Here is a 56522-nt window from a genome sequence, read left to right as displayed (position 1 = left end):
ACGGTTCGCCGCTACGGGCGGGGGCTCTCCGTCGTCGAGCAATTCACTGCTCAGCCCTGCGGCTCACTGATGTTGACCATCCACGGGATGCCGAAGCGGTCGGTGCACATGCCGAAGACGTCGCCCCACATCTGTTTCTCCAGGGGGACGGAGACCGAGCCGTCGGCGGAGAGCTTCTCCCAGTAGCCGCGCAGCTCGCTCTCGTCGTCGCCGCTGAGGCATACGGAGAAGCTGCCTCCGGGCTGGTATTCCATGCCGGGCGGGGTGTCGGCGCCCATGAGGGTGAAGCCGTTCGGGGTTTCCAGCATGCCGTGCATGATCTTGTCGGATTCCGGGGCGTCCGGCTGGCCGAAGCTCCCGAAGGTGTTCAGCGCCAGTTCGCCGCCGAAGACCTCCTGGTAGAACTCCAGCGCCTGCCGGGCGTCGCCGTCGAAACTGAGGTACGGGTTGAGCCGCGAGACCATCAGAACCTCCGTGAAACGGACAATCGGTCAGTTGCCCGGAGACTAGCCCCCGGCACTGACAACGGCATGCCGGACGCCTTCCACCTGCCGATTCCGCCGCCTGCCCACCGGGTTGTGGCCGGTGTCACGACGGGTTGTGGCCGGTGTCACGAACGGAACGCGGGCTTCGATTCTTCACAAAGTACCCATCAGTAGCAGGAGCCTCTGCTGTTACTTTCCCTTTCAAGTGTTCTGCCCCCCCAACTCACGCATGCGCGTACCGAGGCCCCCCATGCCCAGTTCCTCGCTCCCTTCCCCCTTCTCCCCCACCGGCCGGCACCGTAAGGCCAAGGCGCCGAACCCGGCGCTGCGACGGGCCGCCGTGATCGCGGTGGCCGCGCCCGTCGCCGGGACGATCCTGGCCGGGCCGTCCGCCTTCGCCGCGGACAAGACGACGGCGAAGGCCGGTACGAGCGGACGCGACGCGACCGAACTCGACGCCACCGAGCTCGACCCCGCCGAGCAGAAGATCGCGGACAACCTGAACACGCGCAGCCAGGACACCCGGCTCGGCAGCACCCTCGGCGGGGTCGTCATCGACGCCAAGTCCGACAAGGTGGTGTGGGGGCACGACGCGGACACCGCGCTGATGGCCGCGTCCAACACGAAGCTCGCGACCTCCACGGCCGCGCTGACGGTGCTCGGGCCGAACCACCGCCTCACCACGAAGGTCGTGTACGGCGACGGCACGCTGACCCTCGTCGGCGGCGGCGACCGCACCCTGACGACCGACGACCTCGACGCGCTCGCCAAGACCGCCGTCGCCGGACTGATGAACGCCGGGCTCACCTCGGTGAAGGTCCGCATCGACGACAGCCTCTTCCCCGAGCCGAGCCTCGCCAACGGCTGGAACACCGGCTACTACCCCGACTCCATCGCCCCCGTACGCGCACTGGTCGTCGACTCGCACAACGTCGACGACACCTCCCTCGACGCGGGTGGCGTCTTCGCGGGGCTCCTCGCCGAGCGGGGCGTCACGGTCGACGGCGAGGTCACGCGCGGGGTCGTCGGACAGGGGGACGTGCCCGTCGCCACGCACACGTCCGACAAGCTGTCCACGATCGTGAAGCAGATGCTGAAGGTCAGCGACAACGACATCGCCGAGTCGCTGCTGCGGCTCACCGCGCTCGGCGCCGGCCGCTCCGCCACCTTCGAGGACGGCACCGCCGTCGTCCGTGACGTCCTCACGCGGTACGGCATCTCGCTCGACCACTTCGAGATGTACGACGGCAGCGGGCTGTCCCGCGCGACCCGTATCCCGGCGCGGACCATCGCCGACATCGTCGACCTGGCCGCCGATCCGCGCCACGCGCAGACGCTGAAGTACATCATCGACGGGCTGCCCGTCTCGGGTGAGGCGGGCGCCACCCTGGGCCCGGAGTTCGGCCGCTTCGACACCGCCGACTCGAAGTGCGCCGTCGGTCAGGTGAAGGCGAAGACCGGCACCCTCACCGGCGCGGTCGCCCTCAGCGGTCTCACCAAGGCCCAGGACGGCCGGTGGAAGGTCTTCTCCTTCATCGAGAACAACTCCGCCGCCGGCCCGTCCGACATCAAGGACGCCCTCGACGGCCTCGCCGCCACGGTCAACGGCTGCTGGGCCTGACGACCGGCCTGACGCCCGGCCCGACAACCGGCCCGGTCAGCCCGTGACCTCGAAGGAGGCGGCCGGGGAGACGAACTCCGTGTCGCCGTCCTCGGCCGTCGCGAGGGCCGAGACGTGCCACGTGCCCTTGGCGAGGTCGGCCGCCTCCGCCTTCGTGACCTTCAGGGTGTAGGTGCAGCGGGACGTCTTGTCCGAGGTGGTGCGGCACTCGGCGCTGTCCACGTGCGCCATCTCCGCCTCGGTCGGGTCGAGCTTCGAACTCGCGGGCCACGCGAGGACCTTGACGCCCTTGATGCCGGAGTCGTCGCTCACGTCGGCGGTGAAGGTGAGCGAGCCGGCCTTGCCGTCGGTCGGGGCGACGAAGTGGGCCGAGCCGTTCTCCACGGTGAGCTTCGTGGCGGCCGAGGCGAGGGCGAGACCGCCGGCGGCCACACCGCCGAGGGTGAGGACACCGACGACGGACGAGACGATCATGCGCTTGGACATGGGAGATCCCCCTGAATTTCTGAGTTCGTTGAACGAGTTCGATGAACGAGTTCGTTGAATGGGTTCGTTGAATGGGTTCGTTGAATGGAATCGGTGCGACGAAAGGTGGTCGCGGAGAGCGAATTCCGCCTTCTCGATGTGATCGAGCTTATGGCGCGCGGCATTTCCCGGTCGTCGCGCTGCGGGACGATTGCCCACGTCGAACCCGCGGTAGAGGTCTATAACCCAGGGTGGAGAACGGCCTCCGCCTTCAGTCGGTCCCGGGCCGCGCACCCCCGCCCCTAGCCTGGTCTCGCCATGATGCGAATGCGAACGGACGACGACCGGCTGATTCCGGTCCTGCTGATATGTGCCCAGGCCGTGGTGTGGCCCGGGGCGGCGCTGGCGCGCGGAAAGGTTCCGGACGGGGCCGCGCTGCCGGTGGCCGCCCTGATCGCCGGGGTGGTGACCGCCGCCCTCGCCCTGCGCCGTACCCGCCCGGTGGTCGCCCTCGTCGTGGTCGCCGTCGCGTGCGCGCTGGGCGCCGGGCCGCTGCCCCTCGGCGCGATGGCCGTTCTCGGCACGGCGGGGGTCGCGCTGGCCCTCTTCACCGTGGCGACCGAACGCGACCCCTTCACCGCCGTGTTGTGCGGGGCGGCACTCGCCGTGTGGCAGCTCCTCCAGGGCATCAGCCTGCACGGGCTCAGCGACCGCGACGGCCTCGACCTCGTCCTCACCGTCCTGCTGTACGCCACCGCGTGCGGCGCCGGCCTCTTCGTACGACGGGCGCGGCGCGCGCGGTGGGCGGCCGAGCAGCGGCTGAAGCGGGCCGAGGCGGAGCGGCATCGGCTGCCGGCGGTCGAACGGCGGCGTATGGAGCGGGAGTTGCACGACGTCAGCGCCCACCACCTGACGGCCGTCGTGGTCACGGCGGGCGCGGCGCTCGGGCTGCGCGACCGGCGCCCCGAACTGGCCGCGCAGGCACTGGAGTTCGCGGTCGAGACGGGCCGTGAGGTCACGCGTGCGCTCAGCGCGGTACGGGCGCCGGCGCCCTCCCGTGAGGACCTGCCGTCGCCGGAGGAGCGGCTGCTGGACCTCGTCGCGGGGTTCCGCCGCCTCGACCAGCGCGTCGACTGCGAGATCGACGCCCTGCCGGACGGGGCCGTCGCGGACGCGGCGTACGGCATCGTGCGCGAGGGCCTGACCAACGTGGCCCGGCACGCGCCGGGCGCCCACACCAAGGTGCTCGTCCGCTACGGCGACACCCGCACGGACGTCGTCGTCACCAGCGCGGCCCCGCCCGCCGGGGCGACGGCCCACGCGGCGGGGCTCGGCGGCGGGCGCGGCCAGGGCTTCCTGCGCTCCCGGGCGCGGGAGGCGGGCGGCACACTGACCACCGGGCCCACGGCGGAGGGCGGTTGGGAGGTGCGGGCGGTCCTGCCGGGCCGCACCACCACCCGGGTCGAGCAGCCCGCCCCGCGCGGGTACCGCCTGGCCCAGGTGATCACCGCCCTCGGCCTCGTCCTGCAGCCGCTGCTCCCGGCCCTGGTCATCCGCCCGGACACCACGTCGGCCGGGCAACAGGTCTCCGCCGGCGTCCTCTTCGCGCTCCTGGCCACGGCCCAGGCGGTCACCCTGCTGTGGCTGCGCCGCGCGCCCCGCACGGCCTTCGGCGTCCTGCTCGGCCTGCCCCTGCTGTGGCCGGTGGCGATGACGGTGGGCGATTACACGGGTCCCGCCGTCCTCCCACCCGCCCTGAGCCTGCTCGCCACCTGCGCGGCCCTCGCGGGGGAGGCGGCACGGAGGGCCGCGGATCCCGCACGGACGGCTGTGTGCCTGGCGGCCCTGTCCGTCGTCGCCGTGGTCGCGCACGCCGGTGCCGCGACCGCCGCCGTGTGGGGGCGAGGGACGACCCTCCCCGGCTGGGCGGTCGGTGTCGGGGCTGCCGGCGGGGCGGCTCTGGCGGTGGGAGGCGCCCGGTGGGTCGGGGCCGTGCGGGGGCGGCGGGTGCGGGACCGCCGGGGTGTGCGGGACGAACGGCTCGCCGGCTGGACCGAGGAGGCCGTGCGGGAGGCGTGGGGGGAGCGGCGCCGGATCGCGGCGGGGCTGGAGACGACCGTGCTGTCGCGGACCTCGGACATGGTGGCGGAGGCGGAGGCGGGCCGGCTCGACGCGGTGGCCGAGCGCGCCCGGGAGGCCCTGGCCGCGATGCGGGCCCTGCTCGACACGGTCCGGGACGGCGAGGACGGGGCCGGGCCCGGGCGACGGCCGCAGCCCACCCTCCAGGCCCTCGACCTGCTCGCCCACCAGTGCCGGGCCACCGGCCGCGACGTGGAGATACGGCTGACCGACCGCGTCCCCGCCCGCCTGCCCACCGCCGTCGACCTGGCCGCCTACCACGCCGCCGAGACGGTCCTCGCGGCCGGCGGCGAGGACCCCGCGATGCTCGAACTCGACGCGGAGGACGGTACGTTGACGCTCACGGCCACCGGGGTGCCGCGCGCCGCGCACCCCGCCGTACGGGAGCGGCTGACGGCACGGATCGCGCCGCTGGGCGGCACACTGACCGTCGGCGGCCCGGACACGGTCCACCTCCGGCTGCCTCTCGCCGCGGCACCGGTTCCCGACGAGGAAGAGGGAAGTGAGCGATGAGCCTCAAGGTGCTGGTCGCCGACGACCAGGGCATCGTACGGGCGGGGTTCGCCGCCGTGATCGACGCCGAGGAGGACATGACGGTCGTCGGTGAGGCCGCCGACGGGGCCGAAGCCGTCAGGCTCGCCGAGGAGTTGGCGCCGGACGTCGTCGTCATGGACGTACGGATGCCCGAACTGGACGGCATCGCCGCCACCCGCATCATCACCGGTCGCCCCGACGCACCCCGCGTCCTCGTGCTGACCACCTTCGACCTCGACGTGTACGTCTTCGACGCCCTGCGCGCCGGTGCCTCCGGCTTCCTCCTCAAGGACGTGCACGCCTCCGAACTGCTGGCCGGCATCCGCGTGGTGGCCGCCGGCGAGAGCGTGCTCGCCCCGTCCGCGACCCGCCGCCTCATCGGCCACTACGCCTCCGGAACGCTCCCCGGGACGGCGGACGGGAGCGTCCCGCGCGAACTGGAGGCCCTCACCGGCAGCCAGCGGGGCGTCCTCGGCCTGGTCGCCGCCGGCCTCACCAACGCGGAGATCGCCGAGGAACTCGGCATCACCGTCGGCACCGTGAAGTCCCACGTCAACGCCGTGCTGCGCAAACTCGGCCTGCGCGACCGCGTCCAGGCCACGATCCTCGCGTACGACCTGGGCCTCGCCCGCCCGAACCCACCGGGCGCCCACCTCTGAGACCGACGCGGCCACCTCCCTCCCCCCGACGACCAGGACCGCCCGCGACGACCAGGACCGCCCCATGAACGAGGAACCCACCCCCGTGACCGACACCGGCGCCGATTCCGGCCCGCCCCCGCCCCCGCCCCTGCCCGCGCAGCCCGCGCCGCGCCGCTTCCGTCCCGTCGCCGGTGACGTCGTCGCGCTCGTCTACTTCGTGGTCTGCGTCGGTCTGCTGGTGTGGGCGATCGCGGTGAGCTCCGGCGACGGCTCGGACGGGTCGATGGCGGCCGTCATCCCCGCCCTCGCCACCGCGCCGGTCAGCTTCGTCTGGCTGTTCCTCCCGGAGGGCGCCGCGATGTTGGTCCTCGCCGTCGTCCTCGGCGGCCTGGCCAACGCCGCCCTCATCTCGTGGTGCGGCCGCGCCCTCCGCCGAGGGCGCCCCGACCCTGACGCCGTGCGCTGACCGCTACGTGGTGAGGTAGCCCTCCAGGTCGCCGAGCACCTCGTCCGCGGCGGTCACGCCGAGGCCCAGGTACCACGTCTCGTCCGGGACGTCGTAGGCGTGGCCCGCCTTCACGGCGGAGAGGTTCTTCCACAGCGGGTTGCCCTGGGCCCTGGACTTGTCGGTCGCCTTCGGGTCGCCGTACACGCCGGTGAAGATGTAGTCCGCGTCTGCCTGGTCGATGTTCTCGGCGCTGATCTCGGCGGCGAGGTCCTCGATGTCCTGGTTCTTCGGGCGGGGCACGCCGACGTCCTTGAGGATCGTGCCGATGAAAGAGGCGTTGGCGTACAGGCGGACGACGCCGTCCGGCATGTAACGGACCATCGAGACCGTCGGCTTGTCGACGCCGAGCTTCTTGCCCAGCGCGTCGGCCTTCGCCTCGTACGTCGCCAGCTTCTCCTTCGCCTCGGCCGTCTTGTCCAGGGCGGCGGCGTTGAGGAGGTAGTTCTCCTTCCAGGTGAAGCCGGGGCGGACGGAGAAGACGGTCGGCGCGATCTTGGACAGCTCGTCGTACTTGTCGGCGGCGCGCAGCTGGCTGCCGAGGATCAGGTCGGGCTTCAGCGCGGCGATCGCCTCCAGGTTGAGGCTGTTGATGGTGCCGACGTTCTTCGGGCTGCCCGCGTCCTTCTTCAGGTACGACGGCAGCTCGGGGGAGCCCTCGGTGGGCGCGAGGCCGACCGGCTGGACGCCCAGCGAAACAACGTTGTCGAGCTCGCCCACGTCGAGGACGACGACGCGTTTGGGCTGGGCCTCGATCTTAGTCTCGCCCATGGCGTGCTCGACGGTGCGCGGCCATTCGCCAGGCTTGGCGTCGGTGCCCATCGCGGCGGTCTTCCTCGCCGCGTCGGCGAAGTCCTTGCCGCCCTTGGCGACGTCCTTCTTGCCGGCGGCCCCCTTGGAGGCTCCGGCGTCCGACCCCTCGCCGGAGGAACTCCCGCACGCGGTCAGGGCCAGCGCGGAGGCGAGAGCGAGGGCTGCGGCGGCCGTGCCGCGGCGGCGCAGGGACATGGGAGGGCTCCCGTCGTAGAACTTAGGTACCCCTTACTTTATGGGCTTCCTGTGGGCCGGGAGCCCATGGGGCGTGTGGTTCCGGACACCCGGAGGGCCCGGCACCACCAGTGGATCACCCGTCACCGGGTCCGGTACGACGACCGAGGCGAGTCCGAAGACCTCCTGGACGAGGTCGGCGGTGACGATGTCGGCGGGCGGGCCCTGCGCGACGATCCGGCCCGCCCGCATGGCGATCAGATGGTCGGCGTAGCGGGCGGCCTGGTTGAGGTCGTGCAGCACCGCGACCACCGTACGGCCGCGCTCGTGGTTCAACTGCCGTACGAGGTCCAGGACTTCGACCTGGTGGGCGATGTCCAGGTATGTCGTCGGCTCGTCGAGCAGGAGCAGGTCGGTGTTCTGGGCGAGGGCCATGGCGATCCACACGCGCTGGCGCTGACCGCCGGACAGTTCGTCGACCGGGCGCTCGGCGAGGTCCGTGGTGCCCGTGCGCTCCATCGCGTGGGCGACGGCCGTCTCGTCGGAGTCGGACCACTGCCGCCACCACTTCTGGTGCGGCTGCCGTCCGCGCGAGACCAGGTCCGCGACCGTGATCCCCTCCGGCGGCACCGGCGTCTGCGGCAGCAACCCGATCACCTGGGCGATCCGCCGGGTGGGTACGTGCGCCAGTTCGGCCCCGTCGAGCAGCACGGCACCCCGACGCGGCTTCAGCAGTCGGCCCAGGGCCCGCAACAGCGTCGACTTGCCGCACGCGTTCGGCCCGACGATGACGGTGACCTTCCCGTCCGGCACCTCCAGGTCCAGCTCCTCGACGACCGTACGGTCCTCGTAGGCGAGCGTGAGCCCACGTGCGGCCAGCCGGCTGCCGGACGGGGAGGCAGGGGCGGTGTCGTGAGCGGAGGCGGCATCGGGAGCCGGCGCGGTGTCGTGAGCGGGGGCGGCATCCGGAGCCGGGGCGGCGTCCTGAGCGGTCGTCAGCTCGGTGGGGCGGTCGTCGGTCACGCGGTTCCTCCGGAGCGGTTGCCGCGGGTGCGGACGATCAGCCACATCAGATAGGGGGCGCCCACGAGGGCGGTGAACACGCCGACCGGCAGTTCCAGCGGCGAGAGGAGCTTGCGGGCCAGCACGTCCGCGACGACCACGATCAGCGCGCCCGTCAACGCGGAGCACACCAGCGGGGTCTGCGGGGTGCGGGTCAGCCGCCGGGCGATCTGCGGGGCGAGCAGCGCCACGAAGTCGACGGGACCGGCGGCGCCGGTCGCCGCGGACGCGAGGACGACACCCAGGACGCTCAGCCCCAGCCGTACCCGGCCGAGCCGGATGCCGAGCGCGGTGGCCGTGTCCTCGTCGAACACCGCGCTCCGCTGCGCGCGCGCCGCCCACAGCAGGAACGGCACGAGCAGCAGCAGGACCGTGGCGAGCGGCGCCGCCTGGTCGTAGCCGCGGCCGTTGAGCGAGCCGGTGAGCCACACCTTGGCCTGCTGGGCGACCAGATAGTCCCCCTTGGTGACCAGCAGTCGGGTGAGGGACCCGAGCGCCACCGAGATGCCGATGCCGACGAGCACGAAACGGGAGGCGGTCAGTCCGCCCCGCCAGGCGAGCAGATAGACCAGCAGCGCGGCCAGCAGCCCGCCCGCGACCGACACGTACGGCAGGACGGCGTACGAGGTGAGGCCGAACGTCATCGCCGCGACCGTCGCCGCGCCCGCCCCGTGCGTCACGCCGATGACGTCGGGGCTGGCGAGCGGGTTGCGGGCCATGGTCTGGATCAGCGCCCCGGACAGCCCGAACGCGGCCCCCACCAGCAGCCCGGTCACCAGCCGTGGCAACCGCAGCGTGCCGACGACCAGTTCGTCGGGGCTCGGCAGTCCGAGCAGCACCCGCACGACCTCGGCCGGTGAGACGAACGCCTCCCCGACACACAACGACACGACCACCGCGCCCAGGAGCAGCACGCCGAGCACGACGGCCACGACGAGCGCCCGGCGATGCACCAGAAAGCTGCTCCCCCGCCCGGCCCGCACGACAGCGTGCCCGGCGGGGCGAACAGAGAGGGCGGCGGGGCGAACAGGGAGGGAAGCGCGGGGTTCGTCGACGTGCGTCATGCCGCCGCCACCGCCTTCCTGCGCACCAGCACGATCAGGAACGGCACGCCCGCGAGCGCGGTCATGACGGCCACCGGTACCTCCGAGGGCCGTACGACGATCCGGCCGAGAACGTCCGCGAGGAGGACCATCACCGGGCCGAGCAGCGCGGCCATGGGCAGCAGCAGGCGGTGGCCGGGGCCGACGAGGGCGCGGGCGATGTGCGGTACGGCGAGGCCGATGAAGGCGATGGGGCCGGCCGCGGCGACGGCGGCGCCCGTGAGGACGGTCGCGCCCAGGGCGCCGGTCGCCCGCAGCAGGGCCACGTTGCGGCCGAGCCCCCGGGCGATGTCGTCGCCGAGCGCCAGCGCGTCCAGGCCGCGGGCCATGGCCAGCACCAGCAGCAGACCGGCGAGCAGGAACGGCCAGACCTGGCTGGCGATCGTCGCGTCCCGCCCGCTGATCGAACCGACGTCCCAGAACCGGAACTCGTCGAGCGCCCGCGCGTTGGTAGTGAGGAGCGCCGAGACGACGGAGGCGAGGAACGCGTTCATCGCCGCCCCGGCCAGCGCCAGTTTCACCGGCGAAGCGCCCCCGCGCCCGCTGCCGGCGACGGCGTAGATGCAGACGGCCGCGATCCCGGCGCCGGCGAAGGCGTACCAGACGTACCCGTTCAGTGTGTGCACGCCGAGGAAGGCGATGGCGCAGACGACGCCGAGCGAGGCGCCCTGGCTGATGCCGAGGATGCCGGGCTCGGCGATCGGGTTACGCGTGATGCCCTGCAGAACCGTGCCGGCGACGGCCAGCGCGACGCCGACGAGGACGCCGATGACCGTGCGCGGTACCCGCAACGACCGTACGACCTGGGCGTCGTCGCTCGTGCCGCCGTGCGCCAGCGCGTCCCACACCGCCGAGGGCGGGATCGTCCGGCTGCCCACCGCGAGGCTCAGCAGCACGGCCAGCGACAACAGGAGAAGGGCGGCGGCCAGCCGGCCGACGCGGTGTCCTACGACTCCCGACATGCACCCTTCTCCATCACTTCCCCCATCAAGCAGCTAAGGCTTGCCTAAGAGTACGTTGTGGGAGAAGGGTGCCCGCCGGGGCCGGGGCCGGGGCCGGGGCCGGGGCCCGTGGGTGTCAGAGGCCGAACTCCTGCGGGGACAGGCCCAGTGCCGCGCACGCCTCGCGGAGGACCTGCTCCTCGGTCTGGGCGATGTAGCCGTCCGCGCCCGCCACCACGAACCCGGTCTGGATGACCGCCCGGGCCTCCGTCGGCTTCTTCGCGGCCTTGGCGATCTCCTGCAGCGCCTCGGCCTTGCCCTGCTGGAAGTTGAAGGAGAGCTGGTCGACGTGCTTGTGGAAGCGCTGCCGCAGCTGATCGGCCGGGAAGTTCTGCAGGACGTCGTTGTTCAGGATCAGCGACTCCACATGCTGCCGCTCGTGCTCGTCCACGTTCCCGTCGGCGGCGGCGACCAGCGCGCACATGGCCATGCTGGCGTCCCGGTAGGCCCCGCTCTTCAACTCCGTCTTGAGGGAGGTGAGCTGGGACTTGAGCGCGCTCACCAGCTGGGCCTTCGACCCGCCGGAGGACCGCCCGGACCCGGAGGAGGCGCCGCCCAGGGGCCCCGTGCCCGGCTGCCCGTGTCCGCTGCCGCCCCGCGCGCCCTGTGCCTGCTGCTGCAGACCCTTGGCCTGGTCCTTGATCCGATCCCACATCGCCATGCGTGCCACCTCGGCTTCAGCCCGTGTCGTTCCGGTCGTCCGGTCGTGCGGTCGTCCGCGTGCGTTCCGCACGTCTCCCTGTGAACGGCCGCTGTCCCCTCCGAAGTTCCACATCCGCCCCGTCGGACTCAGCGGCCGTTGCCCTCGGCTCCCTTGCCGGGGGCGCGGCGGCGGCCCTGGGCGGGGCGGCCGCGACGGGCGCGTGACGAGGCGTCAGGACGGGCGGAGCCCTGGCGGCCGGACTTCGGGCGGGCGGGGCGTTGCTCGGTGACCGGCGGCGGGGTGAGGACGACGGGCACGCCCGAGGGGGTCTGTGCGCCGGTGATGCGGTTGAGGGCGTCCCCGCCCGAGCGGACCTCGGTGGTCGTCGGGGTGATGCCGGCGACGGCCATCAGCCGGGTCACGTCCCGGCGCTGGTGCGGCAGGACGAGCGTGACGACGGTGCCGGACTCGCCGGCCCGGGCCGTACGCCCGCCGCGGTGCAGATAGTCCTTGTGGTCGCCGGGCGGGTCGACGTTGACGACGAGGTCGAGGTCGTCGACGTGGATGCCGCGCGCCGCGACGTTGGTGGCGACCAGCGCCGTGACGGCACCGTCCTTGAACTGGTTCAGGGCCCGGTTGCGCTGGGACTGCGACTTGCCGCCGTGCAGGGCGGCGGCGCGCACGCCGACGGCCAGCAGCTTCTTGACCAGCCGGTCCGTCGCGTGCTTGCTGTCCAGGAACATGATCACCCGGCCGTCACGGGCGGCGATCTCGGTCGTCGTGGCGTGCTTGTCGTCGTCCGCCACATGCAGCACGTGGTGGTCCATCGTGGTGACCGCGCCCGCGGACGGGTCGACCGAGTGGACGACGGGATCGTGGAGGTAGTCGCGGACCAGCCGGTCGACGTTGCGGTCCAGCGTGGCCGAGAACAGCAGCCGCTGGCCGTCGGGCCGCACCTGGTCGAGCAGGGCGGTCACCTGGGGCATGAAGCCCATGTCGGCCATCTGGTCGGCCTCGTCCAGGACGGTGATCGCGACCCGGTCCAGGCGGCAGTCGTCCCGGTCTATGAGGTCCTTGAGCCGGCCCGGCGTCGCGACGACCACCTCGGCGCCGCCGCGCAGCGCGCTCGCCTGCCGCCCGATGGACATCCCGCCGACCACGGTGGCGAGCCGCAGCCGCAGCGCGCGGGCGTACGGGGTGAGGGCGTCGGTGACCTGCTGGGCCAGTTCCCGGGTGGGGACGAGGACGAGGGCCAGCGGCTGCCGGGGCTCGGCCCGCTGCCCGGCCGTACGGGCCAGCAGCGCGAGGCCGAAGGCGAGCGTCTTGCCGGAACCCGTGCGGCCCCGGCCGAGGACGTCCCGGCCGGCGAGCGAGTTCGGCAGCGTCGCGGCCTGGATGGGGAACGGCGCGGTCACGCCCTCGGCGCCGAGGGTCTCCAGCAGCCGCCCGGGCAGGTCGAGTTCGGTGAACGCCTCGACGGCCGGCAGCGCGGGTGTCACGGTGACCGGCAGTGCGAACTCCCCGCCGACGGCCACGGTGGTACGACCGCCACGACGGCCACGCCCGGCCTTGGCCGCACCGGTTCGGGCCGAGCCGCTCCTGGAGGCTCCGTTCTTGGGGGCGCCGTTCCTGGCGGCACCGGCCTTGGCAGCGCCGGCCTTGGCCGAGCCGCTGCCGGCCGCACCGCTGGTGGTCGCGCCGCCCTTGGCCGCGCCGTTCTTGGCCGAACGGGAAGGAGTGGTCTGGTTGCCCGCCCCCTGCGAGCGGGCGCGGGAGGAGCTGCTGCTGTTCGTGCGGGGCGTGCGGTTCATGCGGACCTTCCTCGATACGGCACCGGTCGCACACGAGCCGAGGCCCGCACCCCGAAGGTGCGGGCCCCGGCTCATGCGTACGCGTCAGCGTCAGGCGGGAACGATGTTCTCGGCCTGGGGGCCCTTCTGGCCCTGCGTGACGTCGAAGGTCACCTTCTGGCCCTCCTGAAGCTCACGGAAACCGGAGGTGGCGATGTTCGAGTAGTGGGCGAACACGTCCGGGCCGCCACCCTCCTGCTCGATGAAGCCAAAACCCTTTTCCGCGTTGAACCACTTCACGGTGCCAGATGCCATGTTGTACTCCCTTGATGCAGTGCCCGGAGTCCGCACCTTGCGGAACCGGCGTCGCAGCAACGATTTGACCCGACGGGATGATCTGAAACCCGTAGGGCCCCGGAAACAACAAAGAGTGCTCGTCGACGGAAGGTCGAAGAGCACTCAGAAGCCTCTGGTAACCAAAACTGCCACTTCAAGTCAACGTAGCACAGACCGAGAGCGCGCGGGGGGTTTCGCGGCACATCCGTCTCCGGGGTGTCGCTGCCGCCCCTGTCGCCGTTGCCCGCTGTCGCCGCCGCCGGTCCGGATATCGGATCGGCATACGTGCATCTCAACCCATCACACAGTGACCAAATTTCGTTACTCTCCGAGCATGTCTCTCCTCGGTCGCCGACGAACCACGACCAGACTCGCTCCCGAACTCGACGACACGGACCTCGGGAAGGTGCGCAAGCGTCTCGTGGAGAGAGGGAGCTCCGGCGGCCGCAGCCTCGCGGTGGCCATGATCGAGCAGTTGCTCCGTGACACCGGCAGGGACTGGGACCGCAGGGCCCACCGGATGAGCGTCCTCGCGGAGTCGACCTCACCGGTCCTGCAGCGCTCCTGGGCGGAGGAGCAACAGCGGGACCCGGACGCGCAGTTGCTGGCCGCCTGGGGCGTCCTGCTGCGGGCGCGGTACGAGGAGGACCCGGTGCCCGGGGAGACCCGGGAGGCGCTCGACGCCTGCGAACGGGCCGCCGCGCTGCGGCCCGAGGACCCCACCCCCTGGGTCGTGCGCCTGGGGCTGCTGCGGCTGTGGCGCCGGCCGGGCGCGGAGGTCTTCCCGCTCTGGGACGAGATCGTCCGGCGCGATCCGTGGCACCGCGAGGCCCACTTCCAGATGCTCGGCTATCTGTCGCCGTGGGAGTGCGGCTCGCACGCGCAGACGGTCGACTTCCTCGACCGGGTACGCGCGGGGACGGCGCCCACGGCCCCGACGGCGAGCCTGGAGATCGCCGCCCTCATCGACCTCTATCAGGGCACGCTCGACCAGGGCGGGCTCGAAGCCCTCACCGCCGTCCACCTGTGGAGCCGCCCCAACGCCGTGGCGGCCCTGGGCCGCGCGCTGGCCGACTGGCCCCGCCCCGGCTACCTGACCCACGCCGCCGCCGTCGCCGACCTCAACCTGCTGGCGTACGCGCTCGTGCAGGCGAAGCGGGCCGGTGAGGCGGGCGAGGTCTTCCGCGCGATCGGCGGCATGGTCACGGCGTACCCCTGGGCCCTGGAGAGCGGCGACCCACTGCAGTCCTTCGGCGCCTGGCAGCAGCGCGCGACGGGGTGACGACGCGGTATCCCTGCGGGGGCTGCGGGGGCTGCGGGGGCTGCGGGTGGTCGTGCGGGTGCGGGTGGCGGGTGGTTGCTCGCGCAGTTCCCCGCGCCCCTGAAAGACCTCGGGGCGCCTATGCCGCTAAGGGGCGCGCGGAGCTGCGCGACCAGCACCCACCACCCGCACCTCCCCTCACCCGCACCCGGAGGGCTCGGCCCCTCCCGAGCCCTCCCGCTCCCTACCGCCTGCTCGTCGAGCCGGCCAGCCGCGGCATCGCCGCGCCCGCCAGCAGTGCCGCCGGAACCGCCAGGGCGAGCCACACCGCCGTGGTGGTGTCACCGCCGATGAGGGTGGTGAAGTTGGCGATGATCAGCCAGATGGCACCGGCGATGCCGACGGCGCCCAGGGCCGGGGCGAGCAGGGTGTTCCAGAGTCGGGTGTCTCCGGTCCGTTCCGCGCGGAAGTACACGATGACCGAGACGGACGTCAGCAGGTACAGCAGCATGATCGCCAGTACGGCGAGACCGCTGAGCCAGGAGAAGAGGGTGAGGACGGGGTCCTCGCCGGCCAGCGCGAAGGGGAAGACGAGCAGCGCGGCGACGGCGGTCTGCACGACACCCGCCAGCCACGGCGACTGACGGCCGTTGAGCGAGCTCAGCCGGCGCGGCAGCAGGCCCTCCCGGCCGAGGGAGAACAGATAGCGGTTGGCCGAGTTGTGGAAGGCCAGGATGCTGGCGAAGAGCGAGGTGGCCAGCAGGATCGGCAGCGCGTCGCCCGCCCACGCGCCCAGCTCCTCGGAGACGGGCGCGGCGACGAAGCCCGCCCCGTCCCCGGCCTCCAGCGCCTTGCCGGCGGCGGCCGTACTGGCGGACGGGCCGTGCGCCGAGATCAGCATCCAGGAGGTGAAGGCGAAGAACGCGGTGACGAGGACGACCGCGAGATAGGTGGCCCGGGGGACCGTCCTGTGCGGCTCGCGCGCCTCCTCGCCGTAGATCGCGGTCGCCTCGAAGCCGAACATCGACGCCACCGCGAACATCAGCGCCACCCCGGGCGCGCCGTCGAGCGCCGCCGACAGGGAGAAGGAGGAGCCGGGGGCCAGTCCTTCGGGGCCGCCGCCCTGGAGGAGCATCACCACGCCGAAGATCAGCAGCAGGCCGATCTCGGCCAGGACGAACACGGCGAGCACCTTGGCGCCCACATCGACGCCGGTCGCGCCGAGCCCCTGCACGATCATCATCGTGGCGAGCGCGAACAGCCACCAGGGCACGTCCCACTCCAGGTACTGCAGCGCCAGTCCGTTCATGACGGCACCGAACAGCCCGTACACCGCCGCCTGGATGGCGTGGTAGGCGAGCAGGGCCACACCCGCGCTGCCCGCGGCGGCCGTACCGCCGAGGCCCTTGCCGACGTACGAGTAGAAGGCGCCCGCGTCGACGACGTGGCGGCCCATGGCGACGTAGCCGACGGAGAAGAGCAGGACGACGACGCCGGCCACCACGTACATCGCGGGGACGCCCGGGCCGTTGCCGATGGCTATCGCGACCGGGGCCGCTCCGGCGATGCCGGTCAGCGGCGCCTGCGCGGAGAGAACGAAGAAGAGAATGCCCAGGACGCCGAGCGCGTTCTGTTTGAGGGAGCCGGTGGACGCGTAACCGTCGCCGGCCGCGTGCCGCATTCTGGACGCACTTGTAGCCATGCCTCACCTGTCGGGCGCAAGAGAAGAGTTTTGTTTCGGCTCAAACGAGCGCCCCTATGCTTGCCCCAACCCGGCTTCGCTGACAAGGGCATGACACGTGTCAAGCGACAGATTGTTTGGGTACTTACAACCGTCCGTGAGCCGTCAGTGCGGTCGGCTGAGGCCCGCGACGAGGACGTTGACCAGGTGGCGTGCGTCGTACCGGGGGTCGTTCTCGGCGCCGATGCACAGGTTGCCGACGCCGCGCATGAGGGCGTAGGCCGTCAGGTCGGACCGGATCTCGCCGGAATCGGCGGCGGCCTCCATCAGTCGGGTGCAGACGGGGAGGAGCCGGTCGAGGAAGTAGGTGTGGAGGGCCTCGCAGCCGGAGTCGTCGGACTGGAGCGCTGTGGCGAGGCCGTGCTTGGTGACGAGGAAGTCGACGAAGAGGTCGATCCAGCTTCCCGGCGCGGCGTACGGCGTGGGGCCCGCCGCGAGCAGGGCCGGGCCGGCAGTCGCTGCGCCGCCGCTGACGATCACGGCCGCCTCCGTGCGGGTCGGCGCATGAAGTGCTCACGCGTCGGTCGCGAAATAGTGTGAAAAGGGTGCAGAGGGACATATCAAGGGCGAGGGCCTCGGTGAGGTGGAGAACTCGGCGAGAGCGAGATGAGGGGCCATGGAGCGGCGTAGCGGCGACGGCCCGGGAGCGGGCCCCGGCGGGGCCGGTGCCGTCGGTGGGGCGTTCAGTGCGCGTGCCACCGTCGACGAACAGGGCACGGTGACCGGCTGGAGCGCCGGCGCCGAACACCTGCTGGGGTACGCCCCGGCGCAGATCCTGGGCCGCCCGGCCGTCTCGCTGCTCGCCGAGGAGCCCACGGCGAGCGACCTGCCGTCCTTCGCCGACCTGCCCAGGTGGCACGGCGCGCTCGTCCTCCGGCACCGGGACGGCCGCCGTCTGGAGGTGAAGGTCCTCGCGCACCACCGGACGTCGTACGCCGGCGTCCGGGACTGGTTCCTGGTCTCGGCGCCGCCGGATTCGGGGCCCCGCCCCGGCGACCACGCGCTCGCGCTGCGGGGTTTCCTCGACTCCCCGTGCTGCGCGACCTCGGTGCACGACACGGATCTGCGTTTTCGCGTGTCCAACCGGGGCTCCACGGGCGCGCTGGGCCTGACCGACGACGACCTGCGCGGGCTGCGGATGGCGGAGGCGCTGGACGACCCCGCGATCGGGGAGGTCGAGCGGCTGATGCGGCTGACCCTGGAGACCGGCGAGCCGCAGTACTTGGAGAACCACGCGCGGGCCCCCGGCGAGGCGCGTGAGCACGCCTGGTCGGTCCACCTCTACCGGCTTCAGGACGAGGACGGCCGCGTCCTCGGCGTGGCCTCCACCGGGCACGACATGACGGAGCAGTACTGGGCCCGCAAGCGCCTGCAGCTGATAGCCGAGGCCGGGCGGCGCATCGGCAGCACCCTCGATGTGACGCGGACGGCGCAGGAACTGGCGGACGTGGCGGTCCCGGACCTCGCCGACTTCATCAGCATCGACCTGCTGGCGTCCCTCGACGACCTGCACGAGCCGCCCTCGGAGGTGCCGGCGCCGGGCCGCGCCCTCGCCCTGCGGCGCATCGCCCACCTGTCCGTGCACGAGGGGACGCCCGAGGCGGTCGTCGCGCCGGGCGAGGTGGACGAGTACCCGGACGGCTCCCCGCCGGTGGAGAGCCTGCGGTCGGGGCAGGCCGTGCTGTACCAGGTGACCGAGCCCGCGATCGCCGACTGGGTGGCCGAGGACCCGCTCCGGACCGCCCGGATCCGCGAGTTCGGGTTCCACTCGGCGATGACGGTGCCCCTGTCGGCGCGCGGAACCACGCTGGGTGTCGCCGTCTTCGCCCGGCACCGGCACCCCTACCCGTTCCAGCGGGACGACCTCGTCCTGGCCGAGGAACTGGCGGCGCGGGCGGCGGTCTGCGTCGACAACGCCCTGCGCTACACACGCGAACGCGGTACGGCCGTCACCCTGCAGCGCAGCCTGCTGCCGCAGAGCCTGCCCGAGCAGGCCGCCGTGGAGGTCGCCTCCCGCTACCTCCCGGCCGGCGCCCGGGCCGGGGTGGGCGGGGACTGGTTCGACGTGATCCCGCTGTCCGGGGCCAGGGTGGCGCTGGTCGTGGGCGACGTCGTGGGCCACGGCGTCCACGCCTCCGCGACCATGGGCCGGCTGCGGACCGCCGTACGCACCCTCGCCGACATCGATCTGCCGCCCGACGAACTGCTCACGCACCTCGACGACCTCGTGGCCCGCCTGGCCACCGAGGCGGAGGGCGCGGGGTCGGCCGGCGGGCCCGGGCCGGCCGGGGGAGCGACGGCCCTGGGCGGGGCGAGCACGGGGGATGTCGGAGCGACGTGTCTGTACGCCGTGTACGACCCCGTCGCGCGCCGGTGCACACTCGCCCGCGCCGGGCATCCCCTACCCGTCGTGGTGCGGCCGGACGGCACCGCCGACCTGCTCGACCTCCCGGCCGGGCCCCCGCTGGGGCTGGGCGGACTGCCCTTCGAGGCGCTGGAGACCGACCTGCCGGAGGGCAGCCTGCTCGCCCTCTACACCAACGGCCTGGTCGAGTCGCGGGACGACGACATCGACGACGGCATCACCCGGCTGCGTCAGGCCCTCACCACTCCCGCCGCCTCCCTGGACGCGCTGTGCGACAGGGTGCTGCGGTCCGTGCTTCCCGAGCGGCCCACCGACGACGTCGCCCTGCTCGTCGCCCGCCCCCGGGCGCTCGACGGCGACCGGGTCGCCGTCTGGGACGTCGCCCCCGACCCCTCCGCCGTGGCCGAGGCCCGCAAGAACGCCCTGTGCCAACTGGAGCGGTGGGGCCTGACCGACGCGGCCTTCGTCACCGAACTGGTCGTCAGCGAACTGGTCACCAACGCCATCCGGCACGCCGAGCCGCCCGTGCAACTGCGCCTCATCCACGACCGCAGCCTCATCTGCGAGGTCTCGGACGCCAGCAGCACCGCACCTCATATGCGCCGCGCCCGCACCTACGACGAGGGCGGCCGCGGTCTGCTGCTGGTCGCCCAGCTGACCCAGCGCTGGGGCACCCGCCCGACCCCCACGGGCAAGACGATCTGGACGGAACAGACCGTCGAACCCGAACGGACATGAGTCAGGGTCTGCCCTGTTTGGGCCCGTTGAGGGTGTCGGCGGCGTGCCGGGGGCCGCGCCCGGCCGAGAACTGGCCGACGAGTTCCCGGAAGCAGACCAGGGCGGTGATCGGGGGAATTCCGACGATCACCATGGCCAGCAGAGAACTCGGCGACTGGCCGATGCACAGCGCCACAGCCGTGCCGGAGGAGAGCAGCATCACGGCCCAGGACCGCCGGGCGGTCCGGCCCTGTACGGATGCCCGCACGATGGACAGACCTGCGAGCAGCCACGGCCCGTACACGGTCAGCGGCCACCATTTCGCCAATTTCTCCGACACCACCAGCAGGGCGATATCGCGGAGTTGGCTGTACGAATAGGAGAGGGACCAGTACAGCATCGTCAGCGCGCACGCGGCGATCGTCGTGATCAAGATCGCGACGGGGACGATTCTCGGGTTTCCTGAAAAGATATGAGCCCCCGGGCGCGGCCGGCGCCGGTCGACCGGGGGGCGCGCGTGCCCATGACCGTCCAGGCCCTCCATCAGGGTGGCGGGGTCCACACCGTGCGCCGGGTGGGACAGGTGGAGCAGTTCGTCGTCCGGATCCCAGCCGCCCGACGACGTCCTCGGTCCGGGGAGCCAGATGTGCTGTGTGTCAATCGGGTGAATGCCGTCCATGTTCTGATCTACCGAATCATAATCGGTTCGCATTCTGAATCCTGTCCATTCGAAATCCGCTTTTCCGACCGGAGCGCTGGGGCGGATGCCTGATATCGGGAGTTCGGGAGAATATCGACCGGCGGAGATTATCGCGAATCCGAACCGCGCTGGATGGTTGATGAAACCTTGAAGGTTCGACGTTCACCTTTTCGTGCCCCCGGTCGCTCCCGGGTGAGGCCACGGGGGCGGCTCGGGATGCTGCCGCCCGGCGCCGCCGCGTCGAGGCGCGAGTGTGACACGCCGATGAATGGTCTATCCGACCGGTTCCAGGAGCATCTGGTCATATCGTGCGCAATATGACCAAATACCGTATTGCCCATCTGGCAAGCATCGCGGCGTTCATCGGGGTGGGGCTCGGGGCCGCCCCGCAGGCCGTCGCCGACCACCGGACCCACGTGGTCTTCCCCGGAGAGTCGATCCAGCGGGCGGTGAACGCCGCCCGACCGGGGGACACCGTCCTGCTCGCCTCCGGCACGTTCCGCGAGAGCGTCACCGTCAACAAGAAGGGGCTCACCCTGCGCGGCCAGGGCCAGGCCACCGTCGTCGCACCGGCCGCGAAGCAGGCCGCCGACAGCTGCGCGAAGGCCGGCAACGGCATCTGCGTGGTCGGGGCCACGAACCGCAAGGTCCAGAACGTCACCGTCGCCGACCTGACCGTGACCGGCTTCACCGGGTCCGGCGTCTCCGCCCGGGCGACCGACCGGCTGACCGTGCGGAACGTGACCGCCGTGAAGAACGGGGTCTGGGGCATCGCGCAGGAGCAGTCGGTCCGCGGGGTGTTCCGCGACAACACCGCCCGGAACAACGGCGACGCGGGCCTGCTCCTCGCGAACAACATCAAGGCCGACCAGGGCGCCACGGACACCAAGGGGGCGGTGGTCGTCCACAACCGCCTGGAGGGCAACCGGGTCGGCCTCACCGTCCGGCGGCTGCGGAACCTCACCGTCGCGGAGAACTACCTCGCCGGCAACTGCGCCGGCCTCTTCGTCGTCGGCGACGAGAACAAGCCGAGGGCGGGCGCCCTGACCATCCGGGGCAACGTCGTCGAGCGGAACAACAAGTCCTGCCCGAAGACCGCGCGGCTGGACGCGCTGCAGGGCATCGGCATCGTGCTGACCGGCGCCGAGGACACCCTGGTGACGGGGAACCGCATCACGGAGAACGCGGGCAAGTCCCCGCTGTCCGGCGGCATCGTCGTGTGGAAGAGCTTCGTGGGCGCCACCAGCGAACGGAACCAGATCACCGGCAACGTGCTGCGGGGCAACGTCCCGGCCGACCTCGTCAACACGGACACCCTCGGCAAGGGCAACACCTTCAAGGGCAACACCTGCGGGTCGTCCAAGCCCGCGGGCCTGTGCTGACCGGCCCAGGTGCCGCTCCTCGACTCGAACAAGAAGGGCGGCACATGACGACCCTGCGGACCGCGCAGGCTGCGGAACCCGTGCGCACCACGCCGACCTCGCCGACAGAGCAGGCATCCCCGCCGCCCTCCATGCGGCTCAGGGAGCTGGTGTTCGGGGCGGCCTGTGCCGCCGCACTGCGCGCGGCCGTCCGGCTGGGGGTCGCCGACGCGCTCGGTGACACCCCGCTGGCCGCCGAGGACCTCGCGGCGGCGGTGAAGACCGAACCGAAGCCGCTACGACGGCTGTTGCGGGCCCTGTCCTGCTACGGCGTCTTCGCCGAGCGGCCGGACGGGACGTTCGCCCACAGCGACATGTCCCGGCTGCTGCGCGAGGACGATCCGCACAGCCTGCGCGCCATCACCCTGTGGTGCACCGAGCCGTGGACCTGGGACGCCTGGCCGAAGCTGGACGAGGCCGTGCGCTCCGGCCGGAACGTCGTCGAGGAGTTGTACGGCAAGGAGTTCTTCGTCTACCTCAACGAGGACGCCCCCGAGTCGGCCGACGTCTTCAACCGGGCCATGACGACCTCCAGCGTGCAGTCCGCGCGGGACGTGGCCGAGTTCCTCGATCTGTCGGGGAGCTCGTCCGTCGCCGACATCGGCGGTGGTCAGGGGCATGTGGTGGCGAGCCTGCTGGAGAAGCATCCGGAGTTGCACGGCACCCTGCTCGATCTGCCGCGGGTGGTGGAGAACGCCGACCCACGGCTGCGGGCGGGCGGTGCGCTCGCGGACCGGATGAGCGTCGTGCCCGGTGACTGCCGGGTCGCCGTCCCGGTCCGGGCCGATGTGTACATCATCAAGAACATCCTGGAGTGGGACGACGACAGCACCGCCCGGACCCTGCGCAACGTCGTCGGGGCGGGCGGTCCGGGAACACGGGTCGTGGTCATCGAGAACCTCGTCGACGACACGCCGTCGATGCGGTTCAGCACCGCGATGGACCTGCTGCTGCTCCTCAACGTCGGAGGGGCCAAGCACACCACCGAGAGCATGGCCGCCCGGCTGACCGCCGCGGGCCTGGTCATCGACGACGTACGGCCGGTCAACGCCTATCTGCACGCGTTCGACTGCCACGTGCCCGGCTGAGCGCCGGACCACCACGGAACCGGCCGCCGGGCCCGCGTCATCGCGGACCAGGCGGCCGGTTCTTTCGGTCGGTGCGGTCGGTCGGTGCGGTCGACCGGGGTTCAGCCGGCCGGTGCGGTCGACCGGGGTCAGCCGGCCGGGTCGCGCTCCCAGAGGTAGAAGCGCTGCGCCATCGCGTCCTTCGGGGACCGCCAGGTGGCGGGGTCGTACGCGCTGACATGGGCCGTCAGCCGGTCGCTGATGTCCCGGAACTCGGGGTGCTTGGCCGCCTTGGCGATGGCGGGTCCGGGGTCGCGCTCGGACTCGATGAGGTGCAGGTACACCTCGCCGAACTGGAAGAGGCTGCGGCGGGAGACCCCGATGAGGTGCGGCAGCTCCCCCCGGTCGGACTCCTCGAAGATCCTGGCGATGTCCGGGGCGGCGCCGGGGGCCATCCGGGCGACGATCAGGGTTTGGTGCATGGGGTGTTCTCCGTCCGGTTCAGTCGGCCAGGCCCGGCGCGGCACCCTGTTCGGCGGCGGCCTTCTCGATGCGGTCCCGGATCAGGGCCATCTGGACCTTGGAGTTCCGGTTGATGTTGTTCGTCATCCAGTCGTCGTCGACCGGTGCGTCCGGCTTCATCGCGAAGTCCTGCGTCCAGACCATCCGGGTGCCGCCGCCGGGGACCTTCTCGTACTCCCACAGGATGTTCATGTGGGCGAAGGGCCCGGTCTCGACGCGGCGGGCGCGCACGCTGAGCGTGTCGCGGTCGGTCTCCCGCTCCGAGACCCAGCTCCACACCTTGCCGTTCTCGTCCGGGTGCATGGTCAGCCGGAACGTCACCTTGTTCCCCTCCTCGGAGAGGATCTCGGCGGTGGCGTACTCGCTGAACAGCCGGGGCCAGTTCGCCACGTCGTTGGTCATGTCCCAGACCAGGTCGAGCGGCGCGGCGATGGTGATCTCGTTCTGCGTGTGTCCGGCCATGTCAGGCTCCCGCCATCAGCGCGCTGTTGACCTGCTCGAGGAACTGCCGGGGGCTCCTGCTCTTCTCCGCGTCCGGCGGCATCGGCGTGCCGTAACGGTTCTCCAGCTCGCCGACGATGCCGAGCAGACCGAGCGAGTCGATGCCGAGGGCGTCGAAGCCCGAGTCGTAGCGCTGCTGGAGCTCCTCCGGGGCGACGGTGACGCCGGCGGCCTTCTTCATGAGCTCGGACAGCTCTTCCACGGTGATGCGGTCACTCATGCGGTTTCTCCTTGGTGGTGTGGGACGCCTCGTCATGAGGCGCCGTCGGTGCCGAGCCGTAGCACCAGCGCCGAGTTCGACCCCATGAGTCCTCGGCTGAGGACCAGCGCCGTGCGCGGTTCGGCCGCGCGGGCGCGGGTGGTGACGAGGTCGAGGTCGTGGCAGACGTCGAAGACGTTCGGGGTGGGCGGGATCACGCCGTGCTCCATCGCGAGCACCGCCGCGGCGACGTCCAGCACCGGGGCGGCGCCGTAACCCCGGCCGATGGCGGTCTTCGGCGCCGTGACCGGGACCTTGGTGCCGTGCGGGCCGAGCGCGTCGGCGATCGCCAGCGCCTCGGCGCGGTCCGCCTCCGGTACGCCGAGGGCGTCGGCGAAGACCACGTCGACCTCCTCGGGCGCGCAGCCCGCCTCGCGCAGCGCGCCCCGGATCGCCTCGGCCAGGCCTTCCCGGGACTCCTCCCAGCGGGAGGCACCCGTGAACGTCGACGCGTGTCCCGCCAGGACGGCCCGCACGGGCGCGCCCCGGTCCCGTGCCGAGGACTCCGCCTCCACGACGAGCATGGCGCCGCCCTCGGCGGGCACGAACCCGCAGGCCGCGGCCGTGAACGGGCGGTAGGCGCGCGTCGGGTCGTCGACGGTGCTCAGCTCCTCGTACCCGAGCTGGCAGACCACCGAGTACGGGGCCAGCGGCGCCTCGGTCGCGCCGGCCACCATCACGTCGGTGCCGCGCCGCGCCGCCCGCGCCGCGTGCGCCAGGGCGTCCAGGCCGCCGGCCTCGTCCGAGGCGATCACCCCGCAGGGGCCCTTGAAGCCCCGGCGGATGGAGATCTGGCCGGTGCTCGCGGCGTAGAACCAGGCGATCGACTGGTACGGCCCCACGAAGCGGCTGCCCTTGGACCACAGCTGCTGCAGCTCCCGCTGCCCGAACTCGCCGCCGCCGGAGCCGGCCGCGGTGACCACGCCCACGGAGAACGGCGCGGCGTCGGTGTCGGGCCGGTCGAGCCCGGCGTCGTCGAGCGCGAGGTCGGCCGCGGCCATCGCGAAGTGCGTGAACCGGTCCGTCTGGACGAGGTAACGCTCCTCGACCGCCGACGGCGGGTCGAAGCCCCGGATCTCACCGGCCACCCGCAGCGGCAGGTGCTCACAGCCCTCGCGGGTCACCCGGTCCAGGGCGCTGATGCCCTCCCTGGTGGACTTCCAGAACGTCTCGGTGCTGTTTCCGTTGGGCGCGACCACGCCGATTCCGGTGACGGCCGCGCGCCGAGGACGCCGTTCGCTCATCGTCTCTTCTCCCTCGGCAGGGTCAGGATCACCGCGGACTGGAAGCCGCCGAACCCGCTGCCCACGGAGAGCACGTTGTCCAGCCGCCGCTCGCGGGCGACGCGCGGGACGTAGTCCAGATCGCACTCGGGGTCCGGGGTCTCGTAGTTCGCGGTGGGCGGGACGACCTGGTGGGCCAGGGCCAGCGCACAGGCGACGACCTCGATCGCGCCGATCGCGCCCAGGGAGTGGCCCACCATGGATTTGATGGAACTCATGGGCGTGTCGTAGGCGTGCGCGCCGAGCGTCCGTTTGACGGCCGCCGTCTCGTGCCGGTCGTTCTGCTTGGTGCCCGACCCGTGCGCGTTGACGTAGTCGACGGCCGTACGGTCGACCCGGGCGTGGTCGAGGGCGTCCTCGATGGCCCGGGCCATCTCCAGGCCCTCGGTGGTCAGACCGGTCATGTGGTAGGCGTTGCCGAAGGTGGCGTAGCCGCCGATCTCGCAGTACACATGCGCGCCACGTGCCAGGGCGTGGTCCAGCTCCTCCAGGACGAGTACGGCGCCTCCCTCGCCCATGACGAACCCGTTGCGGTCCGCGTCGAAGGGGCGCGAGGCGTGGGCCGGGTCGTCGTTGTTCGGGGACGTGGCCTTGATCGCGTCGAAGCAGGCCATGGTGATCGGGGAGATCGGCGAGTCCGACGCACCGGCTATGCAGATGTCGGCTCTGCCCTCCTCGATCGTGTGGAAGGCGTACCCGACCGCGTCGAGGCCCGAGGTGCAGCCGGTGGAGACGGTCTGCACCGGCCCGCGCGCCTCGAAGCGTTCCGCCACCGTCGAGGCGAGGGTGCTGGGCGCGAACGCCCGGTGCAGATACGGCCCGGCCTCCCGGTGGTCCACGTCCCAGCGCTGCCCCCGGCCGCTGACCAGGACGTAGTCGTGCTCCAGCCGGGTGGTGCCGCCGACCGCCGTGCCCAGGGAGACCCCGACCCGCCACGGGTTCTCCGCGGCGAGGTCGAGGCCGGAGTCCCGTACCGCCTCCTCACCGGCGACCAGCGCGAACTGGATGTACCGGTCGTTGCGGGCGATCTGCTCCGCGTCCAGGCCGTGGGCCGCCGGGTCGAAGTCGCACTCGGCGGCGATCCGCGACCGCAGCCCGGCCGGGTCGAAGAACGTGATGCCACGCGTCGCCGTACGACCGTTCGACAAGAGGTCCCAGAAGGCCGGGACACCGATGCCGCCCGGGGCGACGATGCCTATGCCCGTGACCGCCACACGCCTGGTCATGAGCGGACCTGGGATCGCTCGGCCGGCCGGGCCCCGTGCGCGTGGTCCACCGGGATCGGTACGCCGTCGGCGTCCTCGGTGTCGACGTGGCCGAGCGGCGGGCTCGGGGCCAGCGGGCCGAGGTGGAAGACCATGCGGGCCTCCACGTTGCCGACGTTGCGGAAGCGGTGGCGCATGTGGGAGGGGATCAGGAGGCCCTGTTCGGGCCGGAGCTCATGGGGCTCGCCGTCCAGGTCCACCTCCAGCTGTCCGCAGATGACGTAGATGAACTCCTCGGAGTACGGGTGGTAGTGCTCGGCGATGCGGTCGCCGGGCGCCACGATGGCCACGCCCATGAAACCGCTGGTGGAGCCGACGGTGGTGGGAGTCAGCATGGCGCGCAGATCGCCACCGCGCCGAGTGTTGGGCTCGACCTCGCTGACATCCACGATTCCGGGATGGCGTTTGATCACGACGTTCCTCCGAACATGAGCTGCGTCGAACGTGGGCTGCATCGACATGAGGGCGTGGGCGGCGGGGCCCCGGGCCGGTGGATCAGGCGTCGGGCGCGCGGCGGTCGGTGACGAGTTCCATGCGGGCGACCGTGAGCAGGCGGGCCGGGGCGCCGTCCTTCAGGGCCGCACCGTCCACCCCGAGGGCCCGGCCGTCGAGGAGCGCCGTCAGCTCGGCCGCCCGGCCGCGGTCGGTGAGACCGAGCACGGGGCCCGGGTCGGTGTCGATCCCGCCGCGTACGTCGACCAGCCGCACCACGACGTCGTCGCGCTGGAAGATCGTGCTGCGCAGCACCGGCCCCCGCGGGTCGTCCGCCGCGGCCTCGTCCTGGCGGGCGAGCAGCTCGGCCAGCCGCAGACCCTGACCCTCACGGGCCGGGTAGTACAGCGCGTGCCGCACGGCGTCCGGGCTCTCCTGACCGGCTGTCACATGGTGGACGGCGGGCAGTGCCGCGCGGGTGAAGAAGACCCGAGCGGACTCGGGGTCGTCAAGGTCCCGGTGCTGCTCCAGATAGGGGTTGATGGCCTCCTCCACGGCCCGCACCTCGGGCTGCCGGGCCACGTGGCGCAGCGCGGCGAGCAGGTCGCCCCGCACCTCGATGGCCCGGACCACCCGGTTGCCGTGCATGAACAGGGAGGTGCGGCACAACCGGGTCGTGTCGTCGACCCGGGGCTCCGGGGAGGCGTAACCGGAGAGGATCTTGGCGACGGTCTCCTCGCTGCCCGGCTTCACCGTGAAGGTGAGCGCGTGCCGGATCAGGCCGTCACCGATCCTCGGGGAGGCCTGGAGCCGGCGCTTGCCGGGCTGGGCGTCCACCGCCGGGCCGCCGGTCTCGCGGACGATGTGGAAGCGCAGCGACCTGGTGTCCCGGACACAGCTGTGCAGCGGCTCCACCATCCGGACGTGCTCCTCGCTGTTCACCCAGGTGAGGAAGGGCGGGGCGCTCTCCCACTCACTGGTGATCAGCCACTGGGAGGGGTTCTCGATGGACTGGCAGAGCTGGTCGCTGACATGCCCGGGGACGGACGCGACCTGGTTGCACAGCTGCTCGTACGCCTCCAGGAACTGCTGCTGGGCACCGTCGTAGACGTCCACCAGCAGGACGACACGGAGCCGGGAGCCGTCGAACACGGACTGGGAGACCCGCTGCGACATCTGCCGCAGCGGCTCCGAAACACGCTCGGACGTGGTGGTCATCCTGCGCACATCTCCTTAGTGGGGGGCGAAGAGGCGGACGGACGTCGCCCCGGGGTGGGACGTCGGCGTGCGACGTCGGCGTGCCTCGATCTTGAGCCCGCCCTCTCGGGTGCGCGACTCGTATGCACTGCGCGGGTGACCGCCCTACTCGGAAGGCGGAACCGACGCGTGGGGCGGGTTGCGCGCGGGGGTGTGGGGCGGGGTGTCGGGGGGCGGTGGGTTCGGGGCTGCGGGTGGACTGCGGGGCGGGGTGTGGGGTGCCGGTGGGTTGGGCGGGCTGTGCACGGGCCGCGGGGCGGGGTGTGACCGGGCCGCGGGGCGGGGTGTGGGGAACCGGCGCGCTCGGTGGGCTGCGTGGGGGGCTGCCGGGCGGGCTGGGGGGTGCCGGGGCATGGGGGCCGTGTGCGACTGTCGGGCGGGCCTGGGGTGCCCGTGGGTTCGGCGGGGTCCTTGTGGGACTGCCTGCTGTGGTTGCCGTGCGGCGTGTGGGGTTTGCCCGTTGTGGTCGCCGCGGGGTGTGTGGGCGGGCTCCCTGCGGGACTGCCCGCTGTGGCTGCCCGTGCGGCATCTGGGCCTTGCCCGCTCTGGCCGCCGCGGTCCGTGTGGGCTTACCCGCTGTGGTCGCCGTGTGGCGTGTGGGCGGGGTCCGTGTGGGCTTACCCGCTGTGGTCGCCGTGTGGCGTGTGGGGTTTGCCCGTTGTGGTCGCCGTGCGGTGTGTGGGCCGGGTCCGTGTGGGACTGCCCGGTGTGGCCGCCACGCGGTGCGTGCGTGGCGGCCGTGGGGCTATCGCGGCCGGCATGGTCAGGCCGGGCTTCCGGCTGACTTGCGGCGTGCCGCGTACAGGCCGGTTCCGGCGACCGCCAGGACGGCCAGCCCACCGGCGGTCACGGCCGGCGCGGCCAGTCCGCCGCCGCCGGTGTGCACGCCACCGCTGGGCTTCTCGTGCTTGCCGCCCCAGGACTCCTCGCCCTGCTCACCGCTCCAGGAGCCGCCCTCCTCCTTGCCGTTCCAGGAGCCCTCGTCCTGCTTCACGGTCCCGGAGTTCTCGTCCGGCTTCATGCCGCCGGTGTCCTTGCCCTGCTCGCCGCCGTGGGCGGCCGGCGCGTTCTGGTCGGGGTGGGTGCCGTCGCCCCCGGTCACCGAGGACAGCGCGCCGCCACCCGTGTGCATGCCACCGCGCGGCGAGTCGTGGCCCTTGTCCTTGCCGTACTCCTTCTCCTTGTCCTGCCCCTTGTCGTGCTCCTCGCTGTAGGAGGAGCCCGAGCCGTCCCAGCCGTCCCCGGCCGCGTGGGCGCCGGGGGCGCCGAGGGCGAGGGCGGCCGAAGCCGCCGCGGTGGCCAGCAGCATGCGAGCGATGCGCATCTGACGTTCCTTCCGCCGACGGCCGGGCAGCTGGCACTGCGTCAGCTGGGTTGACCCGGCCTCGACGTGATCCACCGTCAGCCAGCCGTCATCGGCCCACCACTCAAGACGATCACTTGGGTGAACCCGCCAGCAGCGTCGTCAGGACGCCCCGCAGGACCGACTCGGCGTCCGGGACCGACCCCGGTGACCGCCACGCCACGAACCCGTCGGGCCGGACGAGTACGGCGCCCGAGGGGGTGAGGCCGTGGGCGGCCGACCAGTCCGTGTCGCCCTCGGGCGTCAGGTCGGCCTCGGGCCCCTCGCCCATCTGGTACGAGGCCAGCGGGACGGACATCGCCTCGGCGAGGCGGACGGCGGCGTCGTGCCAGCCACCGCCCTGCTGCCCGGCGTCGCTGAGCAGCACGAGGGACCGCTCGTAGAGGTCCAGGGTGGAGATACGTTCCCCCCGGCGCCGTACCGGCAAGTGGGGTGCCCTGCTGCCGGGTTCGCCGGACAGGTCGAGGCGTTCGGGGACGACCGGGGTCGCGGGGTCGGCGCCGATGACGGCGCCCTGCGGATAGCGGTAGCCGAGGGCCACGTTGAGGATGCCGCGCTGCGGGCCGGCGCCCGCGCCGGGGGCCGGGGCGAAACCGGGGTGGCTGTGCTCGACCGAACGGGCGGCGGCACGGGCGCTGGTCGCCTCCGCCACCGGTCGGCGCTCGGCGTCGTATGTGTCCAGCAGGCCCTCCCCGGCCCAGCCGCCGAGGACCGCGGCCAGCTTCCAGGCGAGGTTGTGGGCGTCCTGGATACCGGTGTTGGAGCCGAAGGCCCCGGTGGGGGACATCTCGTGGGCCGAGTCACCGGCCAGGAAGACCCGCCCCGACCGGTAGGCGCGGGCGACGCGTTGGGCGGCGTGCCAGGGGGCCCGGCCGGTGATCTCGACGTCGAGGCCGGCGACGCCGACCGCGCGGCGGATGTGCTCCGCGCACCGCTCGGCGGTGAACTCCTCCAGGGTTTCGCCGTTTTCGGGGTGCCAGGGGGCGTGGAAGACCCAGTTCTCCCGGTTGTCGACGGGCAGGAGCGCACCGTCGGCGTCCGGGTTCGTCAGGTAGCAGACGATGAAGCGTCGGTCGCCCACGACCTCGGCGAGGTCGCGGGAGCGGAAGGTGACGCTGACGTTGTGGAACAGGTCGCCGGGGCCGCTCTGGCCGATGCCGAGCTGCTCGCGGACGGGGCTGCGGGGGCCGTCGGCGGCGACGAGGTAGTCCGCGCGGATCGTCGTGTGCTCGCCCGTCTCCCGGCTCTTGACGATCGCGGTGACCCCGGTGGAGTCGCTCTCGAAGGACATCAGCTCGGTGGCGTACCGCAGATCGCCGCCGAGCCGCTCGGCGTGCTCGAACAGCACCGGTTCCAGGTCGTTCTGGCTGCACAGGCACCAGGAACTGGGGCTGAACCGGGCCAGTCCGCCGCCCGCGTCGATCTCCTTGAAGAGCCACTCGCCCGCGTCGCCGACCAGGGTGGGCGTCTGTAGGATGCCGTGGTTGTCGGCCAGGGTGGCGGCGGCCTTCCGGATGCCCGCCTCGACGCCGGCCGTCCGGAACAGCTCCATCGTGCGGACGTTGTTGCCGCGCCCGCGCGGATGGATGGACGTGCCGGCGTGCCGCTCCACCAGTGTGTGCCGCACGCCCAACCGGCCCAGGAACACGGAGGTCGACAGGCCGACGAGGGAGCCGCCGACGATGAGGACGGGAACGCGGTGTGTCGTGGTGCCGGTTGGGTCGGTCCGATCAGGTCTCTGCTTCATCGCTCAACTCCAGCGCGTCGTGTCAGCCGACTCGGCCGGATACGGCCGGGGGCTTCATCCATGCCCCGCGCCACGAGCCCGGGCCCAGGCTTCACCCGCTTAGGGGGCAGGGCGCCGACCGCTCATGTACTCGGACGAGATGAGTACTTGCGCGCTGTCCGGTGAAGGGGCGCACGGGGACGCTGGGGGCATGCGCGAAGACCTGCTGAAGCCCGTTCCGCGACCGCTGTCGGCCCTTGTACCGGCCCTCGTACCGGCCCTGGTGACGGCCGTGGCGTCGCTGACGATGTGGGCCGCCTGGCTGGGCTGGGACCAGCACCGTGACCTGCGTCCTGACGGTTCGTCGACCGGACCGTACGAGGCGTGGCAGGTGGTCGGCCTGGTGCTGACCCTGCTGGTGCCGGTGTACTGGGCGGCGTCCCGGCAGCACGTGCTCGGCGCGGTGGCCGGCACCACGGCCGGTCTGACCGTCGCGTCGCTCTACGACTGGTCGGACGACGCCACCGGCCTCTACGGCGTCGGCGTGACCCTGGTGATGACGGGCACCCTCGCCGTGACCACCGCCGTCTCCCTCCTGATCGCCGCGGCGGGCGACCGTCTCACCCGGCGGCCCGCGTGACGTCGTACGCCTCGGGGTCGAACCGTGCCAGCCGCCGGCGCATCCGCCCCGTCGACCACGGCCAGCTGAAGCTGTTGCGGCCGTTGTCGTCGAGGTAGTAGCTGGAGCAGCCGCCCGCGTTGTAGACGGTGGGCGGCAGTGCCTGCCGGACCTCGGCGCCGAACGCGGCCTGTACCTCGGGCCGTACGTCCATGCTGGTCAAGCCCGCCGAGCGGAAGTGCCGCACCGCGCCCGCCACATAGTCCAGTTGCGCTTCGAGGACCGTGTACGCGGAGGAGTGCCCGGTTCCGAGGTGCGGTCCGAGGAGGACGAACGCGTTGGGGAACCCGCTGACGACGGTGCCGAGGTAGGCGTCCGGGCTGCCCTTCCAGTGGTCGTCGAGACTCGCGCCGCCCGCGTCGAACACGCGCCGCGCGATGGGCATGTCGAGGATGTGGAAGCCGGTGCCCAGGATGATCGTGTCGACGTCCGCGCGGCTGCCGTCCGCGCCGATGACGCGGCTGCCCTCGACGGCCTTCACCGCCGTGGCGTGGACGGTGACGTTGGGCCTGGTCAGCGCGGGATAGTACGAGTTGGAGAGCAGGAGCCGTTTGCAGCCGAGGGTGTAGTCGGGGGTCAGCGCGCGGCGCAGGGACGGGTCCTTGACGGTGGCTCTGAGGTGAAGGGTGCCCACCTTCTGCACGGCCCGCAGGAGCGCCGGATGACGGAAGCCGATGCCGAGGGTCTCCAGCGCCGCGTACTCGGCGCCGCGCAGGGCCCGTTGGGCTGCGGGGAGGGTGCGCAGCAGTCGGCGTTCGGCGCGGGGGACGTGGTGGTCGGGCTTGGGCAGCACCCACTGTGCGGTGCGCTGGAAGAGGTGCAGCCGGCCGACGCGCGGCTGGATCTCGGGCACGAACTGCACGGCTGACGCGCCGCTGCCGACGACGGCGACACGCGCGCCGGTGAGCTCGTGGTCGTGCCGCCAGCGCGAGGAGTGGAAGACCTCGCCGGGGAAGTCGGCGAGGCCCGGTATGCCCGGCAGCCGGGGCTCGTGCCAGGGGCCGGCCGCCGCGATCAGGAACCGGGCCGCGTAGGCGCCGCTGGAGGTCTCGACCTGCCAGCGGGCGGTACGGGGGTCCCAGCGCGCCCGGGTGACCTCGGTGCCGTAGCGGATGAGCGGGGTGATGCCGTACCGGGCGGCCGTCGCGCGGAGGTACTCGCGGATCTCGGGCTGGCCGGCGAAGGCCCGCGTCCACTCCGGGTTGGGGGCGAAGGAGTACGAGTAGAGGGCGGACGGCACGTCGCAGGCGCAGCCCGGGTAGGTGTTGTCCCGCCAGGTGCCGCCCAGGTCGTCCGCCTTCTCGACGACGACCAGGTCGCGCACGCCCGCCTCGCGCAGTCTGACGGCCGCTCCGATGCCGGAGAGGCCACTGCCGATGATCAGCGCCTCGACGTGGACGGTCTCGTGGGCGACGGTCCCCGAGGGGCTCTCGGAGTGCGGCATCTCAGGCTCCTGTCGCGGGGGTGGGGTGGAGGGCTTCGGGAGCGTCGCTGCCGTGGGGCGCGTCCTGGGTGTCCGGGGCCGGCGGCCGGAGGCGGTCGCGGACGGTGGCCCGGGTCGTGCGCAGGGCGGTCTCCAGGACCGTCGGGCGGCGTCGGCGGTCCATGAAGTTGCCGCCCATCACCTCCAGGTCGGCGGCGGTGGGCTCGATCCGGACGACCCGGGTGCCGGCCGCCCGCAGCGCGGCGCACTCCGCGTCGAGCGTGCGGGTCATGGCCCGGCGCAGCAGCGCCTCCGCCCGGCCCAGGCCACGGCGGGGGCCGGGTGCGGACGAACTCATCGGCGCGATGACGTACACCTCGTCGAGCCCGCTGGGGACCAGGAGGTCGGCGGACGCGGTGGAGAGGATGCCGCCGTCGGCGTACCGGTGGCCGTCGAGGTGCACGGGGCGGAACCATCCCGGTACCGCCCAGGACGCCCGGAGCGCGTCCCGCAGGGCGACCGGCCGGGTGTCGGGATGCCCGAAGACCGAACGGCGGCCCGTGTCGAAGTCGGTGGCCACCAGCCAGGTCGCCGGATGCGGGACCCACTCCCCGGCGGGCGCCAGGGAGTCGGCGAGGGCCGCCAGCCAGCCGGTGTCGCCCCGCCCTTGCGGCAGCAGGCCCGAGAGCCCGGCCAGCGTGGGGGCCCTACGGCCCAGGGCGTGGCGTGCCAGCCGGGGCGAGCCGAGGAAGGCCGCGGGCCGTGGCGGCAGCGGCCGGGGCGGGCTCGCGAAGTGCCGGGCGAGGGCGGGGGGTGCGTCCTCCCCGCCCAGCTGCGCGGCCAGCAGTTCCGCCACGCCGACGCCCGCGCCGAGCAGCGCGGCCAGTTCGGCACCGGCGGAGGTGCCCACCAGGACCTCGGCGTGGCGGGGGTCCCAGGCGGTGGCCTGCTGGAGCGAGTGCAGGGCCGCGATCGTCCAGGCCGCGCCGAGTGTTCCACCGCAGCCGAGGACGAGTCCACGGGAAGAGGCGCGGGCCGGTCCTCGGGGAGGGGGCGTGCGTGGGTCCGTCGCGGTCACTGAGTTCTCCGCCCATTCGGATACCGACGAGATCCGGATACTAGCGGTATCCGAAATCCTTGGACAGGGGCGGCCGGAAGATGCCCGGGCGGAGGGGGTCCGGCCGGAGGGGGTCCGGCGGAGGGGGCACGGGCGGAGGGTGTTCGGCCGGGCATCCGGGCGACGAAGTTAGGATCCGAGGGCTCTGAACGACCGGGAGAGGGAGCGAGACATGGCCCGTCTCAGCCGCGCCGAGAGCCAGGAACGTACGCGTGAGCGGCTCGTCGCCACCGCGCGGGAGCTGTTCCTCCGCGACGGTTACGCCGCCACCTCGCTCAGCGACGTCGCGGAGACGGCCGGCTACTCCAAGGGTGCCGTCTACTCCAACTTCCGCGGCAAGGGCCACCTGTGCCTCGCCGTCCTGGACGACATCCGGGCGGAGCAGTTGGCGCTGCTCATGGAGTCCGTCACGGGCGACGCCGCGATCGAGGACCGCCTGGCGACCTTCGCCGCGTGGGGCGAGGCGCACATCGGCGACGAGGCCTGGACCACGCTGGAGGTCGAGTTCCTCACCGGCGCCCGCCACGACGACGAACTCCGCGACGAGATCACGGCACGCGTCGCCACGATCCGGGAGGCTTTGGCCGTGCTCCTCGACGCGCTGGCCGAGGAGCTGGGTGTCACGCCGGCCATGCCGTCCGACCAGGCCGCGATGACCCTGCTCAGTCTGGGCATCGGCCTCGGCGTCCAGCGCATCGCCGACCCGACGGTCCCCACGGCCGTACTGACCGACACGCTCCGGCTGGTCCTGCGTCTGGACGACTAGAGATCTCGTCGTGCGTCTGGACGACCACAGATCTCGATGTCAGACAGGCCTGCAAGGTCGCGCCACGGCCTGTCAGTTGTCTGGTCTAGGGTCGCCCGCATGGCAGAGCCCTCCTTTCTGACCGCTGTTCGGGAGTCGTATGACACGGTCGCCGCCGACTACGTCGAACGCGTCCCGCCTCCAGCCGAGATGGACCCGCTGTCTCGCGCGATGCTGGCGGGGTTTGCTGAACTCGTGCGGACGGCCGGTCTGGGGCCGGTCGCGGACCTGGGCTGCGGCCCCGGCCGCATAACGGCGTACCTAACTGGGCTCGGGCTGTCCGCCTTCGGCATCGATCTGTCACCGAAGATGATCGGGCTGGCCCGCCACGCCTATCCGGACCTGCGGTTCACCGAGGGCTCGATGACCGCGCTGGAGACGGGAGACGGTGAGCTCGGCGGCATCCTGGCCTGGTACTCCACCCACCACACGCCCCCACAGTGGCTGCCGGCGGTGTTCGCCGAGTTCCACCGCACGCTCGCCCCCGGCGGCTACCTGCTCTGGGGAGACTATGTCGGCGATGAACGGCTGCAGTCGACCCAGGTCTATGGCCATCCGGTGTCCTACGAGTCGTATCTCCTGCCCCTGAACCGTACGGTCGGCCTGCTGGAGCAGGTCGGGCTGGTCGTCACCGCGCGACTGGAGCAGGAGCCTGGCGGACGGGTGAACAGACCGCACGCCTGCCTCCTGGCCCGCAAGCCCGAAAAGCCCTGACAGGGCGGCTTCCTGCGGCGAGGCCGCCCCGTGCTGGATCATCGACGATCACGGGGGCGGACGGTCGGACCGCGGGGTTGACAGTGCGGCCGCCCCAGCGGAGGCCTTTCTCGCTGCGGATAGGGGCGCGTTCGCGCCGCTGGGCGGCCAGGAGGTCAGGATGGCGGGCGTTCTGGTTGTCGGTCGGGATGCCGCTTGCGCCCCGGATGCTGGTCCGACGCGTTAACAGCTGGCGCATCGCACAGGGCCGGGCCCCTCGGCGGGTGAGGGGGACCGTTCAGACCCGCCCGTGTGACTCCGCCGCTCGGTGGGCCAGGGCGTCGAAGACGACCGCGATGAGGAGGACGCCTCCGGTGATCATGAACTGGACGGCGGGCTGGACGCCCAGGAGGGCCATGCCGGAGGCGATCGACTGGATGATGAGGACGCCCAGGAGCGCGGACCAGGTGGAGCCGCGGCCGCCGAAGAGGCTGGTGCCGCCGATGACGGCGGCGGCGATGGCGTTGATCAGTAGCATGCCGGAGCCCGGGACCTGGGTCGCCGAGGTCAGCCGCGAGGCGACGAAGAGGCCGCCGACCGCGGCCAGGGTTCCCGACACCAGGAACACCGAGATCCGCACACGCGCCACATCGACGCCCGCCCGCCGGGCCGCCTCCACACCGCCGCCCAGCGCGAGGACCTGCCGGCCGCCGGTGGTGCGGCGCAGGAGGAGGTCCGAGGCGACGATGACCCCGAGGAAGATCAGCAGCGCCAGCGGCAGTCCCTCGAACTGGCCCAGCACGGCGACGGTGGCGAAGGCGACCACCGCGAGGAGGGCCGTACGCGCCCAGATCTCGCCCATCGGCCGGTACGGCATTCCGGCGCCGGCGCGGCGTCTGCGGTCGCGGTACGAGACGAGGAGGTACGCGGCCGTGCCGAGCGCCGCCAAGCCGTAGGTGACGGCGGCGGCGCTGAAGTAGTGGCTGGTCAGCGTGGCGACCAGCCCGTCGTCGCTGAAGCTGATGGAGCTTTCCGGGCCCAGCAGGTAGAGCATCAGGCCGTTCCAGGCCAGCAGACCTGCGAGGGTGACGACGAACGCGGGTACGCCGATCTTGGTGAAGACGAACCCGTGGACGGCCCCGGCCGCCGCGCCGCCGGCCACCGCGACGAGCACGGCGAGGCCTTCCGGCATGCCGTGGTTGACGTTCAGCGCCGCGAACAGCGCGCCCGACAGGCCGGCCAGCGAGCCCACCGACAGGTCGATCTCGCCGATCAGCAGCACGAAGACGACGCCGACGGCGACCATGCCGGTCCCGACGATCTCCACGCTGAGGACGGACAGGTTGCGCGGCGAGAGGAAGTTCTCGTTGAGGCTCTGGAACACGATCCAGGTCACGGCGAGGGCGAGCAGGGCGGGGACCGGGCCGAGTTCTCCATGGGTGGGGTGCGGTCCGGTTCCCCGTCGCCTCCCCCTCCACCAGCCCCTCCACCGTCCCACCCCCCTCCCTGGCCACCACCCCTTTTCTTTCACGGCCATGCCTCCTCCGGGTTCGTCGGACGGTGGTCGGCGGTGTTGTCCAGCGCGCCGGTGATGGAGGAGATGATCTGTTCCTGGGACGTGGTGCTCACGTTGAAGACGCCGTTGTTGCGGCCGAGGCGCAGGACGGCGACCCGGTCGGCGACGGCCTTGATGTCGCCCATGTTGTGGCTGATCAGGAGCACGCCGGCGCCCCGGTCGCGCAGCTCCTCGATGAGGTCGAGGAGCTGGTTGGTCTGTTCGAGGCCCAGGGAGGCGGTGGGCTCGTCGAGCAGGAGCAGCCGGGGCGCGCTCAGGAACGAGCGGGTGATCGCGACGGCCTGCCGCTGCCCGCCGGACAGGGTGGCGAGCGGCGCGCGCACGTCGGGGATGCGGATCGACAGGGTGCGCAGCAGGTCGCGGGTCCGGCGCTCCATCTCCACCTCGTCCAGGACGCCGTACCGGTGGATCTCCCGGCCGAGGAAGAGGTTGCCGACGACATCGAGGTTGCCGCACATCGCGAGGTCCTGGTAGACGGCCGCGATCCCGAGGAGCTGGGCGTCCTGGGGGCGCTTGATCTGGACGGCGCCGCCCTCCCACTCGATGACGCCCTTGTCGGCGGGGCAGACCCCCGAGATCACCTTGATCAGCGTGGACTTGCCGGCGGCGTTGTCGCCCACCAGGGCGACCACCTCTCCGGCCCTGATCTCCAGTTCCACGTCCACCAGCGCGTGGACGGCGGCGAAACGCTTGGAGACGCCGCGCAACGCCAGCAGGGGTTGAACCACCGGTCCTCCACCTCCTTCCGACTCCGAGGAAGACTCGTCGGGTGAGGCTCATCGAGTGCGTGAGGTCATCGGGTGAGACTCATCGAGTGAGTGAGGCTCGACGGTCGGCTCCCCGGCTGAGGCTCACGGGGTGAGTCCCGCCTCGTCGCAGGCCGTCCGGAGCTGCGGCGTGCATATCTGGTCGATCGTGTACATACCGTCCTTCACCAGAGTGTCGTCGATGTTGTCGGCCGTCACCGAGACGGACGGGAGTAGCACCGACGGGATGTCCTCGGTGGTGGGGCTGTCGACGGTGCCGGTGGCGATGGACTCGACCGACTCGCCGCGCCCCAGGGCGACGGCCATCTCGGCGGCGGCGTCGGCCGCGGGCTTGAAGGGCTTGTAGATGGTCATGTGCTGGTCGCCCGTGAGGATGCGCTGCACGGCCACGAGGTCGGCATCCTGTCCGGTGACCGGGGGCAGCGGCCGGACCGCGCTGGCGTCGAGCGCGGAGACCACGGCGCCGGCGAGGCTGTCGTTGGCGGCCAGTACGCCGTCGATGTTCTCCGCGCCCAGGTCGGCGATGGCGCCGCTCATGTTGACGTAGGCGTTCTCCGGCCGCCATCCGACGGTGTCGTACGACTTGCCGATCTTCACCTCGCCCTCCAGGACGGAGAGCGCTCCGCGCTTGTACCAGCCGGCGTTGGGATCGGTCGTGGCGCCGTTCATCATGACGATCTGGCCGCCGTCCGCCTTCGCGCCCATGGCCTTCAGGAGCGCCTCGGCCTGGAGTTTGCCGACGATCTCCCCGTCGAAGGTGACGTAACCGGAGATGGGCCCCTGCGCGAGCCGGTCGTAGGCGACGACCGGGATGTCGGCCCGGTCCGCGGCCTCGACCGACGAGCGCAGCGTCTTGGGGTCGACGGCGGCGACGATCAGGGCGTCCACGCCTCGGGTGATCATGGCGTCGAGCTGCTGCCGCTGGACCGCCGGCTCGGCCGTGGCGGCGACGGCCGCGGCGGGGCAGTCCGGGCACAGCTCCTTCAGCTTCTTCTCGATCAGTGGCCTGTCGAACTGCCCGAACCGCGAGGCCCCGCCACCCGGCAGGAGCACCCCGACGGTGAGGCTCTCGTCCCCGCCCCCACCGTCCCCGCCTCCGCCACAGGCTCCGGTCATGGCCAGCCCCACCGCGACCACGACCGCCATGCCCGCCCGGCCGAGGACTCTGCGCGTCACACCCGAAAAGCCGACACCGAGACCCATTTTCGGCTCCTTAGGGAAATTGCCCGGTTCTATCCCGTTATGGACGACTTCTCCCTAGCGTAGCCAAGCCGCCGGTCTCGCCCCGCCGGGCGAAACGGGGCGGACGGGGCCTGGCGGCCGGCCGGAGGCGTGGCCGACGGTGCGGGTGGGTGGGGGCTGGTCGCGCCCACGCGGCGGAGCCGTATCGACACAGCCCCGCAGCCCCTGAAAGCAGGGGCTGCGCCCCATGCTTTTCGGTCGGCAGGGGCCGTGTCCGTCGTCGGAGTGAGTACCGTGGGCCACGACTCGTGTGCGGAGGGGGGCCGACAGGCATGGGTGAAGCGGGTGTTGAGCGCTGGGCCGTCTCGATCCTTCAGGAACTGCGTGTCGTGCGGGTGCTGCGCCTCCTCGACGACGCCGGGGACGAGTCGGGCTGGACCCCGCAGGGCCGGCTGCGGGGCGATCCGGAATGCCAAGCGTTGATCGACTGGCTGATCGGCCAGGGGCTGGTCAAGCGGAAGACCTTCCATCCCGAGCATCTGAAGCTGACGCGGGAGGGAACGCGGCGCACGGCGCGTGACGTGTGGCAGGACGCCACCAGCGAGGTGAGGTCCGCGGTCGTACGGCTCGACATCCTCTGCTGGCTTTTCCGGGACGGAAGCCATGCCGAGCATCCCGACCTCGCCGTCAAGCAGTACATGCGGTGCCGGCTCGTCGAGGATCTGGACCTCGGATCCGCGGGACGGGAGATGCGGCAACTGGTGAAGTCGGATCTCGCCGACGAGCAGAGCCGGGGGCCCGGCGACACGCGATACGCCCTGTCCGCGCGAGGCGAGAGTCATCTGCGCACGCTCATGGGGTGGGACGTCCTGGCGTCGGGGTCCCACTGATCGGCCCCCGGCGACCGACTCGCTCTCCGGTTAACTTGCCCGGGCAGAGGGAGCTCTCGGCCGACCAGCAGGGCCGACCAGCAGGGCCGACCATCAGGTCCGACCATCAGGGCCGATCAACAGGGCCGATCAACAGGGCCGACCAACAGGGCGTCGGAGATGAGGAGTTGAGGGTGGGGGAACAGGGCGCGCGGGACACGGCCGAGAGGCTGCGGGCGATCGGTGGTGAGCTGGCGGACCGTTTCTACGAGCGGGACGACGTGGTGCGGACGCTGGTGGTCACGCTGCTGGCCGGGCAGCACTCGTTACTGCTCGGGCCACCGGGAACCGCCAAGTCCGAGATGGCGCGGGAACTCACCGGCAGGATCGAGGGGGCGTCCTACTGGGAGATCCTGCTGTCGAAGTTCACCGCGCCGACGCGCATGTTCGGCCCCATCGACGTCGCCGCGCTGGCCCGGGGCGAGTACCGCCAGGTCTACGACGGCCGGGCCACGACCGCGCATGTCGCGTTCATCGACGAGATCTTCAAGTGCTCCACGGCGGCGCTGAACGAGACGCTGGGCTACCTCAACGAGCGGATCTACCACCCGGAGAACGGCGGCGAGCCGATCCGCTGCCCCCTGATCGGGGCGATCACCGCGAGCAACGAACTGCCCGATGAGGCGGATGCGGCCGCGATCTACGACCGGCTGCTGGTGCGCATCGAGGTCAAGTATCTGGAAGACCCCTCGAACTTCGCCGCGCTGGTCCGTTCCGCCGTCAGCCGCCCGGCGGCACCGACACGGACCACCATCGAACTGGCCGCGTTGCGGCACGCCGTGACCGAAGCCGTCCCGGCCGTGGACGTGCCCGACGGGATCGTGGACGCGGTGTGCACGCTGCGCGCGGCGTTGCGCCGCAGGGAACTCGTCGCCTCCGACCGCCGTTGGCGGCAGGCGGTGCGCCTGCTCCAGGCGTCCGCGTACCTCGACGGCCGCCCGGCGGTCGCCGAGACCGACCTGTCGGTGCTGACGCATGTGCTGTGGGACTCTCCCGCCGAACGCCCGACGGTCGAGCGCGAGGTGCTGCACCTGGTGAACCCCGACGCCAAGGAGGCGCTCGATCTGGCCGACATCATCGAGGAGTTGGAGGCCCAGCTCGACGCGATGGCCGGGCAGTCCCGTGAGGCGCTGAGCGAGTGGGTCATCAAGAAGGCCCACAACAAGCTCGCCATGGCGGGGAAGCGGCTGGAGAAGCTGCGCGAGGAGGCGGCGGGCGCCGGCCGTTCCACCGCTGCCATCGACCGCATAGCCGGCCGCCAGCGCGCCGTCCGCACCCGTGTCCTCACGGAGGCCCTCGGAGTGGACGCGAGCACGGTGCAGGCGCAGCTCTGAGGGGGGAGAGCGAGGTGGTGAGCCAGGCCGGGACGTGGGTGGGGCCAGTCGTCGGTGAGGCAGTCGGTGAGGCAGTCGGTGCGGCGGGTTGGCACACCACGGCCGTCGTCGCGGACCGGTTCGACCGGATCGCGTGGCGTGACACGTTCGAGCAGTCGGCCGGACTGCGTGATCTGGACAGGGAGCTGAGCGAGCGCCACGACCACGCCACCGACCTCCTGACCGACGCGTTCCTGGCCGCCTACCAGGCCGCACCCCGGCTGCGTGACCGCGCGGAGATGGACCCCTCCCGGCTCGTCGACCACGAGGTCGTCACGTCACTGGTGGAGTCACCGGAGTTCGCCGAGCTGCACCGCGAGACGGCCGGCGACCCCTACGCCGCCGCCATGGCCGTGCTCGCCCAGGCCGCCGCGCTGCGCCGCCTGCTGGAGCTCACCCGACCCGCCCGACGGCGGGCCGAGGAGGCGAGGAAGGCCCGTGAGGCCGCCGAAGACGCGGCGACCGCCGTGGACGAGGCGCTCCAGCGGGCCGCCGACGGCGCGGACGGGGGCGACGGGACGGACCGGCCCGACCCGGCGGACGGGCCCGACGAGACCCCCACCGTCCCTACCCCGGCCCCGGCCACCGGCGCCGTACGACAGCCGAACCCCGCCCCCGGCCCCGTACAGCAACCGATCGGCGCCCCCGACGCCGTACGGCAGCCAACTCCGGCCCCCGACGCCGTACAACAGGCGATCGCGGCCGCCAAGGCCGCCGAAGTCACCGCGCGGCAGACCGCGCAGGCCGCCGCGCAGGCCCTCGCCGCGGTGACCCCCGGTGTCCGTGCCGCCGCGCGGGGCGCGGTGGTGGAGGCTGCCGAGGCCGTGCGGGAGGAGGCCGCGCTGATGCGGGCGTGGGGCGTCGGGGGCGGGGAGCTGGAGCGGATGCCGTACGAGCGGCGTGCGCGGCTCGCCGAGCGGCTGCGGACCGGCCGTCTCGCGCGGTGGGCCGAACTGATCGGCCGTTTCAGGCAGATGGCCGGCGGTGAGCGGGCCCGCAAGGTGGAGAACGCCACCGGTGAGCTGGTCGGCGTCACGCTCGGCGATGACCTCTCCCGTGTGATCCCCTCCGAGCTGGCGGCCCTCGGCGTGCCCGAGCTGCGTGCGGTGTTCACCGCGCGGTACGCCGCCGGGGAGCTGATGCTCTACGACAGCCAGGGGGAGCAGACGACGGGCCGGGGCGCGATCATCGCGTGCGTGGACACCTCGCACTCCATGTACGAGGCGGGGCCAGGCGGGATCACCCGGGAGGCGTGGGCCAAGGCGTGCGCCCTGGCGCTGCTGGACCAGGCCCGCCACGCGCGGCGCGACTTCGTCGGCATCCTGTTCTCCGCCGCCGACAAGCTCCAGGTGTTCCGCTTCCCGGCCGACGGGCCCGCCGGCATCGAACGGACCCTCGACTTCGCGGAGACCTTCCTCGGCGGCGGCACCAGCTACCAGCGGCCCCTGTCGGAGGCCGCCGAACTGCTGGAGGAGGAGTTCAACGACGCCTCCCGCACGCGCGGCGACATCGTGATGCTGACCGACGACGACTGCGGCGTCACCGAGGAGTGGACCCGCCGCTGGAACGAGGCCAAACACCGGCTGGGCTTCCGCGTGTTCGGCGTGGCCGTCGGTGCCCCGCGCGTCGCCGAAGCCGACTCGGTCCTGGACGCCCTCTGCGACAACCTCCGCTCCGTCGAGGACCTCACCGACGTCCACGCCGCCGCCGACCTCTTCCGCACGATCTGACCTAGGCGACATGCGTGAACGGCCTCTGCCGTCCCACCCAACCAGAGCGAACGAATGTGCGACATCGGCGCAACCTGGGCCGGGGTCTGTCCGTCTTCCTCTGCCGGGAGCCCCTGTCCGGCGACAGCACCTTCGGCGCAAAGGCGACCAGAGCTCGGTAACGACCCGTCAAATCCCATAAATCGACTGAAGAATGAGATAGGAGACACCGCGGGTGTCCTCGCGAATAGGCAGCGGAATCGCGTCCCTGGCAGGGCGTCAGCCACGGGCGAGACTCTGGGCCGTGGCGGGCGTCGTGGCCCTCGGTTTCCTCGTCACGATGGAGATCGCCGCGCGTCGTTACGGCCTGCCCGGCCCGATCACCAACCAGGCGCAGGAGGTGATCCTCCCCCCCAAGTCGGGACCGCTGCTGTACGCCGGAATGGCGTTGATGATGGTGGTGCTCCCCTGGCGGCAACGGTTCGTCGCGGCCGGTGTCGCGATCGGCATCGACGCCGTCTTCCTGACCGTGCGGTGGGCGGCCGACGCCAAGATGTGCTTCGGCAACGGCGCGTTGTGGGTGGTTCTGGGCTACGCCGTCATCGCCGTCACCCGCCGCACCGGCCGGGAACGGCTCCTGCTGCTGAAGGGCGTCGGACTGGCCCTGCTGCTGGTCGCCGGCCGCAAGACGGGCGACACCTGGCTGCTCATCACCTCCAAGACCCGCCCCACGGTGCTCGACCAGTACGTGGCGACCGCCGATCACGCGCTGGGCGACCCGTCATGGCTGGTGGGCCGGATCCTCACGGCCACCGGCACGGTCGGCATCCGTCTGCTCGACTTCGTCTACGTCCAGCTCGCGGTGGCCGCGGTGGTCGTCGCGCTGTACCAACTGCGCCACGTGGCGGTCGAACGCCGCTTCCCGCGCCACCATCTGGTGCGCACCTTCCTGGTCATCGGCCTCGTCGGGCCCGCCATCTACATGATCTACCCGGTGGTCGGACCGATCTTCGCCTACGGAACCGGCAGCGAGTACTGGGCGGCGGCCAACCTGTGGCCGGAGACCCCGCCCACGGGGCAGTGGGCGGCGGCGAACCTGTGGCCGGCCACGCCGCCGGCCGGAGCGCCGCGACCGATGTCCTTCGACGAGTTCACCCCGCGTAACTGCATGCCCAGCCTGCACACCGCATGGGCCACCGCGATCTTCGTGCATTCCCGCAGGGCCCCCGGGATTCTGCGCTTCGCGGGCACGTTCTGGCTGATCGCCACCCTCCTCGCGACGCTGGGCTTCGGCTATCACTACGGCGCGGATCTCGTCGCCGGTGTGGTGTTCGCGCTCACGATCGAGGCGACTCTGCGCACGCACGACCGTGGCTGGGAGCGATCGGGCACCCGACTCGTCGCCTACGGCGCGACGGTCTTCACCGTGCTCCTGGTGTCCTACCGCTTCCTGTCGACGGAGATGGCCGAACTCCCGTGGCTGTCCGGACCACTTCTCCTGCTGGCGATGACGTCGGTGATCTACGGCTACGTACGGACCACCAGGCGGTGGGAAGCGAAGCCCACACCGGTCCGGCAGCCGGAACCGCACCTCGAACCGGTGTGAACGGTCCCGACACCTCACGGGCGGGCGCGTAGGACGTCCAGCGCCGTCAGGGCGACATGCAGCGCGGTGCGCTGTTCGCCGTCCTCGAGGTCGCAGTCGAGCAGGCGCTCGATGCTGCGCAGGCGTTGGTAGAAGGTCTCGCGGGACAGGCCGCCGCGACGGGCGGCGCTGGTCTTGTTGCCGGCGGCGTCCAGGTAGTGACGGAGCGTCGGCAGCAGATCGGTGCCGTGCCGGGCGTCGTGCTCGACGAGACCGCCGAGCCGGCGCTCGGCGTACTCCTGGATCCGGGTGTCCTCGCGGAGCGCGTACAGCAGACGGCGCAGGTCGACGTCGGACAGTTCGTGGTACGAGCGGCCCGGGGGGAGGGGCTGGCCGGGCGGGGTCGCCTCGGCGACGCGGGTCGCCTCGTGGAAGGACCGGGGGGCGTCGGTGAGGTCGTCCACCCCGGTGCCGACGCTGACGGTGGCCCGTGGGGTGAGGCCGCGCGCGATGCGGCCCAGCCGTTCGACCGAGGGGCGCCAGGGCTGCGCGGGGCCGAGGGCGAGCAGGGCGCCCAGGCGACCGGGGGCCAGTTCGCCGACGAGCGCCGGGATTCCCGACGTACGCAGTTCCTGGGCCAGCCGGGCTTCCGGCTGGGCCGAGGCGTCGGGTGCCGGGAGGTCCACCACGACCGCGAGGAAGCGGCTGTTCTCGGTGGGCAGGCCCAGTGCGGTCAGGCGGGCGAGGGCGTCCTGGGGGGAGCGGTGGCGCTGCTCGACGAGGTCGCGCAGGACGTCGCGGTGCGCGGTGCGCTCCCAGGGGGTGGAGTGGATGAGACGGGCGACGGTCAGGGCCATCGCCGTTCTCTCCAGCACGGTGAGGTGCTCGGGGCCGAACGCCGGCTCGGCGCGGAGGTGCTCCGGCCCGAACGCCGGCTCGGCGCCCCGGGCGGGCAGCATGGCCACGCGGCCCCAGCGCTCGCCCTGGTACTCGACGGGCGCCGCGAGCCACCCCTCCGGGCCCCGCACGCCGGTGAGGTCACCGGGCGGGGTCGCCCGGGACCGCTGCTCCCAGCCGGTGAGCGCCTCCTCCAGCGTGGTGCCGGAGGGCTCGCAGATCAGCGCCTGGTGGACCAGGTTCTCCAGTACGACCGTACGGCCGCTCATCTCCGCCGCCGCGCGCACCACCTCCTTGGGCCCGGCGCCGCGCAGCGTCAGCGCGGTGAACGCCTCGTGGATCCGCTGGGTACGGCGCATCGCCTCGGCCTGGTTGCCGAGGATCAGGGCGTGGACGACCTGGGTGACCTCCAGGAAGTTGACGTCCTTGGCGAGGGTGATCAGCGGGAGGCCTCGGGCCCGGCAGGCGTGGACGAGGGCGTCGGGAGGGCGGTGGTAGCGGCGTACGAGCTCGATGACGAGGGCGGCGGCGTGGACGCCGGCGAGTTCGTCGACGTACCGGCGTACGCCCGCCGCGTCGTCGGGCAGGGGCATGCCCGTGGTCAGGACGAGTTCGCCGCCCTTCAGGAAGGAGGCGGGGTCCGTCAGCTCGGTGATGTGGACCCAGCGGACCGGGCGGTCGAGGTGGGCGAGCCCGGTGACGACCTGGGGCTGTCCGGCGGTCAGGACGGGCAGGGCCAGGACGTCGGCGACGGTGAGGGGGCGGCCGGGCGCGGAGCCGTCGGCCTCCGGCGGTCGCGCCGTGGGGTGGTTCTCGGTCACGGTGCCTCCCTGGGGACCCCGGCTGAGGCGAAGCCGCCGGCCGGGGGAGTGCCCGGTCACTGTGACAAGCGGCGCTGACCTGCGCAAGGGCTCTCCGGCGGCGGACCCCCGGTGCCTATGCGCCCGCGCGGTGGACACAACGTCCGAACACCGCCTCCCGGCTGGACACATCACGCGTTGTCGCGCTCCCGGACGGCCGGGATGCTCGGGATGCCGGGGCGGGCCGACCGGACCAAGCAGGTCAGGACCAACGGGTCAAGACCAACCGGGTCAGGACAGCACCCCGCACGGACCACCCAGCACGGACCACCCCGCACGCGCCACACACGGACCACCACACACGGCCAGGAGACGAACATGACCGCACTGTCGCCGCACCTTCGCCAGGCCACGCCCGTGGTGGCGGTCCGGGGCGAGGGCGTCCATCTCTACGGTGAGGACGGCCGCCGCTACCTCGACTTCACCGCCGGTATCGGCGTCACCAGCACCGGCCACTGCCACCCCAAGGTCGTGGCGGCGGCCCAGGAGCAGGTGGGCACCCTTGTCCACGGCCAGTACACGACCGTCATGCACCAGCCCCTGCGCCGGCTGGTCGAGAAGCTCGGCGAGGTGCTGCCGGCCGGCCTGGACAGTCTGTTCTTCACCAACTCCGGCAGCGAGGCCGTCGAGGCCGCGCTGCGGCTGGCCCGCCAGGCCACCGGCCGCCCCAACGTCATCGTCTGCCACGGCGGCTTCCACGGCCGCACGGTGGCCGCCGCCTCCATGACGACGTCCGGCACCCGCTTCCGGTCCGGCTTCTCCCCGCTGATGAGCGGCGTCGTCGTGACCCCCTTCCCGTCCGCCTACCGCTACGGCTGGGACGAGGAGACCGCGACCCGCTTCGCCCTGAAGGAGCTGGACTACACCCTTCAGACGATCTCCTCGCCCGCCGACACGGCCGCGATCATCGTCGAGCCGGTCCTCGGCGAGGGCGGCTACGTCCCCGCGAACCGCGCCTTCATGGAGGGCCTGCGGGAGCGCGCGGACCGCCACGGCTTCCTCCTCATCCACGACGAGGTGCAGACCGGAGTCGGTCGCACCGGCCGCTTCTGGGGCCACGACCACTTCGGCGTCACCCCGGACATCCTCGTCACCGCCAAGGGCCTGGCCAGCGGCTTCCCGCTGTCCGGCATCGCCGCCTCCGAGGAGCTGATGGCCAAGGCGTGGCCGGGCTCGCAGGGCGGTACGTACGGCGCCAACGCCGTCGCCTGCGCCGCCGCCTGCGCCACCCTGGACGTCGTCCGCGACGAGAAGCTCGTGGAGAACGCCGAGGCGATGGGCAAGCGGCTGCGCCAGGGCCTGGAGGCGGTGGCCGACCGTACGCCGGGCATCGGCGACGTACGCGGCCTCGGGCTGATGCTGGCCACCGAGTTCGTCACCGAGGACGGGGGCCCCGACCCGGAGACCGCCGCCCGTGTGCAGCGCGCCGCGATCGACGAGGGCCTGCTCCTGCTGCTGTGCGGTGCATGGAACCAGGTCGTCCGGATGATCCCGGCGCTGGTCATCGACGAGACCGCCGTGGACGAGGGCCTCCAGGCGTGGGCGACCGCGGTGGAGGCCGGCACATCGGGAGCGGCAGGGCGATGACGGACACCACCACGGCCCTGGAGCCGCTGGTCGCGCGGCTCACCGAGACCGCTCCCGGCCTGCGGGTGGAGACCGGCCCGGGCTCCACCGGTCCCTACGCCTACGACGCCTCCAACTACCGGGTCCCGCCGCGGGCCGTGGTGTTCCCTCGTGGCGCCGACGACGTGGTCGCGGTGGTGCGGGCCTGCCGGGAGACGGGCGTCCCCGTCACCGCGCGCGGCGGCGGCACCAGCATGGCGGGCAACGCGGTCGGACCGGGCGTCGTCCTGGACTTCTCCCGCTACATGAACGGCATCCTGGACATCGACCCCGAAGCGGGAACTGCGCGTGTCGAGGCCGGTGTGGTCCTGGACGCGCTGCGCGGCGCGACCGCCCTGCATGGGCTCACCTTCGGCCCCGACCCGTCCTCGCACAGCCGCTGCACGCTCGGCGGCATGATCGGCAACGATGCGTGCGGCAACCGGTCGGTGCGGCACGGGCGTACCAGCACCCACATCGAGGCGCTGGAGATCGTGACGGCCGACGGCGTGCGCGCCGTCGCCGACCGCACCGGCCTGCGCGCGGCCGACCCGGGGGACGAGGAGGCCACCCGTCGTGTCGCCGAGCTGGAAGCGGACGTACGACGCCTGATCGACGCCAACCTGGCGCCGATCCGCACCGAGCTGGGCCGCCTTCCGCGCCAGGTCTCCGGCTACCAGCTGCACCACCTGCTGCCCGAGCACGGGTTCGACATGGCCCGCGCCCTGGTGGGCACCGAGGGCTCCTGTGCGGTCGTCACCGCCGCGACGGTCCGCCTGGTGGCGACCGCACAGGCTTCCACGCTGCTGACGCTCGGCTACGACGACGTCGTGGACGCCGCCGAGGACGTCCCGGAGATCCTGCGCTGGAACCCCACCGCCGTGGAGGGCATGGACGAGGCGATCGTCGCCACGATGCGCGCCCGGCGCGGCCCGGACTCCGTCACCGGGCTGCCCGAGGGGCGGGCCTGGCTGTACGTCGAGCTCGACGGCGACGACCAGGCGTCGGTCGACGCCCGTGCCGCCGAACTGCTGGACGTGCTCAAGGCACAGGGCCGGATGACCGGCGGCCGGGTGGTGGAGAGCCCTGCCGAGCGGCGCTCGCTGTGGCGGGTCCGCGAGGACGGGGCCGGCCTCGCCGCCCGTCTGGTGGACGGCGGGGAGTCGTGGCCCGGCTGGGAGGACGCGGCGGTCGCGCCCGAGAACCTGGCCGCCTACCTGCGGGACTTCCGCGAGCTGCTGGCCTCCCACGGCCTGACCGGGGTGCTCTACGGCCACTTCGGCGCCGGCTGTGTCCATGTGCGCATCGACTTCGATTTCGCCACGGACACCGGCCGGACGGCCGCACGCCGGTTCCTCTCCGAAGCCGCGGCCCTGGTCGTCGAGCACGGCGGCTCGCTGTCGGGCGAGCACGGTGACGGGCGGGCGCGCGGTGAGCTGCTGGAGGTCATGTACAGCCACCGGATGATCCGGACGTTCGCCGCCTTCAAGGAGATCTTCGACCCCGAGGGGCTGCTCAACCCGGGCGTCATCGTGGCGCCCGCCCCGCTCGACGCCGACCTGGCACTTCGCGAACTCCCGCTCCTTGAAACGACGTTCAGCTTCCCGCACGACGAGGACGGCTTCGCGGGCGCGGTACGCCGTTGTGTCGGCGTCGGCCGCTGCCGCAGCGACGCGGGCGGCGTGATGTGTCCCAGCTACCGGGCCACCGGCGAGGAGAACGCCTCCACCCGCGGCCGGGCCCGGATGCTCCAGGAGATGGTGCGCGGCGGCACGGTCGAGGACGGCTGGCGCTCGACGGAGGTGCGCGACGCCCTCGACCTGTGCCTGTCCTGCAAGGCGTGCTCCAGCGACTGCCCGGTCGGCGTCGACATGGCCACGTACAAGGCGGAGTTCCTGCACCAGCACTACAAGGGCCGCGTGCGACCCCGCTCGCACTACTCCCTGGGATGGCTGCCGCTGACCTCGGCCCTGGCCGGATTCGCCGCCCGCCCGCTGAACGCGCTGCTGCGCGGGCCGGTCGGCACGCTGCTCGCCCGCCTCGGCGGGGTGACGACGAAGCGCCGGATACCGGCCTTCGCCTCCCGGCGCGCGCTGCGCAGGACCCTGCGTGCGGCGAAGTCCACGGAGCCGGCCAAGGCCGTGTTCTTCGTCGACAGCTTCACCCGCGCCTTCCGCCCCGAGGTCGCGGGCGCCGCGAGCCGCGTGCTCGCCGGCGCCGGCATCCCCTGCACGGCCGAGGACGGCCTGTGCTGCGGCCTGACCTGGGTGAGCACCGGGCAGCTGTCCACCGCCCGCCGCGTCATGGCCCGTACCGTCGCCCACCTCGACAACGGCGACGACCGGCCCATCGTGGTGGCCGAACCCAGCTGCGCCGCCGCCCTCAAGCGCGACGTGCCCGAACTGCTCGACACCGATGCCGCCCGGCGCGTCGCGGCCCGCGTCCACACCCTCACCGGCGCCCTGACCGACCTGGCCGCGCCGGACTGGACCCCGCCGGAGCTGCCGGACCAGGTCGTCCTGCAGACCCACTGCCACGAGTACGCCACCTTCAAGGGCAGCCACCCCCGCGATCTGCTCGGCCGCCTCGGCGTACGGAAGGTCGACGAGGCCGAGGGCTGCTGCGGGCTCGCCGGGAACTTCGGCTTCGAGGCCCAGCACTACGACACCTCGATGGCCGTCGCCGACCTGGCCCTCAAGCCACGCCTCGACGACATCGACACCGACACCGGCGCCGAGGGACGGACCGTCGTCGTGGCCGACGGCTTCAGCTGCGCCACCCAGATCGACCACCTCGCCGGTGACCGGGGCATCCGTGCCCTGCACCTCGCGGAACTGCTCGACCCCACCGCCGATCAAGCCGCTCGACCAGGAGGAACCCCATGACCGACACACCCACGCAGTTGTTCATCGGCGGGGCCTGGGTGGACGCCGTGGACGGCGCCACCATGCCCGTCGACGACCCGGCGACCGGGGAGATCCTCTGCCACGTCGCCGACGCGGGCGCCAAGGACGCCCAGCGTGCCGAGGAGGCGGCCGTCCGGGCGCAGGAGGAGTGGGCCCGTACGGCGCCCCGGGTCCGCAGCGAGATCCTGCGCCGGGCCTACGAGATCATCGTCGAGCGCACCGACGAGCTGGCCCACCTGATGACGTCCGAGATGGGCAAGCCGCTGGCCGAGGCCAGGGGAGAGGTGGCGTACGCGGCGGAGTTCTTCCGCTGGTTCTCCGAGGAGGCCGTCCGTATCGACGGCGGACACGGCGTCCTGCCCGACGGCCGTAACCGCATGCTGCTCTCGCGCCGCCCGGTCGGCCCCTGTCTGCTGATCACCCCGTGGAACTTCCCGCTGGCCATGGGCACCCGCAAGATCGGCCCGGCGATCGCCGCCGGCTGCACGATGGTGCTCAAGCCGGCCCCGCAGACCCCTCTGTCCAGCCTGGCGCTCGCCGCGATCCTCAAGGAGGCCGGGCTGCCGGACGGCGTGCTCAACGTCGTCACCACCTCCCGTGCGGGGGAGGTGTGCGAACCGCTCCTGCGCGGCGGGCGGATTCGCAAGCTCTCCTTCACCGGCTCCACGGGCGTCGGGCGGCTGCTTCTGGCCCAGAGCGCGGACGCTGTCGTACGGACCTCGATGGAGCTGGGCGGGAACGCGCCGTTCATTGTCTTCGAGGACGCCGACCTGGATAAGGCGGTCGATGGCGCGATGGTCGCCAAGATGCGCAACATGGGCGAGGCGTGCACGGCCGCCAACCGGTTCTTCGTCCACACCTCCGTGGTGGAGGAGTTCGGGCGGCGCCTGGCCGAACGCATGGGGGCGCTGGTCGTGGGCCCGGGCACCCGGGACGGCGTCGACGTCGGCCCGCTGATCGACAGGACCGGACGGGGCAAGGTCGAGGAACTGGTGGCCGACGCGGTGGAGCGCGGTGCCCGGGTGCTCGTCGGCGGCCGTACGCCCGAGGGGCCGGGCTGCTTCTACCCGCCGACCGTGCTGACGGACGTCGCCTCCGACAGCCGTCTGATGGACACGGAGATCTTCGGCCCCGTCGCGGCGATCCTCACCTTCGACGACGAGGACGAGGTGATCCGCCGCGCCAACGACACCCCCTGGGGCCTCGTCGGCTACGTCTTCACCGAGGGACTCGACCGCGCCCTGAGCGTCAGCGAACGCCTGGAGGTCGGCATGGTCGGCCTCAACACCGGCCTCGTCTCCAACCCGGCCGCCCCCTTCGGCGGCGTCAAGCAGTCCGGGCTGGGCCGCGAGGGCGGCCGGGTCGGGATCGAGGAGTTCCTGGAGTACCAGTACCTCGCGGTGCCCGTGCGATGACGGCGGCAGTCCTGCCCTGACATACGCCGTCATCGCGCACCGCGGGCCCCCCCCGTGCCCGGCCGCTCCGTCCTCAGGCCGGGCACGGGGTCAGGACCGGGCTCGGCCGACCTGCGGGGCCGGCGGCTTGGCCGTCCGGTCCAGGTGGGGTGCGTGGGGCGCCGGGCCGGGTGTGTGTGCGCTGCGCCGGGCGCCGAGCCGGGTGTGGTGCGCTGCGCGCCGACGCGGGCGTGGCGTGATGCGCGCTGGCCGGCCGGGCCAGGTGCTGAGTGTGCTCCGCGCATGCCGGTCCGGCCCAGGCGCGGGGTGTGCTCCACGCAGGCCGGTCCGGGCGGAGCCGGACTCCTCAGCGCAGGTGGCGCGCGGTGATCTCCGTTGCCGTGTCGGTCACCAGTCGGCCCAGCTCCTCGAGCCGGTCCGGCTCGAAGCGGGAGTCGGGCAGGGAGGCGGCCACGGCGGCCAGCGGGACGCCGTCGCCGTCCAGGACGGGTGCCGCGATGGCGCAGACACCCTGGAGGTACTGGTTGTGGTTGACCGCGTAGCCACGCTCCCTGACGCGCTGGAGCTCCGTGCGCAGCTCCCTGGGGTCGGTGATGGTCTCCTCGCCGTACCCCTCGAACGTGCCCGTCGCGAACTCGTCGACGTCGGGGTTCGGGAGATGGGCGAGGATCGCGTGCCCGGCGGCCGTGGCGTGCAGGGGCGAGGTGTCACCGATGGTGTGGAAGGTCCGTACGGCGTGGTCGCAGTCGACCCGGTCGACGACGACCATGCTGTGCAGCGCGTCGGGCACCGAGAGGTGGATGGTCTCGTTGACCGTGTCCCGGAGCCGGATCATGGGCTCGCGGGCGGCGGCGAACAGGCTGGAGCCCTGGAGGGCGGCGGGTCGTACGGCCAGCACCCGGGCGCCGATCTCCCAGCGCGTGGTGTCCCTGCGGTTGGCACGGAGCCAGCCCGCCTCGTTGAGCGTGACCAGGGTGCGCTGCACGGTCGACTTCGGCAGGCCGAAGAGCTTCGTCAGCTCGCCCACGGTCACGGGCTGATGCCGGGCCACCGCCTCCAGGATGCGCAGAGACCTGGTGACGCTCTTCATTTCCATCGGGTGCCCCCCTCAGTCGCGTGCCTTCGTCGTGCTCACCTCTTGACTCCCCTCCGGAGCCGTGGGCATGATCCATGCCGGATTCTAGCATGGCGTTCCACAATACGGCATGGAGGCGTAGTGAATCCGATGACCCTCGCGGCGTCCGGCGGCAGCCCCTGGCCCCCTCCGGCCGTGCCGCGCGGGGTGGCCGCCCCGGGTCCGGGACCTCCCCCCGTCGGACCCGGGGCGCGGGCCACCGCCCTGACATGCGTAAAGGGCCGGCCCGCACGACGCGACGCGTGCGAGCCGGCCCCTGCCGGTCCGGGGCCCTCCCGGGCCCCACTGCTCAGAACATGGTGCGCGAGATGGTGCGCGCTAGGCGCCCAAGAGGCGTCCGCTGATCTCCGCCGCCGTGCCGGCGACGAGGCCGCCCCACTCGGGTGCCCGGTCCTCGTCGTACCGGGAGTCGGGCATCGAGACCGCCACGGCGGCCAGCGGTGTGCCGCTCTCGTCGAGCACGGGAGCGGCGACGGCGCAGACGCCCGGCCGGAACTGGTTCCGGTTGATCGCGTAACCGTCGGCGCGGATCCGGTCCAGCTCGGCGCGCAGGTCGTCGGGGTCGGCGGGGGTGGTGTCGCTGAAGCGCTCCAGTCCCTGCGCGACGAGTTCCTCGACGTCCCGCTTCGGCAGGTGGGCGAGGATCACCCGCCCGACGGCGGTCGCGTGCAGCGGCGAGGTGTCACCGATGCTGTGGAAGGTCCGTACGGGGTGGTCGCAGTCGACGCGGTCCACCACGACCATGCACTGCAGCGCGTCGGGCACCGAGAGGTGGATGGTCTCGTTGACCGTGTCCCGGAGCCGGATCATGGGCTCGCGGGCGGCGGCGAACAGGCTGGAGCCCTGGAGGGCGGCGGGTCGTACGGCCAGCACCCGGGCGCCGATCTCCCAGCGCGTGGTGTCCCTGCGGTTCGCGCGCAGCCAGCCCGCCTCGGCCAGGGTGACCAGCGTGCGCTGCACGGTCGACTTCGGGAGACCGAAGAGCTTCGTCAACTCCCCGACGGTGACCGGCTGGTGCTGGGCGACCGCCTCCAGGATGCGCAACGACCTGGTCACGCTCTTCATTTCCATCCGGTTTCCCCCTGTTAATCCTCAGAATTTCTGATGGACACCCTCTTGACTCCCCTCCGAGCCGCTGTCATTCTCGTGCCAGATTCTAGCACGGCGTTCCACAATGTGGCACGGCCCAGCGGAAGGGATTCCGAAGAAGAGGGCCGGCACCGCGAGACACGGCGGCTGTGAGCCGAGGAGCCCGAAGACCGGGCCCGGCCCCCCCGTCCAAACCACCTCGAATCGGCCAGCCTCACGTCGGGCGCCCAGCATGCGCCTCGGCGATACGAAAGGAAAGTCCTGTGTCAGCTGCCAGGAAGCGCGTCGCCGTCGTCGGCGTCGGAACGATGGGCAGCCAGGCCGCCTGGCGGCTGGCGGCCCGCGGCGCCGAGGTCGTCGGATACGACCGGTACGCCCCCGGCCACGACCGCAGCGCCGCCGGCGGTGAGACCCGGATCTTCCGCAGCGCCCACTTCGAGGACTCCCGCTACGTCCCGCTGCTCAAGCACGCCGACGCCCTCTGGGAGCAGCTGCAGCAGGAGACCGGCCGTGAGCTGCGCCGGCTGACCGGATGTCTGCTGATGGGGCCGACCTCGCACCAGCAGATGGACACCGTCCTGCAGTCCATCGCGGAGCACGGCCTCGACCACGAGGTACTCGACGCCGAGCTGCTGGCCAAGCGGTTCCCCCAGTACCGCATCGAGGACGGCGACGCGGCCGTGCTCGACCGCCGCGCCGGCTTCATCCGCCCCGAACTGACCATCCAGACCGCCGCCCGCCGCGCCGAGCAGCTGGGCGCCGTCATCCACCGCTACAGCACGGTCCGCGAGATCGTCCCCGTCGCGAACGGCGTCGAGATCCGCACCGACACGGGCAGCGAACGCTTCGACACGGCCGTCGTCACCCCAGGCCCTTGGGTCAACGACCTGCTGCCCGACCTGCCGTGGGAGGTGGACGTCCGCCGCCTCGTCAGCGCCTGGTACGTGCCCACCACGCCCGACGCCTGGTTCGGCGAGGAGCGCCCCGCCTTCATCCGCACGGCACCCACCCACTGCTACGGCCTGCCCTCCCCGGACGGCATCTCCGTCAAGCTCGGCCTCTCCCGCGCCCTGCACAGGCCCGCCGGCGACCCGAACCAGCTGGACCGGACCGTGCACCCCGAGGAGCTGGAGATCTTCTCCGAGCTGATCGGGCGCTACCTGCCCGACCTGCACCCGGACCCGACCCGGCTCTCCGTCTACATGGAGGGCTACACCGAGAGCAGCCGCCCCTTGGTCGGCCCCCTGCCCGGCGCCGAGAACGTCATCCTGCTCGCCGGCTTCTCCGGCCACGGCTTCAAGCTCTCGCCCGCCTTCGGCGACATCGCCGCCGACCTGGCGCTGGACGGCACCTCGCCCCAGCCCATCGACTTCATCTCCACCGTCGGCCGCACGGAGGCATGACCATGAACGACGTCACCCTCTCCGTCGGCTCCATTCAGGCCCAGCCGGGCACCAAGGCGCGCGGTAGTGTCCGGGCGGACCTCGGCACCCTCACCGTCGACATCCCGCTGACCCTGGTCAACGGCTCCCGCCCCGGCCCCCGGGTCGTCGTCACCGCGGGTGTGCACGGCGGCGAGTTCACG

The 56522-nt window shown here is 72.3% G+C and carries 47 protein-coding genes and 3 pseudogenes; 20 read left to right on the top strand and 30 right to left on the bottom strand.

All coding sequences use genetic code 11. The features are described from left to right. Positions 1–50 precede the first annotated feature (50 nt). Positions 51–464, bottom strand: coding sequence for a VOC family protein (locus ACWD26_RS38345; RefSeq protein WP_451277386.1), 414 nt, complete (start codon positions 462–464; stop codon positions 51–53). A gap of 271 nt (positions 465–735) precedes the next feature. On the opposite strand from ACWD26_RS38345, the gene dacB reads away from it, so the two are divergent. Beyond that, a complete protein-coding gene (gene dacB, locus ACWD26_RS38340) occupies positions 736–2106 on the top strand; it encodes a D-alanyl-D-alanine carboxypeptidase/D-alanyl-D-alanine endopeptidase (RefSeq protein WP_451277384.1) in 1371 nt (456 codons plus the stop codon). A gap of 36 nt (positions 2107–2142) precedes the next feature. On the opposite strand, the gene ACWD26_RS38335 is transcribed toward dacB, so the two are convergent. Continuing rightward, on the bottom strand, positions 2143–2592 hold the full coding sequence (locus ACWD26_RS38335; RefSeq protein WP_451277382.1) for a DUF5707 domain-containing protein: 450 nt from the start codon (positions 2590–2592) through the stop codon (positions 2143–2145). Positions 2593–2889: 297 nt separating this feature from the next. Between ACWD26_RS38335 and ACWD26_RS38330 the strand changes: the two genes are divergently transcribed. The 3 genes from ACWD26_RS38330 to ACWD26_RS38320 all read left to right on the top strand — a co-directional run bounded on the left by ACWD26_RS38330 (position 2890) and on the right by ACWD26_RS38320 (position 6351). Then, positions 2890–5223: a histidine kinase gene (locus tag ACWD26_RS38330; protein WP_451277380.1), complete on the top strand. Its 2334-nt coding sequence runs from the start codon at positions 2890–2892 to the stop codon at positions 5221–5223. Continuing rightward, entirely contained in the window at positions 5220–5903 is a 684-nt protein-coding gene (locus ACWD26_RS38325) for a response regulator (protein ID WP_451277378.1), read from the top strand. The genes ACWD26_RS38330 and ACWD26_RS38325 overlap by 4 nt, the downstream gene beginning before the upstream one ends. Before the next feature lie 64 nt (positions 5904–5967). Next, positions 5968–6351: an SCO4225 family membrane protein gene (locus ACWD26_RS38320; RefSeq protein WP_451277376.1), complete on the top strand. Its 384-nt coding sequence runs from the start codon at positions 5968–5970 to the stop codon at positions 6349–6351. Positions 6352–6354: 3 nt separating this feature from the next. On the opposite strand, the gene ACWD26_RS38315 is transcribed toward ACWD26_RS38320, so the two are convergent. The 7 genes from ACWD26_RS38315 to ACWD26_RS38285 form a co-directional block, all read right to left on the bottom strand. Beyond that, positions 6355–7398: an ABC transporter substrate-binding protein gene (locus ACWD26_RS38315; RefSeq protein ID WP_451277374.1), complete on the bottom strand. Its 1044-nt coding sequence runs from the start codon at positions 7396–7398 to the stop codon at positions 6355–6357. A 33-nt stretch (positions 7399–7431) separates the two neighbouring features. Further along, on the bottom strand, positions 7432–8256 hold the full coding sequence (locus tag ACWD26_RS38310) for an ABC transporter ATP-binding protein (protein WP_451277421.1): 825 nt from the start codon (positions 8254–8256) through the stop codon (positions 7432–7434). Positions 8257–8396: 140 nt separating this feature from the next. Beyond that, positions 8397–9503 (bottom strand): FecCD family ABC transporter permease, encoded by a 1107-nt coding sequence (locus tag ACWD26_RS38305; RefSeq protein WP_451277372.1) that lies wholly within the window; start codon positions 9501–9503, stop codon positions 8397–8399. Beyond that, on the bottom strand, positions 9500–10504 hold the full coding sequence (locus ACWD26_RS38300; RefSeq protein WP_451277370.1) for a FecCD family ABC transporter permease: 1005 nt from the start codon (positions 10502–10504) through the stop codon (positions 9500–9502). Before ACWD26_RS38300 ends, ACWD26_RS38305 begins: the two co-directional genes overlap by 4 nt. A 115-nt stretch (positions 10505–10619) precedes the next feature. Continuing rightward, positions 10620–11204: a tellurite resistance TerB family protein gene (locus ACWD26_RS38295; protein WP_451277368.1), complete on the bottom strand. Its 585-nt coding sequence runs from the start codon at positions 11202–11204 to the stop codon at positions 10620–10622. 128 nt (positions 11205–11332) lie between these two features. Continuing rightward, entirely contained in the window at positions 11333–12997 is a 1665-nt protein-coding gene (locus ACWD26_RS38290) for a DEAD/DEAH box helicase (RefSeq protein ID WP_451277366.1), read from the bottom strand. A 90-nt stretch (positions 12998–13087) separates the two neighbouring features. Then, the gene (locus tag ACWD26_RS38285) at positions 13088–13291 is read right to left on the bottom strand and encodes a cold-shock protein (protein ID WP_010032345.1); all 204 of its coding nucleotides are present in this window, start codon (positions 13289–13291) and stop codon (positions 13088–13090) included. A gap of 355 nt (positions 13292–13646) precedes the next feature. On the opposite strand from ACWD26_RS38285, the gene ACWD26_RS38280 reads away from it, so the two are divergent. Continuing rightward, the gene (locus tag ACWD26_RS38280; protein WP_451277364.1) at positions 13647–14594 is read left to right on the top strand and encodes a hypothetical protein; all 948 of its coding nucleotides are present in this window, start codon (positions 13647–13649) and stop codon (positions 14592–14594) included. A 223-nt stretch (positions 14595–14817) separates the two neighbouring features. On the opposite strand, the gene ACWD26_RS38275 is transcribed toward ACWD26_RS38280, so the two are convergent. After that, positions 14818–16254, bottom strand: coding sequence for an APC family permease (locus ACWD26_RS38275; RefSeq protein WP_451277419.1), 1437 nt, complete (start codon positions 16252–16254; stop codon positions 14818–14820). Positions 16255–16419: 165 nt separating this feature from the next. Continuing rightward, a pseudogene (locus tag ACWD26_RS38270) lies at positions 16420–16821 on the bottom strand (SbtR family transcriptional regulator); the annotation flags it as partial. A gap of 109 nt (positions 16822–16930) precedes the next feature. Between ACWD26_RS38270 and ACWD26_RS38265 the strand changes: the two are divergent. Continuing rightward, on the top strand, positions 16931–19417 hold the full coding sequence (locus tag ACWD26_RS38265) for a SpoIIE family protein phosphatase (RefSeq protein WP_451277362.1): 2487 nt from the start codon (positions 16931–16933) through the stop codon (positions 19415–19417). 1 nt (position 19418) lies between these two features. On the opposite strand, the gene ACWD26_RS38260 is transcribed toward ACWD26_RS38265, so the two are convergent. Beyond that, the gene (locus tag ACWD26_RS38260) at positions 19419–19829 is read right to left on the bottom strand and encodes a DUF2637 domain-containing protein (RefSeq protein WP_451277360.1); all 411 of its coding nucleotides are present in this window, start codon (positions 19827–19829) and stop codon (positions 19419–19421) included. 584 nt (positions 19830–20413) lie between these two features. On the opposite strand from ACWD26_RS38260, the gene ACWD26_RS38255 reads away from it, so the two are divergent. Both ACWD26_RS38255 and ACWD26_RS38250 read left to right on the top strand, forming a co-directional pair. Beyond that, the gene (locus ACWD26_RS38255; RefSeq protein WP_451277358.1) at positions 20414–21478 is read left to right on the top strand and encodes a right-handed parallel beta-helix repeat-containing protein; all 1065 of its coding nucleotides are present in this window, start codon (positions 20414–20416) and stop codon (positions 21476–21478) included. A gap of 44 nt (positions 21479–21522) precedes the next feature. Continuing rightward, positions 21523–22605, top strand: coding sequence for a methyltransferase (locus ACWD26_RS38250; RefSeq protein ID WP_451277356.1), 1083 nt, complete (start codon positions 21523–21525; stop codon positions 22603–22605). Between the two features lie 128 nt (positions 22606–22733). Here the strand turns inward: ACWD26_RS38250 and ACWD26_RS38245 are convergent, their stop codons facing one another. The 9 genes from ACWD26_RS38245 to ACWD26_RS38205 form a co-directional block, all read right to left on the bottom strand. Then, positions 22734–23066 carry a TcmI family type II polyketide cyclase gene (locus ACWD26_RS38245; protein ID WP_451277354.1) on the bottom strand — a complete coding sequence of 111 codons (333 nt, stop codon included), beginning with the start codon at positions 23064–23066 and terminating at the stop codon, positions 22734–22736. Positions 23067–23085: 19 nt separating this feature from the next. Further along, positions 23086–23568 carry an SRPBCC family protein gene (locus ACWD26_RS38240; protein WP_451277352.1) on the bottom strand — a complete coding sequence of 161 codons (483 nt, stop codon included), beginning with the start codon at positions 23566–23568 and terminating at the stop codon, positions 23086–23088. A gap of 1 nt (position 23569) precedes the next feature. Then, positions 23570–23827, bottom strand: coding sequence for an acyl carrier protein (locus tag ACWD26_RS38235; protein WP_451277350.1), 258 nt, complete (start codon positions 23825–23827; stop codon positions 23570–23572). A 32-nt stretch (positions 23828–23859) separates the two neighbouring features. Beyond that, positions 23860–25110 carry a beta-ketoacyl synthase N-terminal-like domain-containing protein gene (locus ACWD26_RS38230; protein WP_451277348.1) on the bottom strand — a complete coding sequence of 417 codons (1251 nt, stop codon included), beginning with the start codon at positions 25108–25110 and terminating at the stop codon, positions 23860–23862. Next, positions 25107–26375, bottom strand: a complete 1269-nt coding sequence (locus tag ACWD26_RS38225) for a beta-ketoacyl-[acyl-carrier-protein] synthase family protein (protein WP_451277346.1) — start codon at positions 26373–26375, stop codon at positions 25107–25109. Before ACWD26_RS38225 ends, ACWD26_RS38230 begins: the two co-directional genes overlap by 4 nt. After that, on the bottom strand, positions 26372–26827 hold the full coding sequence (locus tag ACWD26_RS38220; protein ID WP_451277344.1) for a cupin domain-containing protein: 456 nt from the start codon (positions 26825–26827) through the stop codon (positions 26372–26374). The genes ACWD26_RS38225 and ACWD26_RS38220 overlap by 4 nt, the downstream gene beginning before the upstream one ends. Before the next feature lie 82 nt (positions 26828–26909). Then, positions 26910–28064 carry a SchA/CurD-like domain-containing protein gene (locus tag ACWD26_RS38215; protein WP_451277342.1) on the bottom strand — a complete coding sequence of 385 codons (1155 nt, stop codon included), beginning with the start codon at positions 28062–28064 and terminating at the stop codon, positions 26910–26912. A gap of 802 nt (positions 28065–28866) precedes the next feature. Next, on the bottom strand, positions 28867–29427 hold the full coding sequence (locus tag ACWD26_RS38210) for a hypothetical protein (RefSeq protein ID WP_451277340.1): 561 nt from the start codon (positions 29425–29427) through the stop codon (positions 28867–28869). A 112-nt stretch (positions 29428–29539) separates the two neighbouring features. After that, the gene (locus ACWD26_RS38205) at positions 29540–31213 is read right to left on the bottom strand and encodes an FAD-dependent oxidoreductase (protein WP_451277338.1); all 1674 of its coding nucleotides are present in this window, start codon (positions 31211–31213) and stop codon (positions 29540–29542) included. Between the two features lie 190 nt (positions 31214–31403). On the opposite strand from ACWD26_RS38205, the gene ACWD26_RS38200 reads away from it, so the two are divergent. Beyond that, positions 31404–31832: a hypothetical protein gene (locus tag ACWD26_RS38200; RefSeq protein WP_451277336.1), complete on the top strand. Its 429-nt coding sequence runs from the start codon at positions 31404–31406 to the stop codon at positions 31830–31832. Here ACWD26_RS38200 and ACWD26_RS38195 read toward each other — a convergent pair. Together ACWD26_RS38195 and ACWD26_RS38190 are read right to left on the bottom strand one after the other, a co-directional pair. Next, positions 31813–33315, bottom strand: a complete 1503-nt coding sequence (locus ACWD26_RS38195; protein WP_451277334.1) for a flavin-containing monooxygenase — start codon at positions 33313–33315, stop codon at positions 31813–31815. The genes ACWD26_RS38200 and ACWD26_RS38195 overlap by 20 nt on opposite strands. A 1-nt stretch (position 33316) precedes the next feature. Then, a complete protein-coding gene (locus ACWD26_RS38190; RefSeq protein WP_451277332.1) occupies positions 33317–34372 on the bottom strand; it encodes a patatin-like phospholipase family protein in 1056 nt (351 codons plus the stop codon). 211 nt (positions 34373–34583) lie between these two features. Between ACWD26_RS38190 and ACWD26_RS38185 the strand changes: the two genes are divergently transcribed. Both ACWD26_RS38185 and ACWD26_RS38180 read left to right on the top strand, forming a co-directional pair. Next, on the top strand, positions 34584–35177 hold the full coding sequence (locus ACWD26_RS38185) for a TetR/AcrR family transcriptional regulator (RefSeq protein ID WP_451277330.1): 594 nt from the start codon (positions 34584–34586) through the stop codon (positions 35175–35177). A 99-nt stretch (positions 35178–35276) separates the two neighbouring features. Beyond that, complete coding sequence (locus tag ACWD26_RS38180; protein ID WP_451277328.1) at positions 35277–35930, top strand: class I SAM-dependent methyltransferase; 654 nt, start codon at positions 35277–35279, stop codon at positions 35928–35930. 85 nt (positions 35931–36015) lie between these two features. On the opposite strand, the pseudogene ACWD26_RS38175 reads toward ACWD26_RS38180, so the two are convergent. The 4 genes and pseudogenes from ACWD26_RS38175 to ACWD26_RS38160 form a co-directional block, all read right to left on the bottom strand. Further along, positions 36016–36108, bottom strand: a pseudogene (locus ACWD26_RS38175) (integrase); the annotation flags it as partial. A gap of 99 nt (positions 36109–36207) precedes the next feature. Further along, positions 36208–37446 (bottom strand): sugar ABC transporter permease, encoded by a 1239-nt coding sequence (locus tag ACWD26_RS38170; protein WP_451277326.1) that lies wholly within the window; start codon positions 37444–37446, stop codon positions 36208–36210. Beyond that, on the bottom strand, positions 37437–38213 hold the full coding sequence (locus tag ACWD26_RS38165; RefSeq protein WP_451277324.1) for an ATP-binding cassette domain-containing protein: 777 nt from the start codon (positions 38211–38213) through the stop codon (positions 37437–37439). Before ACWD26_RS38165 ends, ACWD26_RS38170 begins: the two co-directional genes overlap by 10 nt. Positions 38214–38336: 123 nt before the next feature. Continuing rightward, positions 38337–39455 carry a sugar ABC transporter substrate-binding protein gene (locus ACWD26_RS38160; RefSeq protein WP_451277322.1) on the bottom strand — a complete coding sequence of 373 codons (1119 nt, stop codon included), beginning with the start codon at positions 39453–39455 and terminating at the stop codon, positions 38337–38339. Positions 39456–39766: 311 nt separating this feature from the next. Between ACWD26_RS38160 and ACWD26_RS38155 the strand changes: the two genes are divergently transcribed. From ACWD26_RS38155 to ACWD26_RS38140, 4 genes are all read left to right on the top strand, one after another. Then, positions 39767–40324 (top strand): hypothetical protein, encoded by a 558-nt coding sequence (locus ACWD26_RS38155; protein ID WP_451277320.1) that lies wholly within the window; start codon positions 39767–39769, stop codon positions 40322–40324. A 173-nt stretch (positions 40325–40497) separates the two neighbouring features. Next, positions 40498–41697, top strand: coding sequence for an AAA family ATPase (locus ACWD26_RS38150; RefSeq protein ID WP_451277318.1), 1200 nt, complete (start codon positions 40498–40500; stop codon positions 41695–41697). 14 nt (positions 41698–41711) lie between these two features. Next, positions 41712–43466, top strand: coding sequence for a VWA domain-containing protein (locus ACWD26_RS38145; protein WP_451277317.1), 1755 nt, complete (start codon positions 41712–41714; stop codon positions 43464–43466). 283 nt (positions 43467–43749) lie between these two features. Next, complete coding sequence (locus ACWD26_RS38140) at positions 43750–45051, top strand: phosphatase PAP2 family protein (RefSeq protein ID WP_451277315.1); 1302 nt, start codon at positions 43750–43752, stop codon at positions 45049–45051. A gap of 14 nt (positions 45052–45065) precedes the next feature. Here ACWD26_RS38140 and ACWD26_RS38135 read toward each other — a convergent pair whose 3' ends face one another. Further along, a complete protein-coding gene (locus ACWD26_RS38135) occupies positions 45066–46748 on the bottom strand; it encodes a PucR family transcriptional regulator (RefSeq protein ID WP_451277313.1) in 1683 nt (560 codons plus the stop codon). 357 nt (positions 46749–47105) lie between these two features. On the opposite strand from ACWD26_RS38135, the gene ACWD26_RS38130 reads away from it, so the two are divergent. Genes ACWD26_RS38130 through ACWD26_RS38120 form a run of 3 tightly spaced genes read left to right on the top strand, consistent with a single transcriptional unit; the run spans position 47106 to position 52713 of the window. Then, positions 47106–48374 carry an aspartate aminotransferase family protein gene (locus ACWD26_RS38130; protein ID WP_451277311.1) on the top strand — a complete coding sequence of 423 codons (1269 nt, stop codon included), beginning with the start codon at positions 47106–47108 and terminating at the stop codon, positions 48372–48374. After that, complete coding sequence (locus tag ACWD26_RS38125) at positions 48371–51277, top strand: FAD-binding and (Fe-S)-binding domain-containing protein (protein WP_451277309.1); 2907 nt, start codon at positions 48371–48373, stop codon at positions 51275–51277. Before ACWD26_RS38130 ends, ACWD26_RS38125 begins: the two co-directional genes overlap by 4 nt. Next, positions 51274–52713, top strand: a complete 1440-nt coding sequence (locus ACWD26_RS38120; protein ID WP_451277307.1) for an NAD-dependent succinate-semialdehyde dehydrogenase — start codon at positions 51274–51276, stop codon at positions 52711–52713. Before ACWD26_RS38125 ends, ACWD26_RS38120 begins: the two co-directional genes overlap by 4 nt. A 346-nt stretch (positions 52714–53059) precedes the next feature. On the opposite strand, the gene ACWD26_RS38115 is transcribed toward ACWD26_RS38120, so the two are convergent. Next, complete coding sequence (locus ACWD26_RS38115; RefSeq protein ID WP_451277417.1) at positions 53060–53803, bottom strand: IclR family transcriptional regulator; 744 nt, start codon at positions 53801–53803, stop codon at positions 53060–53062. A 363-nt stretch (positions 53804–54166) separates the two neighbouring features. Further along, entirely contained in the window at positions 54167–54913 is a 747-nt protein-coding gene (locus tag ACWD26_RS38110) for an IclR family transcriptional regulator (RefSeq protein ID WP_451277415.1), read from the bottom strand. Positions 54914–55200: 287 nt separating this feature from the next. Here ACWD26_RS38110 and solA point away from each other — a divergent pair, with 287 nt between their 5' ends. Beyond that, positions 55201–56340, top strand: coding sequence for an N-methyl-L-tryptophan oxidase (gene solA, locus ACWD26_RS38105; RefSeq protein WP_451277305.1), 1140 nt, complete (start codon positions 55201–55203; stop codon positions 56338–56340). Continuing rightward, positions 56337–56522 (top strand): annotated as a pseudogene (locus tag ACWD26_RS38100) (ethanolamine utilization protein EutE); the annotation flags it as partial. The gene solA and the pseudogene ACWD26_RS38100, both read left to right, overlap by 4 nt.

The sequence above is a fragment of the Streptomyces sp. NPDC002787 genome, from assembly GCF_053592095.1.
The sequence above is the reverse complement of the archived record's forward strand: the minus strand, read 5'-3'. Positions and strand labels throughout refer to the sequence as shown.

Coding starts and splice junctions, on each gene's coding strand:
- ACWD26_RS38345 (WP_451277386.1), bottom strand. CDS start 464: ATGGTCTCGCGGCTCAACCCGTACCTCAGTTTCGACGGCGACGCCCGG.
- dacB (WP_451277384.1), top strand. CDS start 736: ATGCCCAGTTCCTCGCTCCCTTCCCCCTTCTCCCCCACCGGCCGGCAC.
- ACWD26_RS38335 (WP_451277382.1), bottom strand. CDS start 2,592: ATGTCCAAGCGCATGATCGTCTCGTCCGTCGTCGGTGTCCTCACCCTC.
- ACWD26_RS38330 (WP_451277380.1), top strand. CDS start 2,890: ATGATGCGAATGCGAACGGACGACGACCGGCTGATTCCGGTCCTGCTG.
- ACWD26_RS38325 (WP_451277378.1), top strand. CDS start 5,220: ATGAGCCTCAAGGTGCTGGTCGCCGACGACCAGGGCATCGTACGGGCG.
- ACWD26_RS38320 (WP_451277376.1), top strand. CDS start 5,968: ATGAACGAGGAACCCACCCCCGTGACCGACACCGGCGCCGATTCCGGC.
- ACWD26_RS38315 (WP_451277374.1), bottom strand. CDS start 7,398: ATGTCCCTGCGCCGCCGCGGCACGGCCGCCGCAGCCCTCGCTCTCGCC.
- ACWD26_RS38305 (WP_451277372.1), bottom strand. CDS start 9,503: ATGACGCACGTCGACGAACCCCGCGCTTCCCTCCCTGTTCGCCCCGCC.
- ACWD26_RS38300 (WP_451277370.1), bottom strand. CDS start 10,504: ATGTCGGGAGTCGTAGGACACCGCGTCGGCCGGCTGGCCGCCGCCCTT.
- ACWD26_RS38295 (WP_451277368.1), bottom strand. CDS start 11,204: ATGGCGATGTGGGATCGGATCAAGGACCAGGCCAAGGGTCTGCAGCAG.
- ACWD26_RS38290 (WP_451277366.1), bottom strand. CDS start 12,997: ATGAACCGCACGCCCCGCACGAACAGCAGCAGCTCCTCCCGCGCCCGC.
- ACWD26_RS38285 (WP_010032345.1), bottom strand. CDS start 13,291: ATGGCATCTGGCACCGTGAAGTGGTTCAACGCGGAAAAGGGTTTTGGC.
- ACWD26_RS38280 (WP_451277364.1), top strand. CDS start 13,647: ATGTCTCTCCTCGGTCGCCGACGAACCACGACCAGACTCGCTCCCGAA.
- ACWD26_RS38275 (WP_451277419.1), bottom strand. CDS start 16,254: ATGCGGCACGCGGCCGGCGACGGTTACGCGTCCACCGGCTCCCTCAAA.
- ACWD26_RS38265 (WP_451277362.1), top strand. CDS start 16,931: ATGGAGCGGCGTAGCGGCGACGGCCCGGGAGCGGGCCCCGGCGGGGCC.
- ACWD26_RS38255 (WP_451277358.1), top strand. CDS start 20,414: ATGACCAAATACCGTATTGCCCATCTGGCAAGCATCGCGGCGTTCATC.
- ACWD26_RS38250 (WP_451277356.1), top strand. CDS start 21,523: ATGACGACCCTGCGGACCGCGCAGGCTGCGGAACCCGTGCGCACCACG.
- ACWD26_RS38245 (WP_451277354.1), bottom strand. CDS start 23,066: ATGCACCAAACCCTGATCGTCGCCCGGATGGCCCCCGGCGCCGCCCCG.
- ACWD26_RS38240 (WP_451277352.1), bottom strand. CDS start 23,568: ATGGCCGGACACACGCAGAACGAGATCACCATCGCCGCGCCGCTCGAC.
- ACWD26_RS38235 (WP_451277350.1), bottom strand. CDS start 23,827: ATGAGTGACCGCATCACCGTGGAAGAGCTGTCCGAGCTCATGAAGAAG.
- ACWD26_RS38230 (WP_451277348.1), bottom strand. CDS start 25,110: ATGAGCGAACGGCGTCCTCGGCGCGCGGCCGTCACCGGAATCGGCGTG.
- ACWD26_RS38225 (WP_451277346.1), bottom strand. CDS start 26,375: ATGACCAGGCGTGTGGCGGTCACGGGCATAGGCATCGTCGCCCCGGGC.
- ACWD26_RS38215 (WP_451277342.1), bottom strand. CDS start 28,064: ATGACCACCACGTCCGAGCGTGTTTCGGAGCCGCTGCGGCAGATGTCG.
- ACWD26_RS38210 (WP_451277340.1), bottom strand. CDS start 29,427: ATGCGCATCGCTCGCATGCTGCTGGCCACCGCGGCGGCTTCGGCCGCC.
- ACWD26_RS38205 (WP_451277338.1), bottom strand. CDS start 31,213: ATGAAGCAGAGACCTGATCGGACCGACCCAACCGGCACCACGACACAC.
- ACWD26_RS38200 (WP_451277336.1), top strand. CDS start 31,404: ATGCGCGAAGACCTGCTGAAGCCCGTTCCGCGACCGCTGTCGGCCCTT.
- ACWD26_RS38195 (WP_451277334.1), bottom strand. CDS start 33,315: ATGCCGCACTCCGAGAGCCCCTCGGGGACCGTCGCCCACGAGACCGTC.
- ACWD26_RS38185 (WP_451277330.1), top strand. CDS start 34,584: ATGGCCCGTCTCAGCCGCGCCGAGAGCCAGGAACGTACGCGTGAGCGG.
- ACWD26_RS38180 (WP_451277328.1), top strand. CDS start 35,277: ATGGCAGAGCCCTCCTTTCTGACCGCTGTTCGGGAGTCGTATGACACG.
- ACWD26_RS38170 (WP_451277326.1), bottom strand. CDS start 37,446: ATGGCCGTGAAAGAAAAGGGGTGGTGGCCAGGGAGGGGGGTGGGACGG.
- ACWD26_RS38160 (WP_451277322.1), bottom strand. CDS start 39,455: ATGGGTCTCGGTGTCGGCTTTTCGGGTGTGACGCGCAGAGTCCTCGGC.
- ACWD26_RS38155 (WP_451277320.1), top strand. CDS start 39,767: ATGGGTGAAGCGGGTGTTGAGCGCTGGGCCGTCTCGATCCTTCAGGAA.
- ACWD26_RS38130 (WP_451277311.1), top strand. CDS start 47,106: ATGACCGCACTGTCGCCGCACCTTCGCCAGGCCACGCCCGTGGTGGCG.
- ACWD26_RS38125 (WP_451277309.1), top strand. CDS start 48,371: ATGACGGACACCACCACGGCCCTGGAGCCGCTGGTCGCGCGGCTCACC.
- ACWD26_RS38120 (WP_451277307.1), top strand. CDS start 51,274: ATGACCGACACACCCACGCAGTTGTTCATCGGCGGGGCCTGGGTGGAC.
- ACWD26_RS38115 (WP_451277417.1), bottom strand. CDS start 53,803: ATGAAGAGCGTCACCAGGTCTCTGCGCATCCTGGAGGCGGTGGCCCGG.
- ACWD26_RS38110 (WP_451277415.1), bottom strand. CDS start 54,913: ATGAAGAGCGTGACCAGGTCGTTGCGCATCCTGGAGGCGGTCGCCCAG.